The sequence below is a fragment of the Sulfitobacter sp. G21635-S1 genome, assembly GCF_027213915.1.
Taxonomy (GTDB): Bacteria; Pseudomonadota; Alphaproteobacteria; order Rhodobacterales; family Rhodobacteraceae; genus Sulfitobacter.
Window position 1 is genome coordinate 113178 of the sequence record NZ_JAPWGV010000010.1, and the last position, 51612, is coordinate 164789.

At 61.3% G+C, this 51612-nt stretch carries 46 protein-coding genes and 1 pseudogene (1 of these 47 cut by a window edge); 18 read left to right on the top strand and 29 right to left on the bottom strand.

What is annotated here, in order from left to right; all coding sequences use genetic code 11:
- The 17 genes from O4H53_RS11915 to O4H53_RS11995 all read right to left on the bottom strand — a co-directional run.
- Nucleotides 1-33: the start of an ABC transporter ATP-binding protein gene (locus O4H53_RS11915; RefSeq protein ID WP_047998051.1), read on the bottom strand. The gene continues 759 nt to the left of window position 1, outside the view; 33 of the gene's 792 nt are visible here — the first part of the coding sequence; it begins with the start codon at nt 31-33; the stop codon falls past the left edge of the window.
- 61 nt (nt 34-94) lie between these two features.
- Complete coding sequence (locus tag O4H53_RS11920) at nt 95-1333, bottom strand: ABC transporter substrate-binding protein (protein WP_114294390.1); 1239 nt, start codon at nt 1331-1333, stop codon at nt 95-97.
- Nucleotides 1334-1369: 36 nt separating this feature from the next.
- Entirely contained in the window at nt 1370-2371 is a 1002-nt protein-coding gene (locus tag O4H53_RS11925) for a branched-chain amino acid ABC transporter permease (protein WP_240310594.1), read from the bottom strand.
- Between the two features lie 54 nt (nt 2372-2425).
- Nucleotides 2426-3310 (bottom strand): branched-chain amino acid ABC transporter permease, encoded by an 885-nt coding sequence (locus O4H53_RS11930; protein ID WP_047998048.1) that lies wholly within the window; start codon nt 3308-3310, stop codon nt 2426-2428.
- A gap of 15 nt (nt 3311-3325) precedes the next feature.
- A complete protein-coding gene (locus tag O4H53_RS11935) occupies nt 3326-5230 on the bottom strand; it encodes an AMP-binding protein (protein ID WP_240310596.1) in 1905 nt (634 codons plus the stop codon).
- Between the two features lie 97 nt (nt 5231-5327).
- The gene (locus tag O4H53_RS11940; RefSeq protein WP_047998046.1) at nt 5328-6107 is read right to left on the bottom strand and encodes an ABC transporter ATP-binding protein; all 780 of its coding nucleotides are present in this window, start codon (nt 6105-6107) and stop codon (nt 5328-5330) included.
- Between the two features lie 210 nt (nt 6108-6317).
- Nucleotides 6318-7157: an FAS1-like dehydratase domain-containing protein gene (locus O4H53_RS11945; protein WP_047998045.1), complete on the bottom strand. Its 840-nt coding sequence runs from the start codon at nt 7155-7157 to the stop codon at nt 6318-6320.
- 11 nt (nt 7158-7168) lie between these two features.
- Nucleotides 7169-8332: an acyl-CoA dehydrogenase family protein gene (locus O4H53_RS11950; RefSeq protein WP_047998044.1), complete on the bottom strand. Its 1164-nt coding sequence runs from the start codon at nt 8330-8332 to the stop codon at nt 7169-7171.
- Between the two features lie 3 nt (nt 8333-8335).
- On the bottom strand, nt 8336-9130 hold the full coding sequence (locus tag O4H53_RS11955) for a citryl-CoA lyase (protein WP_047998141.1): 795 nt from the start codon (nt 9128-9130) through the stop codon (nt 8336-8338).
- The gene (locus O4H53_RS11960) at nt 9130-10044 is read right to left on the bottom strand and encodes an SDR family NAD(P)-dependent oxidoreductase (protein ID WP_082135449.1); all 915 of its coding nucleotides are present in this window, start codon (nt 10042-10044) and stop codon (nt 9130-9132) included. The genes O4H53_RS11955 and O4H53_RS11960 overlap by 1 nt, the downstream gene beginning before the upstream one ends.
- A 12-nt stretch (nt 10045-10056) precedes the next feature.
- Nucleotides 10057-11016 carry a hydroxymethylglutaryl-CoA lyase gene (locus O4H53_RS11965; RefSeq protein ID WP_047998042.1) on the bottom strand — a complete coding sequence of 320 codons (960 nt, stop codon included), beginning with the start codon at nt 11014-11016 and terminating at the stop codon, nt 10057-10059.
- A 1-nt stretch (nt 11017) separates the two neighbouring features.
- Entirely contained in the window at nt 11018-13027 is a 2010-nt protein-coding gene (locus O4H53_RS11970; protein ID WP_047998041.1) for an acetyl/propionyl/methylcrotonyl-CoA carboxylase subunit alpha, read from the bottom strand.
- A gap of 10 nt (nt 13028-13037) precedes the next feature.
- Nucleotides 13038-14645: an acyl-CoA carboxylase subunit beta gene (locus O4H53_RS11975; RefSeq protein WP_047998040.1), complete on the bottom strand. Its 1608-nt coding sequence runs from the start codon at nt 14643-14645 to the stop codon at nt 13038-13040.
- Nucleotides 14642-16033, bottom strand: a complete 1392-nt coding sequence (locus tag O4H53_RS11980) for a phenylacetate--CoA ligase family protein (RefSeq protein WP_047998039.1) — start codon at nt 16031-16033, stop codon at nt 14642-14644. Before O4H53_RS11980 ends, O4H53_RS11975 begins: the two co-directional genes overlap by 4 nt.
- Nucleotides 16034-16059: 26 nt before the next feature.
- Nucleotides 16060-17220: an acyl-CoA dehydrogenase family protein gene (locus O4H53_RS11985; protein WP_047998038.1), complete on the bottom strand. Its 1161-nt coding sequence runs from the start codon at nt 17218-17220 to the stop codon at nt 16060-16062.
- Nucleotides 17221-17227: 7 nt separating this feature from the next.
- Nucleotides 17228-18007, bottom strand: coding sequence for an enoyl-CoA hydratase/isomerase family protein (locus tag O4H53_RS11990; RefSeq protein ID WP_047998037.1), 780 nt, complete (start codon nt 18005-18007; stop codon nt 17228-17230).
- A complete protein-coding gene (locus O4H53_RS11995) occupies nt 18004-19185 on the bottom strand; it encodes an acyl-CoA dehydrogenase family protein (RefSeq protein ID WP_047998036.1) in 1182 nt (393 codons plus the stop codon). Before O4H53_RS11995 ends, O4H53_RS11990 begins: the two co-directional genes overlap by 4 nt.
- Before the next feature lie 94 nt (nt 19186-19279).
- Here O4H53_RS11995 and O4H53_RS12000 point away from each other — a divergent pair, with 94 nt between their 5' ends.
- From O4H53_RS12000 to O4H53_RS12010, 3 genes and pseudogenes are all read left to right on the top strand, one after another.
- Nucleotides 19280-21313 (top strand): NADPH-dependent 2,4-dienoyl-CoA reductase, encoded by a 2034-nt coding sequence (locus tag O4H53_RS12000; protein WP_047998140.1) that lies wholly within the window; start codon nt 19280-19282, stop codon nt 21311-21313.
- A gap of 22 nt (nt 21314-21335) precedes the next feature.
- Nucleotides 21336-22338 (top strand): annotated as a pseudogene (locus tag O4H53_RS12005) (class I adenylate-forming enzyme family protein); the annotation flags it as partial.
- Between the two features lie 108 nt (nt 22339-22446).
- A complete protein-coding gene (locus tag O4H53_RS12010) occupies nt 22447-22815 on the top strand; it encodes an AMP-binding enzyme (RefSeq protein ID WP_231582220.1) in 369 nt (122 codons plus the stop codon).
- 27 nt (nt 22816-22842) lie between these two features.
- On the opposite strand, the gene O4H53_RS12015 is transcribed toward O4H53_RS12010, so the two are convergent.
- The 5 genes from O4H53_RS12015 to O4H53_RS12035 all read right to left on the bottom strand — a co-directional run bounded on the left by O4H53_RS12015 (nt 22843) and on the right by O4H53_RS12035 (nt 27691).
- Complete coding sequence (locus tag O4H53_RS12015) at nt 22843-23298, bottom strand: PaaI family thioesterase (RefSeq protein ID WP_047998035.1); 456 nt, start codon at nt 23296-23298, stop codon at nt 22843-22845.
- 21 nt (nt 23299-23319) lie between these two features.
- A complete protein-coding gene (locus tag O4H53_RS12020) occupies nt 23320-24045 on the bottom strand; it encodes a helix-turn-helix domain-containing protein (protein ID WP_047998034.1) in 726 nt (241 codons plus the stop codon).
- Complete coding sequence (locus tag O4H53_RS12025; protein WP_047998033.1) at nt 24029-24883, bottom strand: SDR family oxidoreductase; 855 nt, start codon at nt 24881-24883, stop codon at nt 24029-24031. The genes O4H53_RS12020 and O4H53_RS12025 overlap by 17 nt, the downstream gene beginning before the upstream one ends.
- Nucleotides 24880-26817, bottom strand: a complete 1938-nt coding sequence (locus tag O4H53_RS12030) for an AMP-binding protein (protein WP_047998032.1) — start codon at nt 26815-26817, stop codon at nt 24880-24882. The genes O4H53_RS12025 and O4H53_RS12030 overlap by 4 nt, the downstream gene beginning before the upstream one ends.
- Before the next feature lie 112 nt (nt 26818-26929).
- Nucleotides 26930-27691, bottom strand: coding sequence for a glucose 1-dehydrogenase (locus O4H53_RS12035; RefSeq protein WP_047998031.1), 762 nt, complete (start codon nt 27689-27691; stop codon nt 26930-26932).
- 91 nt (nt 27692-27782) lie between these two features.
- On the opposite strand from O4H53_RS12035, the gene O4H53_RS12040 reads away from it, so the two are divergent.
- Nucleotides 27783-29138, top strand: coding sequence for a TetR/AcrR family transcriptional regulator (locus O4H53_RS12040; protein ID WP_114294392.1), 1356 nt, complete (start codon nt 27783-27785; stop codon nt 29136-29138).
- Nucleotides 29139-29156: 18 nt separating this feature from the next.
- On the opposite strand, the gene O4H53_RS12045 is transcribed toward O4H53_RS12040, so the two are convergent.
- From O4H53_RS12045 to O4H53_RS12070, 6 genes are read right to left on the bottom strand one after another with little or no spacing between them, the layout of a single operon-like run.
- The gene (locus tag O4H53_RS12045; protein WP_231582202.1) at nt 29157-29561 is read right to left on the bottom strand and encodes a PaaI family thioesterase; all 405 of its coding nucleotides are present in this window, start codon (nt 29559-29561) and stop codon (nt 29157-29159) included.
- Nucleotides 29558-30040 (bottom strand): PaaI family thioesterase, encoded by a 483-nt coding sequence (locus O4H53_RS12050; RefSeq protein ID WP_047998030.1) that lies wholly within the window; start codon nt 30038-30040, stop codon nt 29558-29560. The genes O4H53_RS12045 and O4H53_RS12050 overlap by 4 nt, the downstream gene beginning before the upstream one ends.
- 11 nt (nt 30041-30051) lie before the next feature.
- Nucleotides 30052-30855, bottom strand: coding sequence for an enoyl-CoA hydratase-related protein (locus O4H53_RS12055; RefSeq protein ID WP_047998029.1), 804 nt, complete (start codon nt 30853-30855; stop codon nt 30052-30054).
- Complete coding sequence (locus O4H53_RS12060) at nt 30848-31702, bottom strand: SDR family NAD(P)-dependent oxidoreductase (RefSeq protein WP_047998028.1); 855 nt, start codon at nt 31700-31702, stop codon at nt 30848-30850. The genes O4H53_RS12055 and O4H53_RS12060 overlap by 8 nt, the downstream gene beginning before the upstream one ends.
- 11 nt (nt 31703-31713) lie before the next feature.
- Nucleotides 31714-32913 carry an acyl-CoA dehydrogenase family protein gene (locus tag O4H53_RS12065; protein WP_047998027.1) on the bottom strand — a complete coding sequence of 400 codons (1200 nt, stop codon included), beginning with the start codon at nt 32911-32913 and terminating at the stop codon, nt 31714-31716.
- Nucleotides 32914-32926: 13 nt separating this feature from the next.
- Nucleotides 32927-34141 carry an acyl-CoA dehydrogenase family protein gene (locus tag O4H53_RS12070; protein WP_047998026.1) on the bottom strand — a complete coding sequence of 405 codons (1215 nt, stop codon included), beginning with the start codon at nt 34139-34141 and terminating at the stop codon, nt 32927-32929.
- Nucleotides 34142-34277: 136 nt separating this feature from the next.
- On the opposite strand from O4H53_RS12070, the gene O4H53_RS12075 reads away from it, so the two are divergent.
- From O4H53_RS12075 to O4H53_RS12095, 5 genes are read left to right on the top strand one after another with little or no spacing between them, the layout of a single operon-like run.
- Nucleotides 34278-35063 carry an enoyl-CoA hydratase-related protein gene (locus O4H53_RS12075; protein WP_047998025.1) on the top strand — a complete coding sequence of 262 codons (786 nt, stop codon included), beginning with the start codon at nt 34278-34280 and terminating at the stop codon, nt 35061-35063.
- Nucleotides 35064-35084: 21 nt separating this feature from the next.
- A complete protein-coding gene (locus O4H53_RS12080; protein WP_269363984.1) occupies nt 35085-36887 on the top strand; it encodes an acyclic terpene utilization AtuA family protein in 1803 nt (600 codons plus the stop codon).
- Nucleotides 36884-38353, top strand: a complete 1470-nt coding sequence (locus tag O4H53_RS12085; RefSeq protein ID WP_047998023.1) for an acetyl-CoA carboxylase biotin carboxylase subunit — start codon at nt 36884-36886, stop codon at nt 38351-38353. The genes O4H53_RS12080 and O4H53_RS12085 overlap by 4 nt, the downstream gene beginning before the upstream one ends.
- A complete protein-coding gene (locus tag O4H53_RS12090) occupies nt 38353-38856 on the top strand; it encodes a biotin/lipoyl-containing protein (protein ID WP_231582201.1) in 504 nt (167 codons plus the stop codon). Before O4H53_RS12085 ends, O4H53_RS12090 begins: the two co-directional genes overlap by 1 nt.
- A 2-nt stretch (nt 38857-38858) precedes the next feature.
- Nucleotides 38859-40466: an acyl-CoA carboxylase subunit beta gene (locus O4H53_RS12095; protein WP_047998021.1), complete on the top strand. Its 1608-nt coding sequence runs from the start codon at nt 38859-38861 to the stop codon at nt 40464-40466.
- A gap of 118 nt (nt 40467-40584) precedes the next feature.
- On the opposite strand, the gene O4H53_RS12100 is transcribed toward O4H53_RS12095, so the two are convergent.
- The gene (locus O4H53_RS12100) at nt 40585-41196 is read right to left on the bottom strand and encodes an acyltransferase (RefSeq protein WP_047998020.1); all 612 of its coding nucleotides are present in this window, start codon (nt 41194-41196) and stop codon (nt 40585-40587) included.
- 278 nt (nt 41197-41474) lie between these two features.
- Between O4H53_RS12100 and O4H53_RS12105 the strand changes: the two genes are divergently transcribed.
- The 9 genes from O4H53_RS12105 (at nt 41475) to O4H53_RS12145 (ending at nt 51491) form a co-directional block, all read left to right on the top strand.
- The gene (locus O4H53_RS12105; RefSeq protein ID WP_047998019.1) at nt 41475-42659 is read left to right on the top strand and encodes a lipid-transfer protein; all 1185 of its coding nucleotides are present in this window, start codon (nt 41475-41477) and stop codon (nt 42657-42659) included.
- A gap of 24 nt (nt 42660-42683) precedes the next feature.
- Nucleotides 42684-43514 carry an SDR family NAD(P)-dependent oxidoreductase gene (locus O4H53_RS12110; RefSeq protein ID WP_047998018.1) on the top strand — a complete coding sequence of 277 codons (831 nt, stop codon included), beginning with the start codon at nt 42684-42686 and terminating at the stop codon, nt 43512-43514.
- A gap of 181 nt (nt 43515-43695) precedes the next feature.
- Entirely contained in the window at nt 43696-44325 is a 630-nt protein-coding gene (locus O4H53_RS12115; RefSeq protein ID WP_047998017.1) for a TetR/AcrR family transcriptional regulator, read from the top strand.
- Nucleotides 44326-44328: 3 nt separating this feature from the next.
- Nucleotides 44329-45927: an acyl-CoA carboxylase subunit beta gene (locus tag O4H53_RS12120; protein ID WP_047998016.1), complete on the top strand. Its 1599-nt coding sequence runs from the start codon at nt 44329-44331 to the stop codon at nt 45925-45927.
- Between the two features lie 10 nt (nt 45928-45937).
- Nucleotides 45938-46732, top strand: coding sequence for a crotonase/enoyl-CoA hydratase family protein (locus O4H53_RS12125; protein ID WP_047998015.1), 795 nt, complete (start codon nt 45938-45940; stop codon nt 46730-46732).
- Nucleotides 46729-48735 (top strand): acetyl/propionyl/methylcrotonyl-CoA carboxylase subunit alpha, encoded by a 2007-nt coding sequence (locus O4H53_RS12130; RefSeq protein ID WP_047998014.1) that lies wholly within the window; start codon nt 46729-46731, stop codon nt 48733-48735. The genes O4H53_RS12125 and O4H53_RS12130 overlap by 4 nt, the downstream gene beginning before the upstream one ends.
- Entirely contained in the window at nt 48732-49898 is a 1167-nt protein-coding gene (locus O4H53_RS12135; RefSeq protein WP_047998013.1) for an acyl-CoA dehydrogenase family protein, read from the top strand. The genes O4H53_RS12130 and O4H53_RS12135 overlap by 4 nt, the downstream gene beginning before the upstream one ends.
- A 53-nt stretch (nt 49899-49951) precedes the next feature.
- Nucleotides 49952-50518 (top strand): biotin transporter BioY, encoded by a 567-nt coding sequence (locus O4H53_RS12140; protein ID WP_047998012.1) that lies wholly within the window; start codon nt 49952-49954, stop codon nt 50516-50518.
- Between the two features lie 139 nt (nt 50519-50657).
- Nucleotides 50658-51491, top strand: a complete 834-nt coding sequence (locus O4H53_RS12145; RefSeq protein WP_224557916.1) for an MBL fold metallo-hydrolase — start codon at nt 50658-50660, stop codon at nt 51489-51491.
- Nucleotides 51492-51612: the final 121 nt, after the last annotated feature.

A 51612-nucleotide genomic window follows, 5' to 3' on the forward strand; every position in this document is an offset into this window, starting at 1 on the left:
ATAGGTCACTTCCACGTTATTGAGTTCGAGCATAACTTCGGGTCCGGATCCAGAGAAAGGGTCGGGCACCACGATCGCGGTGCCCGGGTTTTGTTCACCACTTGCTCAAATCGGGAACATCGACGCCGGTCGCCGCGATGGTGATCTTCCCGTCCTTAACCGTGCCCACGTTCACCTTGAGTCCTTTCAGAGGAAAGGGGGCTTCTGGGGTGAAAGTGAGACTCGGAAGGAAGCCATGGGTTTCCTCCGAGGTGATCGGCTTGGCAAAGAGCGCCTCGCGCACCAGCTCGCCCGTCAGACCTTCGGCACCGTTCTCCTCGATCGCGTGCTCGATCACGGCCACGGTATAGAGGGCCTGGGAAATCCCCATGGCCGTCACGACATTCCAGGGCGCCTTGAGCCCGTAATCCGAAACTAGGGTCTGGTAAAACTGCCGCGCTTCTGTGTCCTCATCGGCCGCGATCACCATGCCGTAGGCCTCAAAGTCGCCTTCAAGCTGCGCCAGCCCGCCAAGCGCTTTGCCCGAGGCAGGCAGCCCGTTATGCGAGCTCATCATGATCGGGATGTCGGCCCCGTTGGCCTGCAACCCGCGTTTCGCGGCGACCACGATCGAGGTGTTGGTCTGGATGATCACCGCTTCGGCCCCCGACCGCGCGACGCGACGCATTTGCGCGGTCAGGTCGGTCGGCTGCACGTCGGTATAGATGACCTCAACCAAATCGGCGGCCTCGGGATGCTCTTCGGCATAGACTTCGAGCCCCTTTCCCATATCGACATAGGCAGGGGATGCCTCGGAGGACAGGACCGCGAATTTTATGGGTTCGTCGCCGCCACGCTGTTCGCGCATCCAAGCCAGAAAGCCTGCGGCTTCATGCGAATAGGTCGGGCGCGGATTAAATATCCAGGAATCGGGCTGCCAGGCAAAGCCATAGGCGGCCGTGGCCATGAACATCGGGATCTTGTCTTCGGGTAAGCGTTCGGACAGGGCCGCCACGTCCGGCCCGCCAAGGCCGACCACGGCGATCGGCGCCAGCTCCGACTTGATTCCGGGCCACAGGCTGGCGACCTGTGCGGCATCATATCGGGTCTCGTAGTTCTTGTAGTTCAGCTTGACGCCGAGTTCCTTGCCGCTGGTCGCGTTCCACCAGTCGAAAACGACCTCCCGGCTTGAGGCCAAGATCGGCATGATGTCGGCATAGGGGCCAGAAAAGTCCGACAGAAGCGCAAGGTTATATGTGGTCTCCGCCTGTGCCTTCATTGGTAGCGCCGTGGCGAGCGCCAGCGTTCCGGCGGCCAGCAGCCCCCCAAGGCCCGATTTGCTGAGGTATGTCATTTTCATTCTCCTCCCAGGTTATAGACCGCCCCGAAATCAATAGGGGAACGGCCAGATACGATAAGACGATTTCAGGATATTCCAGCGGTGCATCACCCCCTTGGGTTCAAGGATCATGAACAAGGCAATCACGCCACCAAGAATGACGTTCATGCCCGCGAACACGATATCGCCTCCCAGAAACGAGACGGAATCGGCGATATTCGGGCCGACTGTGGCAATAACTTCCTGGATGGTGCGAATGACGAAGACACCGACCAGCGCCCCGACGATCGACCCCATTCCACCGACGATGATCATCGCCACGAAAAAGATGGAATGGAACAGGGTGAATTGATCGACCCCGACAAAGCGGATCATGTAGGCCCAGAGTGCCCCGCCGACGCCAGCATAGAAGGCGCCGATCAGAAAGGCATTCGCCTTGGTAGCCGCTACATTGATCCCCATGATGCCTGCGGCCACGTCATCGTCCCTGACCGCGATGAAGGCGCGACCGAAGCGCGACCGGATGATCCCGAACGCGCCTGCGATCATGATCGCGGCAACCGCAAGGTTCATGTAGAATTGCTGGGTCTCGGTGACGAAGCGCAGCCCGAATATCTCTGCTGCCGGCACGGTGACTCCATTTGAGCCACCTAGCCAGGAGGATGGCAGGTTCAGGACTGCAAAATGAAAGATGAACTGTGCCGCGAGAGTCGTCAGCGCCAGATAGAACCCCTTGATCCGAGTCGCCGTCAAACCGAAGAGAAAGCCGAACAGCGCAGCCGCGAACCCGGCCAACGGTATGGTCAACAGGAACGTGAGACCGGTCTTGGAGGCCAGTATCGAAGCGGTATAGGCGCCCACCCCCATGAATGCGGCCTGGCCCAGATTGATCTGGCCCGCATAGCCGGTGCAAATCTGGAGTCCGACGGCGATCACGGCGCTGATCAGCATCATGTTCAGCACGGCGATGATACGCCCGCTCACAAGATAGGGCATCGCCAGCATAACCACGAGGAACAGCGCCAGGCAAACCGCCTGCCAGCGCGTGCGCACGAGACGTCTGTCGGCGCGATAGCTTGTGGGAAAAATGCCGGAAGGATCCATGAATTAAACCCGCTCGATTGTGCGCCAGCCGAACAGACCCGTGGGCCGGATCAGCAGAATGGCAAGCATGATGATATAGGGCACGACACTGCCGAGCGAGCCGCCGATGATCGGATCGAGGTAGTTGGTGGTCAGGCTCTGGATTACACCGATGATGATTCCCGCCAGGACAAGTCCGCCGATCGACTCCAACCCGGCGAACAATGCAACCGGCAGTGCCGCAAAACCGATATCCGAGGCCAGAAAGGTCAGCGACTTGCCGCTGAGGAAGATCATCGCTCCTATCGTGGACAGGATTGCGCCGAGAATCCAGGCAAAGGCAATAGAGCCTTTCACCGAAATCCCCATCGAAGCAGCGACGACGTGATCTTCGGCCACTGCCGTCATCCGCAGGCCTGAACGGGTCCAGTTGAAGAACCAGGACAGGCCAACGGCGGCAACGATGGTGATGATCCCCCCGATAAGCAAGTTCATCGGAATCAGCATATCGCCGAGTAAGAGCGGCTTCAGCGGAAAGATGATCGGGAATGGCCGGACGGAAGCCCCAAACAGCAGCAGGACGACGCCACGCAGCAGGATCAGCAGGCCGACAGTCACCATCACCATCGAGAACACCGATTCACCGATCAGCTTGGTGAGGAAAATCCGTTCGATCAGATAGCCGACAAGACCCGCAAGAACCAAGGATAGCGGGATCGACAGCCACAGGCTCAGGCCGAGCTGCATGGTTGTGAACCAGACGATGAAACCGCCGATGATCACCAGTTCGCCCTGCGCGAAATTGAACACCTTGCTAGCGCGGTAGATCACGACGAACCCCATGGCCACCAGCGCGTAAAGCAGGCCGATCAAGGCCCCGGTGATGATGTCATTGATGAAATAGACCATTTTTGCCGACCTCCCTTAAATTTGCGACCGCCGCCCGGCAGCCTTCGATCCGCTCTCGACATCCGATACACGCACCTCGGCCCTGAGCACGCCCTGGCGGCCATCCTGATAAGTAACGGCAATCTCAAGGTCGATCTTGTCGGCACCGCTGTAAATAGCCTCGACGAGCGTGGCATACCGATCTTCCAGGAATGCGCGCCGGAGTTTCCGGCTGCGGGTCAGCTCGCCTTCGTCCGGGTCCAGTTCCTTGGGGAAATTCGCGAACCGCACGACCCGAGAACCTTCGGGCAGCAAGGCGTTGATGCGCGAAACCTCGCCTTTGATAAGGTCCAGAACCTCGGCTTTTTGCGACAGGTCGGTATAGGTCGAGAAGCTGATATTGTTCTCTTCGGCCCAGCGGCTGAGGACCTCCATGTCGATATTGATCAGCGCTCCGACAAAATCCCGGGTTTCGTCGCCCAGCGTCATAAGATCCTTGATGTAGGGGCTGTAGCGCAGCCGTGTTTCGATAAACTGCGGCGGATAACTGTGGCCGTTCGCTAGGCGGCGCATGTCCTTGACGCGGTCGTAGAATACCAGCTCTCCGTCATCGGTCATCGAAACCGCATCGCCGGTGGCATACCAACCGTCTTCGGTCAGCACCTCGGCGGTCTCGTCCGGTTTGCCATAATATCCGCCAAAGCCCGAGCCGCCGCGGACCTGCAACTCACTTTGCGGCGTTATGCGGTATTCCAACGGATCGCCATAAGCGGTATTGCTTTGCATCCAGCTGCCGCTTGTTTCCAGCTGATAACTTTCGCTGACATGCGCGGTCAGAAGGCCGATTTCGGTCGCGCCATAGACGTTGCGCAGCTTGACCCCCATGGCGTGGAACATGCGAAAGACTTCGGGGGCCATCAGAGCACCGCCGCTCATCGCATTTTTTGCCTTGCCAAGGCCCAAATTGTCGCGCAGGTGATGCAGCACCAGCGCCTCGGCAAAGGGAAGTCGCAGGCGCGAGGCGAGGCTGGGACTGCGCCCTTCCAAGCGTTCGACATAAACGTCACGGCCGACTTTCATACCCCAATTGTACATCAAGTTGCGGAACTTGCCCGCGCCCAACATCCGGGCCTGCACGATCGACGCAAGGTTTTCCCACTGGCGCGGACTGAACACCAGCGCGTCAACCGCCAGTTCGCGGATGTTGGTCAGCACATCTTCGGGGCCTTCGGGAAAATTGACGACCATGGGCGCGATCAAACCGATCGACAGGCCGAAAATCTGTTCCGTGACCCAGGCAGGCGAAATGTACGTCAAGTATTCGGTGCCTGGCGCGATTTCGATTGCCCCCATCACACGTGAGCAGTTGTCGAACAGGTAACGATAGCTGATGACAACGCCCTTCGGTTTTCCCGTGGTCCCGGAGGTATAGGACAGCAAGGCGGTATCGTCCGCCCGTCCGCGTTTGACGTGTTCTTCAAATCTGGCAGGCTCCTTGGCGTGAATCTGACGTCCTGCCGCGCTAAGGCTTTCAAATGAATGCAAAAGGGGATGATCATAGCTCCAAAGACCAGAATCATCCCAGTAAACGATCGCCAAGGCACCCGAGTACTTGCCCGCGATCTCGATGCATTTATCGACCTGCTCCTGATCCTGCGCCAGAAAAATCCGCGTTTGCGAGTCTTCGGCCAGATACAGGATCTCTTCGGCGTTCTGATCCGGATAGACGGACAGGACTTTGCCGCCCAATGACTGAACGGCGTATTCAGCCCAGAAATGTTCGGGTTCGTTTTCCCCGATCAACATGACGGATTCGCCCGCCGACAGGCCCAGGTTCTCCAACCCGAGAGCCAGGGCACGAACTCTGTCAATCACATCGGCCCAGGTGAATTCCCGCCAGATGCCCAGGCGCTTGTGGCGTTCGGCGAGGTTGTTCGGCATGGACGTTGCACGCGCGAGCAAAACCTGCGGCAGGGTTTCGCTGTGTGTCACTGCCGGGTCTGAAAAGACCATTGCTGTTCGTTGTTTTGTCATCCCGCTAACCCAGATATGCCTTGATCACAGCCGGGTTCTTCTGGATTTCTTCGGGCGTGCCTTCGGCGATGACCCGCCCGAAGTCCAGCACCACGATCCGGTCAGCAAGGTCCATAACAACGCCCATGTCGTGCTCGACCAGAACCACTGGAATCTTGCGCGCCTCGCGCACATCGAGAATGAAGCGCGCGAGGTCTTCTTTCTCTTCCGAGTTCATGCCAGCCATCGGTTCATCCATCAGCAGGATGGATGGTTCCTGCGCCAATGCGCGGCCCAGATCGACACGTTTGCGCAGCCCGTAGCCCAATGTGCCCACTGGCCGGTTGCGGATTGCTTCGATCTCCAGAAAGTCAATAATCTCTTCGGCGGCTTCGCGATGCTCTGATTCCTCCCGCATCACGAGCCCAAACTGGAAAAAGGCCTGGATCACATTCGATTTCATCAGCATGTGACGACCGATCATGATGTTTTCCACCACGGTCTGCCCGGCAAAGAGATGGGTGCCCTGAAACGTACGCGCCAGTCCGCGCCGGGCGATCTGGTCTACACGCAGGCCGGTAACGTCCTGCCCGGACAACTCGACACGGCCCTTCTGCGGACGATAGAAACCCGCAGTAACGTTCAGAAGTGATGTTTTTCCGGCACCGTTCGGACCGATGATCGCAAGCAATTCATCGTCGTTCACGGTAATGCTCACATCGTCGAGCGCCGTCACACCGCCAAATTTCAAAGTTGCACTGCGCACAGCAAGCGGCGATGTGACGATCCCCCCATTCGTGGTCATGACTCAGCCCGTGCCTTTTGCCGACAGCCCATGGAACGGCACATAACCTGACCGAACGGTGATCCGCAAGTGACGAGGTTTCCTCGCATTTTTCTCCTCCCACCTCTTATTTCAGAGGGCTGCTTGCCGGAGGTGCCAAGCCGCTTTCTGATACCTAACATATGTTAGAAAGTTAAATCAACAATTGAATCCGCCGCCAAGCAGAACCGCTCAGACAGTCGCGTATTCTGCGGTAAAGCTTCGAAGACCGGTTTGATCCTGGCACCAGACGGTTCCGGAGTTTTCGGCCCCTTCACTATGCAACTGCAATTCGCAGGGCAGGGTCAGCGGTGCCAGTCCCCGGAAAGAAAACCGGTGGGGCGACGACTTCAAGGCTTCCGCCGCCAGATTCAGAAGAAGCGTCGCCTGCAATGGGCCATGCACAACAAGCCCGGCATAGGCTTCGGTTTCGGTGGCGTAGACGTGGTCATAGTGGATGCGATGGGCATTGAACGTCAGCGCCGAATAGCGAAACAGCAGCACCGGATCCGGTGCAAGGCTCGATCTGAGCGTGGTGGGGTCAACCGCGGCAGGTGCGTTCTTGACCGGGCGGGGCACAGAAATCTCACGATAGACAATCGATTGCTTCTCCCGAATACAAAGCCGGCCGCCGCTCGAATACTCGTGTTCTACGGTCACAAAGACCAACGTTCCGCTGCGGCCCTGCTTGGCTGTTATATCCCCGATCACCGAGCGGCGGGTGACGGCTTCGCCGATCGTCAGCGGCGTGAAATGTGTAACATCGCCGCCGGCCCACATGCGGGCGGGCAGCGGGACAGGGGGCAGAAATCCACCCCTTGCGGCATGGCCATCGTCTGACAGGGCGGCAGCTGGCACGGTATCAAGGGCAATACACCAATGAACCCCCAGCGGGACATCACCTGCTCCGCCCCAAAGTTGCGGACCGAACGCGGCACGGAATTTGTCGATCAGACCGTGCGTCAGGACGTCTTCTTTGGTTTCAGTGCGTCCTAGCCAGGGTGCCAGCGCGTCAAGGTCGATCTCATTCATGGTCCCTGGCCTCAGAACGACCGCGGCATACCCAGGATATGCTCGCCGACATAGGACAGGATGAGGTTGGTCGAGATCGGGGCCACCTGATACAGTCGGGCCTCGCGGAACTTGCGCTCGACATCGTATTCGCGCGCAAAGCCGAAGCCGCCATGAGTCTGGATGCAGGCATTGGCCGCTTCCCAGCTGGCATCGGCGGCCAGTAGTTTTGCCATGTTCGCCTGTGCCCCGCAATCCTGCCCGGCGTCAAAGCGTCTTGCGGCCTCGAAGCGCATCAGGTTGGCGGCCTCGACGTTCACATAGGCCTTGGCGATAGGAAACTGCACGCCCTGATTCTGACCGATCGGGCGATCGAAGACAATACGCTCGCCGGCATAGGCGCGGGCCTTGTCCACAAACCAGTATCCGTCCCCGATACATTCCCCGGCGATCAGCGTGCGCTCGGCGTTGAGCCCGTCAAGAATGTGGTAAAATCCGCGGCCTTCGGTTCCGATCAGGTTCTCGGCGGGAATCTCCAGGTTGTCGAAGAACACTTCATTGGTTTCGTGGCCCGGCATGTTGGCGATGGGGCGCACCTCCATGCCATTGCCGATGGCCTCTTTCAGATCAACCATTAAGATCGACAGGCCCTGGGACTTCTTCTTGACATCTTTCAACGGTGTGGTGCGGGCCAGCAGGATCATCAGGTCCGAATGTTGAATGCGGCTGATCCAGACCTTCTGGCCGTTGATCACATAGCGGTCGCCCTTCCTGACCGCTGTAGTCTTGAGCTTGGTGGTGTCGGTCCCGGTCGTCGGCTCGGTCACGGCCATGGACTGCAGGCGCAGCGCGCCGCTGGCGATGGCGGGTAGGTATTTCTGCTTCTGCTCGTCCGAGCCGTGCCGCAGAAGCGTGCCCATGTTATACATCTGCCCATGGCAGTGGCCCGCGTTGCCACCGCAGCGGTTCACCTCTTCCATGATGATCGAGGCTTCGGTCAGACCCAGGCCCGATCCGCCGTATTCCTCGGGGATCATCGCGGCGAGCCAGCCCTCGCGGGTCAGCGCATCGACAAATTCCTCGGGGTAGGTTTCGTTCTCGCCGAACTTTCGATGATATTGCGGCGGGAACTGTGCACAAAGCGCGCGCAGGGCATCGCGCAGGTCGCCATGGGTGTCGGGGGCTGATGTCTGCATCGTTTATTTCGCTCCCGGTCCCGAGGTTTCAAGGATTTCCTGCTCGGCACGCTGCCACAGCTCATAGGAAATTGGGTTTTCGCTTTCCTCAAGGATATGGCCGACCAGCCCGATGGCCCGCGCCATCACCCCAAAGCCGCGCACGATCTTCCACGGAAAGCCGAATTCGCAGCAGATCGCGCCGATGGCACCGGTAGCGTTGATCGGCAGCATCTTGCCCGATCTCGCCTCGGCCACGCCCTGAATTTTCTGGATCAACTCGATGTATTGACCGGATTTGCCGTTCTCGGCTGCGATCTGGAACAGGCGCGGTGTGCGCGGATCGACCGGCTTGTGAACCGGGTGGCCCAGCCCCGGCACGATGGCCTTGCGGGCGTGGAACTTCTCAACCGTTTCCAGCGCTATGGCATCCAGATCGGCGCCGGTGCCGCGCCTGTCCTGCGGCAGCGCCTCGTAGAGCATTTTTGAGGCGCCCTCCATCGAGCCGACAAAAACCGTGCCCAGCCCGCACAGTCCCGCCGCCACCGCCGCCTGAAGCGATTCCGGTGCGCCCATATAAGTCATGCGCGCGGCCAGCGCCGAGGGCGTGATGCCATGCTCCACCAGGGTGATGATGATGGCGTTGAAGACCCGGCTTTCCTCTGGCGTGGCCTTGCGGCCCGTCAGTTGCAGAAAGGCGAGATCGCCTAGGTTCATGTGGCCCAGAATCTCGTTCGGCAGATCAAGGCCCCGCACGCAGATCTTGTCCGGCGTGCTCCAGGCGATGTTCGAGCTAATCTTTTCCTTGCGTTTTCCCATCAGACCGGATCCCACGAAAAGACGTCCGCCGACACTTCGAGCGGTGTGAACTGCGATCTGAGCGTGGGCATGGCGCGCTCGGCGATTTCATCCGCTGTCCAGCCCTCGCCGGAATGAACCGACCGCACCGGGCGGGGCTGGTTGAACAGGAAGATCTCGTTCTTGCGAACCGCAAAGACTTGTCCGGACACGTCAGCCGCGCGGTCGCTCATCAGGAAACAGGCCATCGGCGCAACTTTTGCAGGGGTCATCTGCTTGATCTTCTCGACCCGCGCCACCTGTTCCGGGGTGTCTGTCTTGATAGACGAGATCATCCGGCTCCAGGCGAAGGGCGCGATGCAGTTCGACCGCACGTTCCACCGCTTCAGGTCGAGCGCAATCGATTTCGACAAGGCGGCGATGCCCAATTTGGCAGACGCATAATTGGCCTGCGCCAGATTGCCGATCAGACCCGAGGTCGAGGTCATGTGAACCAGAGCGCCGCCTTCCTGTTCGCGGAAATAATCGGCGGCAGCGCGGCTGGTATTGAAGGCACCATAAAGATGGACCTTCACCACCGCATCGAAATCCTCGTATGTCATCTTGTGGAAAAACCCGTCGCGCAGGATGCCTGCGTTGTTGACCACCGCGTCAATGCGACCGAATTCCTTGACACCGGCCTCGATCATCGCACGCGCGGCCTCGGGGTCGGTGACCGAACCGCCATCGGCGATCGCATCACCTCCGGCGGCTTTGATCTCTGCGACGACGGCCTGAGCGGCGCTTTCGGTCTGGCCGGTGCCTTTCAGGGACGCCCCCAGATCATTGACTACCACCGCCGCCCCTTCGGACGCCGCCATCAGCGCGATATCGCGGCCGATACCGCCACCCGCGCCGGTGACCAGAACCACTTTTCCGTCAAGCGCCTTCGCCATCTTCATCCCTCCTCAGTTTGCCTTGCGGTACTTGTCGAGCCCGCCGGTATGCATGACCCGGCCCATGAGAGGCACGCCGATGATCTCTTCCGCCTTGACCGCCGCTGCGATCAGCTTGTCCAGATCAATGCCGGTTTCGATGCCAAGCTCGTGGCACAGGAACACCGCATCCTCAGTGCAGACATTTCCTGCGGCGCGGGCGTGGCCGTGGCCCGCGAAAGGACAGCCGCCAAGACCGGCGACCGAACTTTCGAACATGTCCACGCCCATCGACAGGGCGGCATGGAGATTGGCGATGCCAAGCCCGCGCGTGTCATGAATATGCATCCCGATGCGGGCACTGGGTGCCAGTTCCCGCAGCGCGCCGATCATTCGTTTGACAGCCTCGGGGTTGCCCCAGCCCATTGTATCGGCGATCACAAGGATCGGTACGGGGATGTCCTCTTCTTCGCACAGCTGAAGAACGAAGCGGAAATCGTCCAAGATGCGCTCTTGCGGGATGGGGCCTTCGAGGTTGCAGCCGAAGGCCGTCATCACATAGGCCGCGTCGATCGTATATCCCTCTTCCTTGTAAAGGCGAACCCAGTCGCGTTGTTTTTCCCGCATTTCCGCGGAGGAACAATTGTTGTTCGATTGGGCAAACGCCTCGGAAGGATATAACAGCAGGCGCGGGTCGATATCGACCTCATGCGCCGTCAGGGCCTTGCGAAACCCTTTGTCGTTCAGCCATAGTGACGTGTAATTCACGCCCGGCTTGCGCTTGATACGCTGGAACAACTCCCCGGTGTCCGCCATCTGCGGCACGTATTTCGGGCTGACAAAGCTGCCGACCTGAATGCGCTTCAGACCGGTGTCGCTGAGCATATCGATCAGTTCGATCCGCTGTTCGATCGGATAGATCTTCTTTTCGATCTGAAAGCCCTCGCGCGGGCCTTCCTCACGAAATTCGACGAATTTGGGAAAGTCGCTCATCTCATAGCTCCTCGGATGGCAGTATCTCGGCGATGACCTGGCCGCGATTGACCATGTCACCATTCGAGACGGATATCTTGCTGGCGGTACCGGCTGCGGCAGCGCGGATCGAGATTTCAAGTTTCATTGATTCCATGACCGCGATCACGTCGCCTGCGGCGACGGGTTGACCGTCGGTCACCTTGATCTCGACGATCATGCCGGTTAGCGGCGAGACCACGGCGCGATCCGCTGCCGCATCGCCGCCGGCAAAGGTCAGCGGCGTGGCCGGGCGAAAGATCAGCCGACCTTCGGGCGTGTCCATCTCAATCACCCCGGCGTGGAGCCGCGCGTCGATCAAAAGGACGGTATCGCCCTCGCTCAGGCGCCATCGACCCGGCGTGATTTCACGCGCGGTCAACATGGTAGCATCGCCGTTTTCCGAAATAACGGTGTATTTGTCACCCGGTTTGACAGGGCCGACGCGCAATTCCTCCGATGCACCGGCGGAATCGGTGAGCGTCACGCGCTGTCCCGCCTCAACCGCATCTCCACCCAGGCCAAGCCGCCAGCCGGTGAAGGTATCGCGGTTGCTCCAGGGATCCACGTCCGCATCGCGGCGCGACGTTGCCACGAACAGAATCGCGGCTGCCGCCTTCCACCGCTCGGGGCGGGTAAGGGGGGGCGGCTGTGTCAGCGCGTCAAGCTGGCCGTCGATCCAGCGCGTATGAACCTGCATCTGCCCGAATTCGGGGTTTCGCGCTAGCGCCGTCAGAAAGGCACGGTTAGTTTCCACACCCTCCACCGCGATATGGTCCAGCGCCGTCGCCAGCCGCGCCAAGGCGGTTTCCCGGTCGGGCGCGTGAACGATCAGCTTAGCGATCATCGGGTCGTAATAGGGCGTCACCGCGTCGCCTTCTTCGACACCGCTGTCGATCCGCAGGCCGCCGGGCAGGCTGAGCGTGGTCAGCGTGCCCGTCGAGGGGGCGAATTGCATGGCCGGGTCTTCGGCATAAAGCCGCGCCTCGACGGCGTGGCCGTTGATCCGCAGATCCTCCTGAACAAGCCCCAAGCCCGCGCCCTCCGCAATGCGCAGGTGCAACGCGACCAGGTCCAGCCCGGTGATCGCCTCTGTGACGGGGTGTTCCACCTGGATGCGCGGGTTCACCTCCAGAAAGAAATACTCGTCCCCCGCGACCAGAAATTCGACCGTGCCCAGGCCGCGATAATTGAGCGTTTCGCCCAGGCGCACCGCGTCATGCGCGATCTCGTCAAGAAGCGCGCGAGGCAAGCCCCAAGCCGGGGCCTCTTCGATGACCTTCTGGTGGCGGCGCTGAAGCGTGCAGTCGCGCTCGAACAGGTGCAGCACATGGCCCTTGCCGTCGCCCGCGATCTGCACCTCGACATGGCGTGCCTCGGGCAGGAAGCGTTCCAGCAGAAGGCCCTCGGAGCCAAAGGTGGACTTTGCTTCGCGCAGCGCGCCCTCGATGTCCTCCACAAGCGTGGCTTCAACCGTCACGAGCCGCTGCCCGCGCCCGCCGCCGCCGCCGACCGCCTTGAGCAGCACCGGTAGGCCCATCTTGCGCACTTCCTGTGCGATTTCCTGCGGGTTGGAGCGCGCGCCCTGGGCGCCCGAGACAACCGGAATGCCGGCAGCAACCGCCGCGTCCTTGGCGCTGGCCTTGTCGCCGAAGCGTTCCAGCGTTTCCGGTGTCGGCCCCATGAAGATCATGCCTGCGGCTTCGACCGCGCGGGCGAAATCTGCGTTCTCTGCCAGAAAGCCGTAACCGGGATGGATCGCATCGGCGCCGACGGATCTGGCGGCGGCGATGACTGCGTCGATCTTCAGATAGCTCTCGGATGCGGGACCGGCACCGATGCAGACAGATTTGCCGATCTCACGGACGTGAAGGGCGTTGGCGTCGGCCTGCGAATGCACGCCAACAGGGGTGATGCCGCTGGCCCGCGCGGTGCGTGCGATTCGGCAGGCGATTTCGCCGCGATTGGCGATAAGAAGCGTTTTGATTTTCATGGTTTGCGCCTCACATCCTGAACACGCCGAAATGCGTTTCGACCTTGGGCCTGCGCGAAGCGATGTCCAGCATCAGCGCCATGACGTCCCGGGTCTCGGCAGGCTCGATCACGCTGTCGATCCAGAGGTTGGAGGCGAAATTGTAGGCCCCCTGGAAATCTTCGTATTCCTTGCGGATTGGTGCCTTGAAGGTTTCCTCCTCCTCGGGTGTCCATTTCTTGCCTTGGCGTTCGTTGATCTGGGCGCGCACCTGCGCTAGCACGCTGGCGGCCTGTTCCGGCCCCATGATCGCGGACCGGCCCGTGGGCCAGGCGAACATCGCGTCCGGCTGGAACGGGCGGCCAAGCATGGCCAGGTAACCCGCCCCGTAAGAGCCGCCGGTGATGATGGTGAACTTCGGCACCCGCGCCGAAGACATGGCGGTGATCATCTTGGCGCCCGCCTTGGCAATGCCCATCTGCTCGACGTCGCGGCCGACCATGAAGCCGTTCACATCCGCGAGGAACAGCAGCGGGATATCGCGCTGGACGCAGAGATTGATGAAATGCGTAGCCTTCAGCGCGGCCTCGACAAAGAGCACGCCGGTGTTGGCCAGGATGCCGACCTCGTGGCCATGGATTCGGCCCCAGCCGGTCATGAGGGTGTCGCCGAAAAGTGGCTTGAACTCGTGAAAATCGCTGTCATCGACAAGGCGCGCAACAATCTCGCGGTTGTCGGTCGGCACCCTTGGGTCTCGGCTGACGACGCCATAGATCTCCTCGACCGGATAGGCGGGGGGGCGCGGCGACGTCGGCGTCTTGCGCGGCTGCGGTTTTTCGCCCAGGTGGCTGACGATTTCGCGGGTGATGGCCAGCGCGTGCGCGTCATCCTCGGCAAGATGGTCTGTCACGCCGGAAACGGACGAATGCATCTTGCCGCCGCCCAGCGTTTCGGCATCGACCTTTTCGCCGGTCGCAGCAAAGGTCAATTCTGGCCCGCCCAGATACATGAAGCCCTGACCGCGCACGATCACCACCTCGTCGCAAAGCGCCGGGATATAGGCGCCGCCCGCGGTGCAGGGCCCCATGACCACGGCGATCTGCGGTACGCCATCGCCCGACATGCCGATCTGTTGATGGAAGATTGAGCCGAACTGCCCCTCATCGGGAAAGATACTCGCCTGCTCCGGCAGAAACGCCCCGCCGGAATCGACCAGGGTGATCACCGGAAGACGGTTTTTCCAGGCGATTTTCTGCGCCCGGACGTGTTTGCGGCAGGTCATGCCGAAATAGGTGCCGCCCTTCACGGTAGCGTCATTGGCGATTATCATGCACTGACGTCCCTCGATCACGCCGATGCCGGTGATGATCCCTGCACCGGGTGGCACGCCTTCATATTTGTTCAGCCCGGCGAGTTCTCCGATTTCGAGAAAGGGCGTTCCCGGATCGATCAGCCGCTCGACCCGTTCGCGCGGCAGGATCTTGCCTTTGCTGACATGCCGTTCCCGCGCATTTTCCGGGCCGCCGACGCGTTGTAGCAGCCGAAGCGCATGCAGTTCGCCGACCTTTTCCCGGTAAAGCGCATCGTTTTTCCGGAAGTCGTCGGACCCGGTGTCGAGAAGGGATTTCATTTTCGTCATGGCAGGTCCGGGTACTTTCTGAGGACAAAGGCGACCTTAGCTGCGCCGGGTTTTTCAAACGTATCCGGCGCGACCAGGCGAATGTCGGCCCTGAAAACGAGGGCATCGCGCAAGCGCTGCTCAATCTTATTCTTGAGGGCGTTGTCATCAGATGGATCGCGACCGGGACCGCGTTCGACGATCACTTTCAGCGCGCCCTGAGTAGTGTGGCCTTCGAAATCTGCCACGATCCGCATGACACCATTGGTTTCGGGCACCATTTCTGTGATCACGCTGTTGATCGCCGAAGGAAACACATTGGCCCCGCGCACAATCAGCATGTCGTCGGTCCGACCGGTGCAACGGATCTTGGGGCCGGTGCGGCCGCAGGAGCACTCGGTGTCGATGACCTCAATATAATCGCCCGACCGGAACCGCACCAGCGGGCTTGCCCGCCGGCCGATCGCGGTATAGATCATCTCGCCCTCGGCGCCTTTTTTCCAAGGAATGATCTCGCCACTTTCGGGATTGAGCAGTTCGGTGATGATGTAGTCCATGTTGACCATATGCATGCCCGATTGCGCGTCGCATTCGGCCCAATAGGTCACGCCCAGATCGGTGCCCCCCAGCATCTCGGTGCATTTGGCACCCCAGGCCGCTTCGATCTTGGCGCGGATCGCCGGGATGCCGCCGCCCGGTTCGCCGCCCACGATCACCCGCTCGACGCCCAGCTCGCTGGCCTTGCAGCCAAGCACTTCCGGAGCCTTTTCGGCCAGATGCAGAACGAAGTTAGGTGCGCCGACGATACAGCGCGGGCGCGTGTCCGCACAAGCGCGCAGCAACCTTTCCGCGCCGCCATCAGCCCCCACCGGCACGTCGATCGCACCCATGTATTGCAGTCCCTGCATCACCGGGATGCCGCCGACAAAGCCCTTGGCCAGCGAAAACGCATGCAGCACCATGTCGCCGGGCCGCACGCCGTTGGCAAAGAAACAGCGCGCCGTCATCTCGTGCCACATCTCGGCGTCGGATTCGGTCAGGGCCACATATGCGGGGCTGCCGGTTGTCCCCGACGAGGCCTGCATCTGGATGATGTCGGCCATCGGCGCGGCGCGGTGCTTGCCGAAGGGCGGCTCTGCCGCGAGGCTTTCGCGAATCTCGGTCTTGTATGTGTAGGGCAGCTTTTGCAGGTCTTCGATGGTGCGGATATCGCCGAATTCCACACCGGCCTCGGCGAACTTCTCCTGATAGAAGGTCGAGTTCGCCTTGAGATAGGCCATTTGATCGCGCAGCCGCTCTTCCTGAATGCGGCGCACCTCCTCGAGCGGCGTGCCCTCGACTGGGTGCCAGAAGTGATCGTTTACCTTGTCGGCGGCATCCTCCCGCCGGAAGCGCATTCCATATTGCATATTATCCTCCATTCCCGGCCGGGCGATCAATAGGACCGCGGCAGACCCATGACCTTTTCGCCGATGAAGCTGAGGCACAGCTCGCGGTTCACGGGTGCCGTACGCAACAGGCGCACCAGCGGATACATCTCGTAGAGTCCGGTATCCTCGGTGAAACCCGATCCGCCATGCGCCTGCAGTGCGGCGTCCACCGCTTCGATCCCGGCTTCGGCGGCGAAGTATTTGGCCATGTTCGACGAGGCCCCCGCGGGCAGCTTGTTGTCGAACTCCCACGCTGCGCGACGGGTCATCAGGCTGGCCATTTCAATGGCGGTGTAGGCCTTGGCCATCGGGTGCTGCACACCCTGGTGCGCCCCGATGGGTTGACCGAAGACATTGCGTTCGGACGCATAGGCCACACCTTTGTTCAGGGCGAAGCGGCCGATGCCGCAGCATAGTGCGGCCAGGATGATGCGCTCGGGGTTGAGGCTGTCGAACAGGATGGAAAACCCTTCGTCCACTTCGCCGACCACGTCCTCGGGACCCAGATCCACCTCGTCGAAAAACAGGGTCCACTGTTCTTCGGGCAAGGGGATCGAGATCTTCACCCGTTGTTGCGCGACGCCCTTCTTTTTCAGGTCCACGGCAAAAAGGGTGAACCCGTCGGTCTTGCGGCTGACCTCGGTGTGCGGCTTGGTCCGCGCCACAACCAGGCAATAGTCGGACACATCGGCCCCGGTGATGAAGGTCTTTTCCCCCGTCAGGCTGAACCGGTTGCCCCGGCGCTTGGCCAGCGTGGTGGACTTCATCGTGTTCGACCCGGCCCCCGGTTCGGTGATCGCGAAACAGAACTGGATTTCGCCCCGGCAGGCGGCTGGAAGCAGCTCTTTCTTGTGGAACTCGGTGCCGTGGCTGGCGATATGGGCCAGCGACATGGTCGGGCCGACCACCATCATCAGCAGCGGAATGCCGTGATTGGCCGTGCCTTCCATGAACAGGGCCATCTCGGTCATGCCAAGCCCGGCACCGCCGTATTCTTCGGGAACCATGATGCCCAGAAAGCCGTCATCGGCAATCTTTTGGAACATGTCCCTGGGAAATTCATGTTTCCGGGCATGCCGCAGCCAATAATCGTTGTCGAATTCTTGCGCCAACTGACCGCCGTATTCGTAGATCTGGCGTTGTTCGTCGTTCAAAGTGAATTCCATGTTTTCCTCAAGTCTTGAATTCGGGGGCGCGCCGGTTCTCGAATGCGTCGAGCCCCTCGGCCACGTCATCACTGGGCAGCGCGCGCACGGCGGCGTCACGCTCCAGCCGCATTTGCTGGTCGATGCCCAGGTCCGCACCTTCCCGTGCCAGCCGCTTCATCTCGGCGATACCGGGACGCGACCGGGTCGCGATCTTTTGGCAGTATTCCAGCGCGGACTTGTGCAGATCCGCTTCCGGCACGATGTAATTGACCAAACCCGCCTCTTTGGCCTCCTCGGCCTTCAGCCAGCGAGCCGAAAACATCAAGTCAAGCGCCCGGCGTTGTCCCATCAGCCGCGTCAGCCGCTGCGAACCGCCCCAACCGGGTATCAGACCAAATTGCGCATGCTGATCGCCGAACTGCGCCGTTTCGGCTCCGAAACACACGTCACATGCTAGCATTAGTTCGACCCCGCCGGCCAAACACAAGCCCTGCACTGCCACTACGACAGGGAGGGAGGAGGATTCGAGTGCGCGCAGGTTGTTCATGCCAAAGGCGATGAAATGGTCCAGCGCGGCGGGATCGTTCAGTTTGCCCTTCACCTCAGTCAGATCGGCTCCGGTGCAAAAATGTTTGCCCTGTGCCCGGATCAGGATCGACCGAACATTCCGTTCGGCCTCGAACCTGGCGCGCGCGTTCGAAATGCATTCATGCACCTTGAGCGACAAGCAATTGAACTTCTCTGGTCGAGCCAGCTCGATGATGCCGACGCTACCTTCGATGGTTACGGCGACGGGAGCGCTCATTTCGCTACTCCCTTCGCCTTCTTGTCATACTGCAGCGCCAGCCGCCCGACCTTCTCGCGGGCAATCACCAGCTTCTGGATCTGCGCGGTGCCGTCGCCAATCTGCAGACCGAGCACGTCGTTGTAACGCTGATGATGGGGCAGGTCGGTGGTGTATCCGTAATGCCCGTGCAGGATCAGACACTGGTGAATGATCTCGCAGGCGGTCTTGGGCAGATACCACTTGCACATCGCCGCCTCGGAGGTATGGGGCAGGCCCCGGTCGCGCAGGTCTAGTGTGTAGTAGCAAAGCTGCCGCATCATGGTAAGTTGCGTCTCGGCCTCTGCCAGCGGGAAGCTGACGCCCTGATATTGCACGATGGGGGCGCCGAACGCCTCGCGTTCCCGGACATAGGCCCAGGTTTCGTCCACCGATGCCTGTGCCGCGCCCAGGCATTCCAGTCCTATCAGCGCGCGGGAATAGTCGAACCCCGCCATGATCGTGCCGAAAGCGCGGTCCTGTTCGGCCATCATGCTTTCGGCCGGCACAAACACATCGTCGAAAAACACTGATCCGCGTCCGACCGGCTTGGTGCCGATGTCGTCGAAATGGGTACGCTTGATGCCCTCCTGGTTCAGATCGACAAAAAACGCGCTGACCCCGCGTGAGCCGCCGTCCGGATCGCCGGTACGCGCAAAGACTACCGCCGCATCGGCTTGGGATGCAAAGCTCATCGAGGTCTTCTCGCCGTTCAGCCGCCAGCCGTTGCCGGACTTCGTGGCCTTGAGGATCAGGTTCGCCGCGTCCGAACCGCCGCGCGGTTCGGTCAGGCCCAAGCCAATGACGGCCTCCCCCGAGACTACCTTGGGCACCCATTCCGAAGCGATCTCCTGGGAAGCATGCTTGGCCACCATCCCCCCCATGAGAGAGCCGAGGAGCTGAACATAGCTTGCGTTGAAATCGGCATAGGCGATTTCCTCGACGATCAGCCCGGAAGTAACCGAACTTTCGCCAAGTCCGCCGAATTCCTCCGGCAGATCGGCACCAATTAGTCCAAGCGCGCCCATGTCGCGGATCAGCGCTCGGTCAAACGTGTGGCCGCTTGCGCGCTCCTGATAGCTGGGCGCCAGTTTTTCAGTGGCGAATCTCTTGGCGGTTTCGCGAAACGCCTTTTGATCCTCTGTTGGCTGGAATTGCATCGGCGCTCCTCCCCGTGACCGAAATATACTCTTCCCAAAAATCTAACGAATGTTAGAATATAGTTCAAGCAAAGATTTGAGGAGGATGTTCACAATGGGAAACACGCAAAGGGAAAGCTTCGGAAACCTGCTTTCGCCCATCCGCGCAGGCACACACATGGTGCGAAACCGGATCATCATGGGGTCGATGCACACACGGCTGGAAACCGAGCCCGATGGCATTTCCAAACAGATCGCGTTCTACGCTGAACGGGCCCGGGGGGAGGCGGCGATTCTGGTCACCGGAGGGTTTTCTCCCAATGCCGAGGGGCTGTTCGATCCGGAAGGTCCGCGAATCGACGACCCGGACGAGGCCATGCACCTGCGTCCGATCTGCGAGGCGGTACAAGCCGAAGGCAGCCTGTTCTGCGCGCAGTTGCTTCATGCCGGACGCTACGCAAAGATCGAGGGCTGCGTGGCGCCATCACCGATTCGCGCGCCGATCAACCGTTTCATCCCGCGTGAGATGACCGACGCCGATATTCGCCGCACCATTGCGGATTTCGCCAAAGCCGCAGCCAACGCCCAGGCCGCGGGGTTCGATGGCGTCGAGATCATGGGTTCCGAAGGATACCTCATCAATGAATTCACTGTCACGCATACCAACAAGCGTGAAGACGACTGGGGCGGCAGCGCCGAGAACCGACATCGCTTTCCGGTCGAGATCGTGCGCGCCGTGCGAGACCAATGCGGGCCGGATTTCCTTGTCATCTACCGAATTTCGGCGGCTGATCTGGTCGAGGGCGGCGCGCCCGCCGATGAAATTGCGGCACTGGCGCGCAAGATCGAGGCGGCGGGGGCGGATATTCTGAACACCGGCATCGGTTGGCACGAAGCGCGCGTGCCGACGATTGCTTATCCGGTTCCGCGAGGTGCCTGGCGGCAGGCGGCGGCCAATGTGAAGGCCGCAGTGTCCATTCCTGTGGTCGCCTCGAACCGGATCAACACGCCCGCAATGGCCGAGGACATCCTTGCCTCTGGCGAGGCAGACATGATCTCGATGGCCCGGCCCTTTCTGGCCGACCCGCATTTCGTCAAGAAGGTGCGCGAGGGCCGCGCGGACGAGATCAACACCTGCATCGCCTGCAACCAAGCCTGTCTGGATTTTATCTTTTCCGACCGGCCGGTGAGCTGTCTGGTCAACCCTCGGGCAGGCCGCGAAACCGAATTCCGGGACACGCCGACAGATTCACCCCGGAAGGTGGCGGTTGTCGGCGGCGGCGCCGCGGGCATGGCCACGGCGGCCGAGGCGGCACGGCTGGGCCATGTCGTCACCTTGTTCGAAGCCCATGACAGGCTGGGCGGCCAATTGAACCTGGCGCGTGCGGCGCCGGGCAAGGACGAGTTCGACGAAACCCTGCGCTATTATTCCGGCCAGATGCACAAACACGGCGTCACGCTGCGCCTGGGGCAGCGGGCCGGTCTGGATGATCTGACCGGTTTCGACCATGTAGTGATCGCCACAGGGGTCACGCCGCGCATTCCCGATCTGCCGGGCGTGGACCATCCGAGCGTTGCCACCTATGCCGAGATCCTGTCCGGCGAACGTGCTGCGGGTGACAACGTCGTGGTGATGGGGGCAGGCGGCATCGGCCATGACGTGGCCGAATTCCTCGTGACCGGATCGGCAGAGGTCCACAGCACCAACGCATTCTGCGAGACATGGGGCGTAGACCCGACATTCGCCGCGTCGGGCGGTCTTGCGGGCGATCCGCTGGCACCGAAACCTTCGCGTCGCAAGGTGGTCATGCTTCAGCGAAAAACCTCGAAACCGGGGGCAGGGCTTGGCGTCTCCACGGGCTGGATCCTGCGCAACGCGCTGCGCAAACACGGGGTCGAGGCCATGGGCGGCGTGGTCTATGACCGTATCGACGACGCGGGGCTGCATATCCTCATGGACGGAAAGCCAAAGGTCATCGCCGCCGATACGATCGTGCTGTGCACCGGGCAGGAGCCAGAGCGGGCGCTGGCCGAGGCCCTCGCCGGGCGCGGAGTCACCGTCACGATGATCGGCGGGGCAAAAGAGGCGGCGGAGCTTGACGCGCTGCGCGCCATTGATGAAGGGGTGCGTTTGGCGCAGGGTCTTTGAATTGGCATGAGGGGAGGATGCGATGCAGCCAGAGGTTTTTCGCGCAGGACGCACCGATCTGTACTCGATCTTTCGAAGCCGCGCGCAGGACAGTGCCAGGGTTCTTGCCGTCGAGGACGGTCGCAAACGGCAGACCTACGCCGAGTTGCTGGAGCGGGTTGATCGTCTGGCCGCCGTCTTTCTGGCGAGAGGCGTCACGCCCGGAGACAGGATCGCGATCCTGTCCCACAACCGGGCGGAATATCTTGAAACCGAACTGGCCGCTTGCGCCGGATGAACTGCGGCATTGCATCGACCTGGTCGAGCCGGTTCTGGCGCTGGTCGAACCCGGCCTGCGCGGCGCGTATCATGCGGTCTCCGCTACCCGATGCATGGAGATCGGGCCGGATCTGGACGCGGCCATCGCTGGGGCCAAACCAGATCCGCGCACCGGAACCCTGGTGGAGGATCCCGAGGCCGGGCTGACGATCCTTTACACATCGGGGACGACAGGCCGACCCAAGGGGGCGCTGATCAGCCACCGCGCCCATATCGCTAGATCCATGGTCTTCGCGGCGCAACTGGCGCTCGATCCCGGCGACGGCTTCATCGCCTGGGCGCCCATGTTTCACATGGCGTCCACCGATCATGCGCTGGCGACGATCTTGCGCGGCGGCACGGTGGTGATGGTGGACGGGTTGCAACCTGCCGTCATCAATGAGGCGCTGTCACGCCACAGGATCGGCTGGTTCGTGATGATGCCGGGCGCGTTGGATGCCTTCATCGCCGAGCGGCGCGCCAACCCGCTGCCGGTGAAAGGGATCAAGGTCTGCGGCGCGATGGCTGATCTGGTGCCTCCACATCAGATCGCGGAGTTGACCAGCCTTCTGGACACGCCCTTCCTGAATTCCTTCGGGGCGACCGAAACCGGCTTGCCGCCTGGCACCGCGGGTCTGATCGCGCCCGGTGTCATACCCGAAAAACTGTCCAAACGGATCAGCGCATTCTGCGAGGTCCGGCTGGTTGACCCTGAAGACCGCGACGTTCCCGACGGAACGCCCGGTGAAATGGCGATGCGCGGCCCGACGCTGTTCTCTGGCTACTGGAACGCCAACGCCACCAATGCCCGAGACTTTCGCAACGGGTTCTTCCACATGGGCGATCTGTTCCGGCGCAATCCCGATGGCACGATCGACTTTGTGGACAGGGTTAAATACCTGATCAAGACCGGCGGCGAGAACGTCTATCCGGCGGAAATCGAGCGCGTGCTTCTGGCGCATCCGTCTGTTGTCGAAGCGGCGGTGGTGCGGGCGTTCGACGCGAAATGGGGCGAAGCCCCGGTGGCCTTTGTCGCCTGCGGCAATGACCGACCGGATGCGGATGCGCTGATGAATTTGTGCCGCGAAAGTCTGGCAGGCTACAAACGCCCGCGCGAGCTGCATTTCATCGCATTCGACGATTTCCCCAGATCGACCAGCGGAAAGGTCCAGCGGCATGTCCTCGAAGCCCGGTTGAAGGTCTGACCCTCGCCCGGTGCCCGGCCCCGGTCGTCACCCCGCCACGCCCGTCCGCCCCACCAGCGCCATCAGCGTCGCGGTCATCGTCGCGACCAGCTTTTCCTGTCCTCCCTTGGTGGCATAGGCGCGTGCCTCGCAGATGGTCAGGTTCCTTCCCGGTTTCACCACGTCGGCAACGAAGCGAAACCGTTCGCCGTCCGCCGGGTTGAGCAGGTTGATCTTGAATTCCACCGTCAACACCGCGGCATCGGCGGGCATCAGCGAAAAACCGGCATAGCCGCACGCACTGTCGAGCGCGGTCGAAACGACTCCGGCATGCAGAAACCCATGCTGTTGGGTGAAATCAGCACTGTGGGCCATCTCTAGGACGATATGTCCGGGGGTAAGATCGGCAATCCTGATCCCAAGCGTGCGCATCACATTCTGTCGATTGAAACTGTCGCGTACGCGTGCGTCATAGGCAGGATTTTTCGGTTCGAATGGCGTCATGGCGTGCTGCCCTCCTGAATTTCATTCATTGATGACCAAGATTAGCCGATCCTTGAGGCGCGCATCTTGTAGCGAACGGCCAAAACCGCACTGTGCCGCCTGTAAGCGAAGTGCGCGGGGTGGTTTTCCTGCAAAGGCACGGCAGGCGGCGGACATATGAGGTTGATCGTAATATCCGGCATCCAGCGCCAGATCTGTCAGGGACACGGTCTGCGTCGCGAGTTGTCCAAGCAACCTCCGAAAGCGCCGTGAGGCAGCGAGTCGCCGTCGTGACACGCTGGTTTCCTCTCGGACCTTACGTCGTTCCGTCCGGGCACTGCACAGCCCGGGTGACGCGGCAAAACGCAGACACTTTGCAAGTTCGTCGAGCATAGTGACCAACAACGGCAGCGCCTCGTCGCTCTGCTGAACGCGCGCCAGAGCTGAAGCCAACGGTTTCAGTTCCTCGGCCTCGGGCAAACGCTCCGGTCTTGACGACAGCCGTAGCCCGGCCACGACACCATGGAATGGCATTAGGCGGGGCGTGAAACCCGGGCGCGGTGGTGCCATCGATCCGCGCGCCCCGCCGCTGTCGTCGCACGTTATCGAAAGGGTAAAGAGGTCGGTCGCGAACCGCCCGCTTCCACGTCCGCTCAGTACACCCATATCGCGGAACACAAAAAGATGGTTGATCTGGGACGCTGCGTTCAGGGGCGGCGCCATTTCAAGATAAAGCGGCGCCGCCGCCAGGTCACTGGACGAACGCATCCCGGTTCTCAGCGATGAAATCGGTAAATCGACGGGCCGGGCGGCCCAACACGTCGCTGACCGTTGTCTCGATGCCGGCAAGGTAGCCCTTGGGCGCTATGGAGGCCAGTTCGACCATGGCTCCGGCGACCTCATCCTGCATCCCGCCAGCCACCATGGCCGCTTTCGCATCCTCGGCCGACAGGGGGGCACAGGTGACATTTCGCCCTGTCACTTCGGACAAAAGGGCTGCGATGTCATCGCCGGTTAGCGCTTCGGGGCCGGTCAGCCCAAGACCCTTGCCCTCAAATCCCGGGGCGGTCAGTGTCTCGGCGGCGACATCCGCGATGTCGCGGGCGTGGATCCAGGCTACAGGGCCGCCCAGATCATCGTGGTACACCCCGTTCTTGCCAATGTTGCTGGTCTGCCAGAACAGGTTCTGCATGAAATAGGTCGGCTGGACGAACGTCCAGTCAAGCCCGCTCTGCTTCAGCAGCTCCTGGGTTTCGGAGTGCCACTTTCCAAAAGTCAGCCCCGCCTTGGGCGACGCACCCAGCCCGGTGGCCAGAACGACATGGCGCACGCCCGCGGCCTTGGCGGCCTCGATCACGTTCGCCTTCCACTGGCGCATGTCCAGATGGGCAGGCGTGACCAGGTATATCTTTTCTGCCCCGTTACAGGCCCGCGCCAGCGCGGCGGGATCGGTGAAACTCGCGACGACGGCCTCGCATCCCTTGGCCTTCAGAGCGTCCAGACTTGCGGGGTTGCTGGTGACAGCGCGCACGGTCGCGCCCTTGGTCAGAAGCGTGTCGACAAGGGGGGCGCCGGTGGTGCCGGTGGCTCCGAAAACGGTGATCATGTCTTATCCTTTCGCAGGTCTGCAATGGGCTGGATTGTTTTCGGGTTGCTGATCGACGACAGATCGCCCGGATTCTCGCCAAGGAAGGCCGCGCGCACGATCCGGCGCATCGTCTTCATGGTGCGGGTCTTGGGCAATGCCTCGACGAAATGGATCTCGCGCGGGCGGAAGGGTTTCGACACGACCTCGCCCACCCGGTCCTTGAGCCGTTCGACAAGCGTCGCATTGGGCGACACCCCCGGCGCCGCGACGCAAATACAGACCACGGCCACCCCCTTGATATCGTCGGGCGCGGCGATGGCGGCGGCGTCCACCACCTCGCCGGTCCCGGTCAGCGCCGCCTCGATCTCGGGCGGGCCGATGCGTTTACCGGCGATGTTCAGCGTGTCGTCCGAGCGGCCGAGGATATACCAGGTGCCGTCAGGGTCGCGGCGCACCCAGTCGCCGTGCCGCCAGATGCCGGGATAGGTGGACCAGTAGGTTTCGAGATACCGCTCGCGGTCGCCCCAGATCGCCGGGGTCAGCCCCAGAGGCGGCTGGGTCACGACCAGTTCGCCCACCTCGCCCGGCGCGGCCTCGTGGCCATCCTCGCGCAGTACGCGCGCGCCCACACCCAGGGCCTGGGCCGAAAAACCGCCCTGCTTGATTTCGTGCAGCACAGTTGAGGTCAGGATCGCGCCGAACAGTTCGGTTCCACCGGAAATGTTCAGCGGCACAGCGCGGCGTCGGCAGATATGGTCGAGTTGCCAGAGCCAGGCCTCTTCCGTCCAGGGCTCGCCGGTCGAGGCGACGATGCGCAGGCGTGCCAAGTCATAGGCCAAAAGTGGCTCGGGGCTTTGCGTCATGAATTGCCGCACCAGCGTGGGGGCAACGCCGATGTGGGTCACCTGCATCTCGGACGCAATGCGCAACAGCCTGAAGGGATCGCCAGGGATAGAGGGCGCGCCCTCGGCCAGCACCAGCGTGGCGCCGGACAGCAGCACCGATAGCAGGGTGAGCGGCCCCATCACCCAGCCCATGTCGGTCATCCACAGGTGGCGGTCATCGCGTTTCATGTCGAGGCACAGCAGGATATCCGCCGTTGCCTTGGCCTGCACCCCGAGATGGGTATGCACAACGCCCTTGGGCCGGCCTGTCGTGCCCGAGGTATAGGCGATGAGGAAAGGGTCCTCGGCCTTGACGGCAACCGCTGCGAAATCCGGGTCGGCGGCGCCCAAAGCTTCGGTCCAGTCGAGATCGCGGGCCGGATCGGCCACCGCGCCGCCGAACCGCCGCAGGCTGAACACGGTATGAACGGAAGGCACCTCGGTCAGGGCTTCGGCCAGCACCGCCTCCATCCAGACCGGCTTGCCGCGTCTGGGTGAGGCATCCGCCGTCAGCACCGCCACGGCACCCGCATCCTTCAGGCGCGATATGATCGCATGCGGCGCAAAGCCGGAAAACAGCGGCACCGCGACCGCGCCCAGCCGGGCAATACCTAGCAGCGCAGCCTCGATTTCGGGGATCATCGGCATGTAGATGCCCACCGCCTGACCAGGCTGCACCCCGCGCGCGTCAAGGGCCGAGGCGACGCGGGCGACTTCGGCGGAAAGTTCGGAATAGGTCCATCGGCGGCGGCTTCCGTCTTCGCCGACCCAGTCAATCGCAGTCTTTTCGCCAAGACCTTCGTGAATTCGTGCGTCGAGACAGGTTTCCGTCAGATTCAGAGTGGCTCCGACAGCCCATCTGATCGATTCAGGCCCATCGGAAATATCCCGCAGCACCGTGTGCGGCTTGCCGAACCGTATACCGGCATGGTCAATGATCCGGCCCCAGAACCAATCCGGCTCCTCAGTGGCGCGGCGGACAAGATCCTCGTAACTGTCAATGCCGCAGTCTTTCAGAAAAGCGGTCAGCGTGCTTAATCGCTGAATGTCAGAGTCTGGCTGAAACATCCGCCACCTTTCTACAAGGAAAAAGGGCCGCGCATTTGGCGCGGCCAGTCGGGGAGGTAACCCTGGACACGGCGTGACGGCAATACCTTGTGACAGGCACTCCCGCCCACGGTCAACCGTGCATCGACAAGCCGCCGGAAACCGAGATCACCTGGCCGGTGATGAAACCGGCGTCGTCGGACGACAGGAAGCAGATGATGCCAGGATAATCCGTCGGCTGCGCCAGACGCTTCATCGGAATCGCCCGCTTGAGACCCTCGGCGATCTTTTGACCGGCCTCGCCCTCGGCAACCTGAGCAAACAGCGGCGTATCGGTCGGGCCGGGGGCGACAGCGTTCAACTGAATGCCCTTGCGCGCCAGTTCCCGCGCCACGGTTTTGGTGAACGAGATGATGCCGCCCTTGCAAGCCGAATAAACGGCTTCGCCCGAAGACCCGACACGACCGGCGTCGGAGGCGATGTTGACCACGCGGCCCCCGCCGTTATTGACCATGCCGGGCAACACCGCGTGGTGCATGTTCAGCGGACCATAAAGGTTGATGTCGATGACCTTTTTCCACAGATCCGCATCGCTGTCGAGGAACGGTTTTATCACATCCCAGCCGGCGTTGTTCACCAGCACGTCGATCGGGCCACCAGCCTCGAACGCGGCCACAGCCTTGTCCACCTCAGCCCGGTCGGTGATGTCCACCCTGTAAGCTTGGGCTTTTCCTCCGCCGCTCTGGATCAGACGGGCCGTTTCCTGCGCGCCGCCTTCATTCATGTCGAAGATCGCAACCTCGGCACCTTCTTCGCCGAAACGTTCGCACACCGCGCGCCCGATTCCGCTGCCGCCACCCGTCACGATGACACGTTTTCCATTTAATCCTCGCATATGGATGTCCTCCTCTTCCGCTAACACCTTCGCAAAGAACTTGATTCGAGGCGTCCTTTCGTACATTCTAACGCTTGTTAGATTTATTGCAATGGACATCCTTATGGGCGACAAGTATCGGTCGCGGATGATGCGAGGACTCGATGTGGTCGATAAAATCGAAGATGACCTGAGCAAGTCCGAAAGGACGCGGGGGGACGTCCTCGCTACGGCTGCCCGACTTTTTCGGCACGATGGCTTTTACGCGACGACGATGCGCGACATTGCCCATGGATCAGGGATAGAAGCCGGAAGCATCTACTATCATTTCCAATCCAAGGACCAGATTTTGAGCGAGGTTCTCGAACTTGGTGTGCGGCAGCTTTACGAGAAGGTCTGCGAAATCGTCCGCGCGACAAAGCAGCGCCCCGAAGAATTTCGCAAGACCTTCGCTTTGCTTATCGAAACCCACCTGACCTATCTTCTGACCGACAGCGACTTCACTTCCGCCAATATCCGGAACTATCCGATGCTGTCGGATGAAGCGCGCGCCCCACACCGTGAGTTGCGTGCCTCCTATGCCGGGGTATGGAGCAGCTTTCTGCAGGATGCCAAAGACTATGGCACCCTGAGAAACGACATTTCCGTTACGGCGATCCGGCAGTTCATATTGAGCGCCATGAACTGGACCGTCGAATGGTATAAAATGGACCAGTATCCGGTTCATATCCTCGCAGAACGTATGAGCAAACTGATACTTGACGGTATGTGTCCCAGTCACCGGGCTGACGTAGACGGCCAGAAGGCGGGCGACGTAGCCGCTTCTGTTGAAGAGCAAGACACCATCGGCAAGGCCGCAAAAACCCGCGCCGAAATCCTGAGGGCCGCGGCGCGCGTTCTTAGAGACAAAGGGTACAAGGCGACCACGCTAAGACAGATCGCGGATGAAGCGGATATGAAGGCGGGCAGCGTCTATTACCATTTCAAATCCAAAGACGCGATAGTGGACGAGGTTCTGAACGCCGGCTTGAGCGATTTGCTATCTGGGGTCACCGCAGCAGTCCAAGAATTTCATGCGCCAATCGACCATCATGCTAGGATCGCAACTGCGATTTGGACGCATTTACATTTTCTCTTCAAGGCAAGCGAATTCACGTCTGCGAACATCAGAAGCTATGGGATGCTGCCCAATCATTTAAGGAAGAGACACAGGGATATTCGTCATGAGTATGGGCATCTCTGGGACAGGGTTCTTCGCGAAGCGCAAGAGGCCGATGCCATAAGATCTGACATCAAGATTGTCCCTCTGCGCCAGGTGATGTTGGGCGCCTTGAACTGGACGGTGGAATGGTTTGATCCCAACAAGGAGGGAAGCTCGGGGTATCTTTCATTGTCTGAGTTCTCTGGCATGCTCATCAAGCTGCTTCTTGAAGGGATCTGCGACAGGGAGAACGTCGCGCGAGCCTGATGAGCGCAGCCATTGCGATCAAACCAGAAGGAAGTGGTACAGCCCTTCCGCAACCGCCTTTTCCCGGTCCGTCTGCCACGTGATCACGCTGACGCTCGCCATCCGCTTGCCCTTGCGGGTAACATTAGCACGGGCATAAAGCGATCCCTTCACGCCAGGTCGGAGGTAATCGACGGTCAGATTGATCGGCTTTGCCGGAACGTCCGCGAAATCGGGATGAACTGCGATAGCGGCGGTCGCTTCCATGAAGCTCGCGATGATCCCGCCATGGTAGTAGTCCATGACTGGGTTTCCGATGTGGCGTTCTACAAAGGTCATCTCGGTTTCGGCGTGGCAGCTGTCCACGCTCTGAACCTCGAAGTTGAGAAAACGGAAGAACGGCACGCGGGATACATTTGCATTGACGGCTTGCAAGTTGATCACGATGGCTCTCCTTTTTCCAACGCGTCAAACAGGCTGGAGTCTCCACGGGTCAATGCGAATGATGCGACTCCACGTGCAATTTCCGCATTCTCATGGCCATCAAACCAGATACTGCCCGAATTGAAGGCGATATGGCGGGTTTCCCGAAAACAATGCGCGCGAACGATGACGTCCGCGCGCGATCGAGCGGGCCGCAGGTAATCAACCCTAAGGTCAAGAGTGGCCATGGTGCTGACGCCCTCGATTGCCACAAAGTTTGCAAGACCGAACACACTGTCCAGCAGAGCCGTCAGGATGCCACCATGAAGCCGCGTTTGATCCGCGTCGACGCAAAACTCCGGATTGAACGGCATCCGAACTCGAACGCCTTCGGTCGAGACCTCTTCGATCTGGAGTGCCATATGCTTTATCAGACCCTTGCCGCGCGCATTCCACATCTGCGCGATCTGCTCCATCTTCCTCTTGGTGATATCGGACATGTGATCTTCCTTTAGCGACCCGTGAAATTCGGTTTTCGTTTTTCGATAAAGGCAGCGACCGCCTCGTGGTGGTCTTCAGTCTGATGCATGAGCGCTTGATAGGCCGCCGCGGAATTCAGGAAATCTGGTAGATCCATCCGTTCGGCATTGCGCATCAGACGCTTTGCGATCCGCACCGCGCGCGGCGGCTTCGATGCGATGACGGCGGCGCGTTCGCGGGTGCGGTCCATCAATTTCTCATGCGGCACGACCTCCAGCACCATTCCCATTTCCAGGGCCTCGGCGGCATCGATCATGCGGCCCGAGAAGGTCAGATCGGCAGCTTTCTGATGGCCCAGACGGCGCAGCATGAACCAGCTGCCCGCATCGCCCGGAATGATTCCGAGGTTCAAAAAGACTTCGCCGAACCGCGCCTTGTCCGAGGCGACGCGCATGTCGCACATCATCGTCAGGTCGCATCCCGCGCCGACCGCCGCGCCGTTGACCGCGGCGATGGTAGGAACGTCGAGATTGTAGAGCGCCAGAGGCAGCCGCTGCACCCCATCGACATAGCTCTGCGCCGCCGCAAGCGGTTCCTTGCGAAAGATGCTGTCGGGATCGTTCATCTCCTTGATGTCGCCGCCGGCGCAGAAGGCCGGATCGGCACCGGTCAGGATCATGACGCTGACCTGCGGGTCGGCCTGCACTTTTGCAAACGCGTCCAGAAGCGCGGCGATCATGTCGTTTCCGGTGATCGGGTTGCGACGTTCCGGATCGTTCAGCGTGACCGTGGCTATCCTGTCGGAAATTTCCAGAACGACGGGGGGGTTACTCATTTTTTCCATCTCCTCGTTCGCGTTTCTCGAACATGTCAGGGTTTATCATGTCACGGGCATCGTGACCCATGTGCAGGGTTTCCCCGCCGTCTACATAGATGTCTTCGCCGGTCATGAAATTCCCCAATTTGGATGCGAGGAAAATGATCGTCCCGGCGATGTCCTCCGCCGCGCCCATCCGGTTCAGGACCGAGCGGTTGAGCTGTTTCCAGCGCTCCGTCGGAATGGGATAGCGGCCAAGCGCCTCTGTCTTGATCGTTCCCGGCGCAACGCAGTTCAGACGGATCCCGTATTCGCCCCATTCGGCGGCCAAGGTCTTCATCATGCCCGTCACGCCGGCGCGCGCGGCGACGGTATGGGTGAACCCGGTGAGCGCGGTGCGCGCTGAAATCGCAGTCACGAAGACGATGGAGCCGCCGTTTTCATACATGAAATGATCGGCCACGGCGCGTGTCATCTGCCACGATCCTATCAGGTTGTTGCGGATCACAGCCTCGAAGCCCTTGTTGGTGATGTCGCGCGCGGCTGCGATATACTGGCCGCCCGCGTTGTTCACCAGAACATCAAGCCGCCCGTAATGGTCCTTGATGCGCCCCATCGCTATTTCGATACTGTCCGCGTCACGGGTGTCGCCTGGCACGACAAAGGCCTCGCCACCCGCCGCGCGGATCATCTCGGCGGTCTCCTCCAGCGGCCCTTCGCGGCGCGCGAATAGGGCCAGCCTGGCCCCGCAGGAGGCCATTTCCAGCGCCGTTGCCCGGCCCATCCCCGAGCCGGATCCGGTGACCAGAGCCACCTGGCCCGCCATGAGATCCGGCGCGTAACGCCGTGCTTTTTCTTCGCTCATGTTCTGCCCCCTCAGTTTTTAAGCAGTTCGCCGGCGATGATCAGCTTGCGCACCTCCTGGGTGCCCGCGCCGACCTCCAGCACACGTCCGGTGCGGTAGAGGCGGTTCACTTCGGTATCACGCATGTAGCCCGACCCCCCGTGGATCTGCACCGCCTTGTCCAGCACGAAGGACGTCGCCGCGGCGGTCTTGAAGATCGCCGCAGCGGTCAGCTTGTGAATTTCGCCGCGCCCGCCTTCGCCCTCTTCCAGCCCCTCACACATGGCGGCCGTCTTCAGCGACAGGCTGCGCGCCGCCTCGATCTGGGTATACATGTCGGCCAGCATCGCCTGCACCATCTGGAAACTGGCGATCGGTTTGCCGAACTGCTGGCGCGTCTTGGCGTAATCGATGGAAATATCCAGCGCCCGCTGCGCAATCCCCAGGGCATTGAAGCAGACGATGGCGCGCTCCAGATCCAGCCCCGACATTGTCACCGCAACGCCGCCGTCCAGCTTGCCGACCATGTTCTTCGCGGGCACCCGGCAATCCTCGAACACCAGCTCACCCGTGGGCGAGCCGCGAAAACCCATCTTGTTGAGCTTCTGCGCCACCTTGAAGCCGGGCGTGTCAGTTTCGACGATGAAGGCGGAAATGCCCTTGGCGCCCTTTTCGGGCGAGGTCTTGGCATAGACCAGCACCAAGTCGGCAATCGGCCCGTTGGTGATATATATCTTGGTGCCATTCAGGATATAGTCATCGCCATCCTTCTTCGCCGTGGTCCGCATCGAGCCGAGCGCATCCGACCCGGCGCCCGGTTCGGTCAGGCCAAGCGCGCCCACCAGCGTGCCGTTGCACAGGCCGGGCAGATACTTGCGGCGCAGATCGTCATTGGCGTTTCGGTAGATGTTGTTGACGCACAGGTTGTCATGCGCGACATGGGTCAACCCGATGGCCGCCGAGGCGCGCGACAGCTGTTCGGTGATGATGCAGGCCGAGGTGAAGTCGAGCCCCGCGCCGCCGAATTCCGGCGGTACGTTGAGGCCGAGATAGCCCATCTCTCCCAGCTTGGGAAAGACCGAAGGCGGCAGGTCGTCGGTGTCGTCCATTTCCGCGTTCAGGTGGTGGAACTCGGAAAAGAAGAACTTTCCGGCCTGATCGGCCAATGCCTGCTGTTCGTCCGTCATGAAATGTGTTGGCAGATTGATGTCGTTGCGCAGTTGCTTGTTCATGGTCTCGTCCCCCTCAGGCGCGCAAAAGTTCTTCGGCGATGATGATCTTGCGCACTTCGCTGGTGCCCGCGCCGATCTCCAGCAACTTGTTGGCGCGGAACAGCCGGTTAATCTCGGTGTCCTGCATGTAGCCCGAGCCGCCGTGGATGTGGCAGGCTTCGGTGACGGCCTTGTTAAAGGCCTCGCCTGCGTAAAGGCAGGCGGCCGCGGTCAGCTTGTGGATCTCGCCGCGACCCCCAGCACCCTTCGGCAAGCCGACACAGGCCGCCAGGGCACGATAACTGAAGGCGCGAGCGGTTTCGACCTCGGTGTAGATCTCGGCCAGTTTCGACTGCATCATCTGGAAGCTGGCGATCGGCTTGCCGAATTGTTCGCGCATCTTCGCGTATTCCAGACCCAGTTCAAGCGCACGTTCGGCCATGCCGACGCAGACCGAAGCGACCATCGCGCGTTCCAGATCAAGCCCGCTCATCACCACTGCAACGCCAGAGTTTTCGACCCCCAACATGGCTGATGCCGGAACGCGGCAATCCTCGAACACCAGCTCGCCCGTAGGTGAGCCGCGAAAACCCATCTTGTCTAGTTTCTGCGCCACCTTGAACCCGGGATTGTCGGTTTCGATGATGAAGGCCGAAATGCCCTTGGCGCCTTTGGATTTGTCGGTCTTGGCATAGAGCAGGATCACATCGGCAATGGGACCGTTGGTGATGTAGATCTTCGAGCCGTTGATGACATAGTCGTCGCCGTCGCGCCGGGCGGTGGTGGCCATGGAGCCAAGCGCATCGGATCCCGCGCCGGGCTCGGTCAGCCCGAGCCCGCCGACCAGATCGCCCGAACACAACCCCGGCACATATTTTTTCACCTGCGCTTCGGAGCCGTTGCGCAGCAGGTTGTTCAGGCACAGGTTGTCATGTGCACCATGCGACAGGCCGACGGCGGGGTTCCACTTCGAAATCACCTCAGACACCAACGCCTGGGTAAACTCGTTCTGGCCCGATCCGCCCAAAGCCTCCGGGGCCGTGATCCCCAGAAGACCAAGTTCGCCCATCTGCTTGAAAAGATCGTCAGGCCACCAATCCTCTTGGTCCATGCGTGCCTGTAGCGGGTGAAGCACCTCGCGCGACACCCGATCAACATGATCAACGATCTGGCGCTGCTCATCGGTCAGCGAATAATTCGCCCTGATGGCCGCCAGATCAGCCATGGCAAGTTCATTCTGACTGGTCATACTTTTTCCTCCCGAACAAAATGTCATCTACAGCGTTGACCAAAATCAAACACATGTTAGAAAATAGTTCAAGGCAAGCTTTTCGCGACCTGACGTTGCAGGCAAGTTCGGCCAGAAAACGGGGGATATCTTGGAAATGGTGGAGAATGTCGTTCGTTCGCAGTCGCGGGGGTATGAGGTGCGCATCACGATCTGCCGCCCTGACAGTCGAAATGCCCTGAACCGCGAAGTGGCAGAGGGTCTGATTGCCGCAATTCTGGCGGCCGAGGCCGACGCGGAATGCCGGGTGATCGTCCTGACCGGCGAGGGCGAGCGTGCCTTCTGCGCTGGCGGCGACATCAAGGCGGGTGCCGAAGGTGGCCCATTTGTTCAGGACCCGGCCTATCCGGACCATTTCGCCGGGCAATTGTTCGAAACCATACAAGCCTGCCGAAAGCCAACCATCGCGCGCATCAACGGTGTGGCCATGGGCGCGGGCGCGGGCATCATCTGTGCCTGCGATCTGGCCGTGATGGTCGATCATGCCCGAATCGGAACGCCTGAAGTGAAGGTGGGTCTGTTTCCGATGACTATCGTTCCGCCAATGATCCGCATGTTGCCCCGGCGCAGATTGATGGAGATGTTCATCACCGGCGTTCCTCTGACCGCCGAGGAGTCCTTGCGCTATGATCTGGTCAACCATGTGACAGATACTGCCGGGCTGGATGACAAGGTTGCGGAGTTGGTCGCGCAGATTGCCGCGCAGTCGCCTACCGCGATCCGGCTGGGAAAATACGCCTGCCACGCGATGGAAGACATGACCTATGCGCAGCAGATGCGCTTTGCCGAAACCCTGTTGCCACGAGTTGCGCAGACAGAAGATGCGCGCGAGGGCTTTGCCGCCTTCATTGCGAAACGCAAACCTGAATGGACAGGCCGCTGATCAAGCGGAGAGGAGAAGCACATGTCGGATCGAAAACTGCGTATCGGATGCGCATCGGGATTCTGGGGCGATACGCCTGAAGCGATCGGTCAGCTGGTGTTCGACTATCTGGTGTTCGACTATCTGGCCGAGGTGACGATGTCGCTGATGGCGCGAGCCCGCGCCAAGTCGCCCGATGCGGGTTATGCGCCGGATTTCGTCAAGGCGCTGGCACCCTGGTTGTCGGAAATCAAGGCCAAGGGGATGAAGGTCGTTGCCAATGCCGGGGGTGTGAACCCGCGTGGCTGCCGCGATGCGCTGGCTAAAGTCGCCGCCGAGGCCGGGATAGATGTGTCCATCGGTGTTGTGCTGGGCGATGATTTGTCGGCGCGGGCCGACGATATCCGCGCCGGTGGTCAGACGGAGATGTTCTCGGGCGTCGCGTTTCCAGACGATATCTGGAGCATGAACGCCTATCTGGGCGCCCGCCCCATCGCGGCGGCGCTGGATGCCGGAGCCGACATCGTGATCACAGGGCGCTGTGCAGACAGCGCAGTGGCGCTCGGCCCGCTGATGCATGAATTTGGCTGGGGCGACGATGATTGGGACAAGCTCAGCCAGGGATCGTTGGCGGGCCATTTGATCGAGTGCGGCCCCCAGGGGACCGGTGGCAACTTCACCGACTGGCAGGACGTACCGGGCTGGGACGACATGGGGATGCCCATCGTCGAAGTGTCGGAAGACGGCAGTTTTGTCATGACCAAAACACCAGAGACGGGCGGGCTGGTTGTGCCGGGTTCGGTCGGTGAACAGATGCTCTATGAAATCGGCGATCCGCGCGCCTACCTGCTGCCCGACGTGATCTGCGACTGGTCGCAGGTCACGCTGGACCAGGTCGGGCCGGATCGGGTGTTGGTCAAAGGCGGCAAGGGTCTCGGGCGTACCGGCAGCTACAAGGTGTCGGCGACCCATGCCGATGGCTGGCGCGCGGTTTCCTCCCTGACCCTGGCGGCCATCAACGCGCCGGCCAAGGGCAAGCGCGTGGCCGAGGCCATCGTTACCCGTTGCCGCCGGATCTTCCGTGAAAGAAACCTGTCCGATTTCCGGCAGGTCAGCGTCGAAGTGCTGGGGGCAGAGGCGGCTTACGGCGCCAACGCGCGGGCGCAGACCCGCGAGGTGGTGATCAAGATCGGCGTGACGCACGACGACCGCGCCGCGCTCAACATCTTCGCCGGCGAGATCGCACCGATGGCCATCTCGACTGCGCAGGGGCTGACCGGGTTCTTTGCCGGGCGGCCCAAGGTGCAGCCGGTGGTACGCCTGTTCTCGTTCCTGCAGGACAAGGCCGACACCCCCGTCGCAGTCGAGGTCGACGGCCAGGATGTTCCCGTCACCGTGGCCACCAGGCCAGTCCACCTCGATCCGCCTGCCGCACCGCCCGCAGAGAGCCGCGAGCCCGGTCCGGACGCGGTCAAGGTGCGCCTCGTCGATCTGGCCTGGGGACGGTCGGGCGACAAGGGGGATATCGCCAATATCGGTATCCTGGCGCGCAAGCCAGACTACCTGCCTTTTATCCGGTCGGCTCTCAGCGAAGAGGTGGTAAAAGACTATTTCTCCCATGTCTGCGAAGGCAAGGTCGAGCGGTTCGACCTGCCGGGAAGCCATTCGCTGAATTTCCTGCTGCACGAATCGCTGGGCGGGGGCGGCATCGCCTCGGTCCGCATCGATCCGCAAGGCAAGGGGTTTGCCCAGATGCTGCTGGATATCGAAATTCCCGTGCCGGCCGACCTGGCCGCGCGCGACGGGCTGAACACCCCGGACCCGAACAAGAGGGTAATACCATGACTATTTCAAAACTCCTGGTCGCCAATCGGGGTGAAATCGCGGCGCGCGTGTTGCGCACCGCCAAGGCCCGCGGCCTTGCGACGGCTGTGTTGCGCCACGTCGCCGAACAAGATGGGCCGGCCCATCTGATCGCGGATGAGGTTGTGATGATCGACGGCCCGACGCCTGTAGCGGCCTATCTCGATATTCCGCAGATCGTTGCGGCCGCAAGAAAGATCGGCGCGGATGCGGTGCATCCCGGCTACGGCTTTCTGTCGGAGAATGCCGGTTTCGTCGCGGCGCTGGAAGAGGCCGGTGTGACATTTGTCGGCCCGACCTCCGAGACCATCGACCTGATGGGCGACAAGGTCCGCGCGCGCGCCTTTGTCGAGGCGCGCGGCTTTCCGGTTGCCCCCTCGGCGATCGAGGATGACGATCCGGCGAGTTTTGTCGAACGCGCCCGCACCCTGGGCTATCCGCTGCTGATCAAGCCTTCGGCGGGGGGCGGCGGCAAGGGCATGCGCATCGTGCGCGAGGACAGCACGTTGGAGACCGAGATCGCCACCGCGCGCCGCGAGGGCGAGCGGTATTTCGGCGACGGTCGTCTCTTCGTCGAACGCTATATCGAACGTCCGCGCCATATCGAGGTGCAGGTGATGGGCGACGGGCAGGGCAACGTGGTCCATTTCTGGGAGCGCGAATGCTCGATCCAGCGCCGGTTCCAGAAGATCATCGAGGAAACGCCCTCGCCCGCGCTTTCGCCCGAACAACGGGACGAGATCTGCGAAACCGCCGCCAGAATTGCGCGCGCCGTCAACTATCGGGGTGCCGGAACCGTCGAGTTCATCTATGCGCAGGACGGGGCCTTCTACTTTCTCGAAATGAACACCCGCCTTCAGGTCGAACATCCGGTGACCGAGATGGTCACGGGCTTCGATCTGGTCGCCGAGCAGTTGCGTATCGCGGCGGGCGAGGGGCTGAGCGCGGCGCAGGCCGATATTCCGCAGACCGGCCATTCGATTGAGCTGCGCATCTGTGCCGAGGACGCGACGGCCGATTTCCGCCCCGCGATCGGGGATATCCTGCTGCTGGACGAACCCCACGGTGAGGGTATCCGTGTGGACAGTGGCATTCGGGACGGCGGCAAGGTCACGACCGATTTCGACCCGATGCTGTCCAAACTGATCGTGCATGGGGCAGATCGCGCACAGGCCATCGCCCGTGCGCGGAACGCCGTGCAGAATTACGTCATCCTCGGGGTGACGACCAACACCGGCTATCTGGACGCGATCCTTGCACATCCCGATTTTGCGTCGGGCGATGTTTCAACCGGGTTTCTAGCCGAACAGGCGGATGTGCTGACCGCGCCGGGCGAGGATGTATCCACCCTGCTTATGGCGGCGGCGGCCCTGTCTGATCAACGTCTGGTGACCGATGTGATGCAGATACCCGAAATGCACCGCAAGATGGGCGGGTGGAGAAACTGATGCGCAGAATATTCATGATCGCCAGCCATGAGGCCGAATGCTGGCTAACCCATGATGGCAGCCGCTTTGTCCTGAACATGCCAGATGGCGCAGTTCCCTGCCAACTGGACCCGACCGGGGCGCCGGGCGCACATGTGCTGCGGACCGGGGGGCGGGCGCATGAGTTGCGGCTGGCGGTCGGGTCGGAATCTACCTTCATACATTTGAACGGGCGCACCTTCGAGGTTGGGAGGGTCGATCCCGACGACCGGCTTGCCGGCAGGCAGGGCGCTGCAGGGGGTGATCGACTGTTGGCGCCGATGCCGGGGGTCGTCGTTTCGGTGGCGGTTAAGCCCGGAGACACCGTTACAGAAGGCCAGCCGCTTCTGGTCATCGAAAGCATGAAGCTTGAAACCACCCTGACCGCGCCGCGCGACGGTGTGGTTGCCGAAATGCCTTTTACCGCGGGTGACAGTTTCGGCCTAAAGGCCGTCCTTGCCCAGCTGACCCCGCAGGAGGAGTGACAATGCGCCGGATCGAAAGCCACATCGACACCAATGCCGCCGACTACAAGGCCAATTTTGCCGCCATGTCCGAACGGCTGAAGGAGTTTCACGCTCGCCAGCACGCGGCGCGTTTCGAGCGGCCCCAACGGGACATCGACCGCTTGGCACGCCAGAACAAACTGGGCGTGCGCGAGCGGTTGAAGCTGCTGCTCGATCCGGGCACGCCGTTTCTTGAATTCTCGACGCTGGCCGCCTGCCGCGAATATGATGGCGCCGTGCCCGGTGCCGCCGTGGTGACGGGCATCGGCATCGTGCAGGGCCGCGAGGTGGCCATCCACGCCAACGATGCGAGCGTCAAGGGTGGTGCCTGGTATCCGCATACCGTCAAAAAGATCGTGCGGCTTCTGGATGTCGCGCTTGAGAACCATTTGCCGGTCGTCCATATCTGCGATAGCGCCGGGGGCTTCCTGCCGCTGCAACACGGCGTGTTTCCCGACCGCTATCTGGGCGGGCGGGTGTTTCGCAACCAGGTCAAGCTGAGCCAGGCCAATATCCCGCAGATTGCCATCGTTGGCGGGCATTGCACCGCGGGCGGCGCCTATGTGCCGACGCTGAGCGATTACAACATCATCATCGAGGGCACCGGGGCGATCTTTCTGGGCGGTCCGCCACTGGTCAAGGCGGCCACCGGCGAAGAGGTCGGCGTGCAGGAACTTGGCGGCGCGGTGATGCACACCTCTGTCTCGGGGACGGGAGATTATCGCGCCGCCACAGAACAGCACGCCTTTGCACTGGCGCGCGAGATTGTCAGTCAGTGGAAGCGTATGCCAAAAACCATCATCGAAACGGCGGCGCATGAGGAGCCCTATTACGATCCCAAGGAACTTTACGGGATCATCCCCAAGGACCGGAAGACCCAGTTCGACATGCGCGAGGTTCTTGCCCGAATCGTGGACGGTTCGCGGTTTCACGAATACCAGCCGGATTACGGAACCACGATGATTTGCGGTTTTGCCCACATCTGGGGCTACAAAGTGGGCATCCTCGCCAACAACGGGGTGCTGTTCAACGACAGCTCGCTTAAAGCGGCGCATTTCATGCAGCTATGCAACCAGAACCGTACGCCACTGGTCTTTTTTCAGAACATCACCGGCTACATGGTCGGCCGCGAATACGAGGAACGCGGCATCGCCAAGGACGGCGCCAAGATGCTGATGGCGCAGGGCGGCTCGGTCGTGCCCAAGTTCACCGTGATTGCCAATGCGTCCTACGGGGCCGGCAATTACGGCATGTGCGGGCGGGCCTGGGATGCGCGCACGCTGTTCATGTGGCCGCAGGCGGAAATCGGCGTAATGGGGGCGGATCAGGCCGCCAACACCATGGCCGACGTCAAGATCCGGCAGCTTGAACGCGAAGGCAAGCAACTGACCGAAGTGGAAATCGCCGCGATCCGTGACCCGGTGCTGGAGAAGTTCCGGCGCGATGTCGAGGCCTATACCTCGACCTCGGAATTGTGGGATGACGGCATTCTCGACCCGGCGGACACGCGCAACGCGCTCGGCATGTCGATCTCGGCTGCGCTGAACGCGCCGATCGACGATCCGCATTACGGGATATTCCGGCTGTGACGGCTTGAAGGGCAGGGCGGCACACTGGATTACGGAGTTGCCGTCCCGCGTCAAGGCGATGCCAACGGGGGCTTTTGAGGCACGCGGGAACCCTGACCTGTCCGGTTTGCCGGACAGGTCAGGATGGCTTCTGCCGCGCCTCCTGAATGGATACGACGTCGGAGGCGGCCATATGCGGCCTGTCGGTCTCTACCGCCTTCAGCGGCTCGACGGGCTTCAATCCGGCCAGACAGTCGCGCGCGAGTTGCTGATACTCGGCAGTTCCGCGTGTTTTCCAAGCGACTTCCTTCTCGGTGACGTCGCGGATTACCCTTGCCGGCGATCCGACCACCATCGAGCGCGGTGGAACTATCGTTTCGCCCCGCACGAACGCCTGCGCGCCGACGATTGATTCCGCACCAAGCTCTACGCCATCCATGATGACGGCATTCATCCCGACCAGGGCGTTCCGACCCACTGTGCAACCGTGCAGGATCGCGCCGTGGCCGATATGACCGTCGGATTCAACGATCGCGTCGCGACCGGGAAAGGAATGGATGATACAATTGTCCTGCACATTGGCCCCGTCGCCAATCACGATCCTGCCGAAGTCGCCCCGCAGGCTTGCTCCGGGTCCGATATAGCATCCATGACCCAGGATGACATTTCCGATCAGAACCGCCTGAGGATGGACATATGTATCCTCGGGCACAACGGGCACGAACCCTTTGAATTCGTAACAATACGCCATTATCTCTCCTTTTGGTGGGTTGGGTACCACTGGTTACCGGAACCAGACGTCAGACGTTTATCGACAGTCATGCCGGGACCCGAACGCCTGAATGGTGCTGGCTTGCGGAACGCGCGGTCAGGAAAATCAGTCATGTGTTGGCAAATGACGCAGGCTCCCTACATCACGGTTTAGCTATGTTGACAGTTATCAAGGTTGAGCGCTAAAATCAAACATGTGTTAGAAATTGACATGGCTTACCGTTCACGATGGCCGGGCCAAGCATGGGAGAGAGAGAAATGAGAGACAAAGCCTATGTCGTCGGCGTCGGGATGGTCCCATTTCAGAAGCCAGGAAAATCCGAAAGCTATGATGTGATGGCTGCTGCGGCCACCCGTGCCGCGCTTGCCGATGCGGGGCTGGATTATGACAAGGTTCAGCAGGCCTATGTGGGATATGTCTATGGTGACAGCACCAGCGGCCAGCGGGCTTTGTATCACGTCGGCATGACCGGGATACCGGTTCTGAATGTGAACAACAACTGCTCGACCGGTTCGTCGGCCCTGTTCCTGGCCCGTCAGGCAGTTGAAAGCGGTGCGGTGGAATGTGCTCTGGCGCTTGGCTTCGAGCAGATGCAGCCTGGCGCAATCGTCGCGATGTTCCACGATCGGGTCAGCCCCTTCACGTCCTTCGACGCCGAGACCGACGTGCTGGTGGGCAACACGGAGATTCCGCTGGCGCTGCGCTATTTCGGCGGCGCGGGCAAAGCGCATATGGAAGAGTTCGGAACTACGCTGGAAACCTTCGCGAAAATCCGCGCCAAAGCCAGTCGGCATGCGTCCAGGAACCCGGTGGCGCTGTTCCGGCAGGAAGTGACGCCGGAAGAAGTGATGGCGGCACAGGTCGTCTGGCCCGGCGTCATGACAAAGCTGATGGCTTGCCCACCGACCTGTGGCGCGGCTGCGGCAATCGTGTGCTCCAAGGCCTTCGCCGACAAGCACGGTCTGGACAGCTCGGTGCGCATTGCCGCTCAGGCCATGACGACGGACGGCCCGGAAACCTTCGGCGCGCATGACATGCGCGAGGTCGTCGGCTATTCGATGGCCAAACGCGCCGCCGATCAGGTCTATGAGGCGGCGGGCATCGGCCCTCAGGATGTGGACGTGGTCGAACTGCATGACTGTTTCGCCCATAACGAGCTGATCACCTACGAGGCGCTTGGGCTTTGCCGCCGCGGTGATGCGGCAAAATTCGTCGATGACGGCGACAACACCTATGGCGGCAAATTCGTGACCAATCCGTCGGGCGGGCTGTTGTCCAAGGGGCATCCGCTGGGGGCGACCGGCCTGGCGCAATGCACCGAACTGGTTCAGCAGTTGCGCGGGCAGGCAGATGCAAGGCAGGTGGAAGGCGCGCGGCTGGCGCTCCAGCATAATCTGGGTCTTGGCGGGGCTTGTGTGACCACGCTTTATGAAAAAGCGTGACAGCACCAATCGGGAGGAGAAAACATGACTGGAAAACTTGACGGGCGCGTTGCGCTGGTTTCCGGTTCGGGCCGGGGTATCGGTCGCGAGATCGCGCTCAAGCTGGCCTCGGAAGGGGCGCGCGTGGTGGTCAACGATCTGGATGCCGACCCGGCCAATGAGACCGCCGAGGCCATTCGTGCGGTTGGCGGCGAGGCCGTGGTCTGCGCCGGCAGCGTGACAGAAGACGGTTTCGCCGAACGTTTCATCAAGACGGGCGTGGACAGTTTTGGCGGGCTGGACATCATCGTGAACAATGCCGGCTATACTTGGGACAGCGTCGTTCAGAAGATGACCGACGAACAGTGGCAGGCGATCATCGACGTTCACCTGACTGCGCCCTTCAGGATTCTGCGCGCCGCCCAGCCGGTGATCAGCGCCAAGGCCAAAGAAGAAGCTGCTGCAGGGCAGGAAGTGTTCCGCAAGGTGGTGAATATCTCATCCATCGCGGGGACCGGCGGTAATGCCGGCCAGATCAACTACGCCGCCGCCAAGGCCGGTGTTCTGGGTGTCACCCGGACGATGGCCAAGGAATGGGGCCGTTACAAGGTCAACGTCAACGCGGTGGCCTTTGGCCCGATCCGCACGCGGCTGACCGAAGGCAGCGCCGCGGGCGACAGCACAATCAAAGTGGAAGACCGCGAAATCAAGGTCGGCGTGAACCCCGATCTCTTGTCCCAGATGGAGCGCATGATTCCGCTGGGCCGGGTCGGCACCCCGCAAGAGGCCGCTGGCGCGGTCTATTTGTTCTGTACGCCCGAATCTAACTTCATTTCGGGTCAGCACATCATTTGCGGCGGCGGCTTCACGATCTGACCCACGCCAGCCAAACCACGTATTCGAGCCTTGGCTGGCGACCGGCATTTCCGGCGGCCGTATGACGATTGCCCGGACGGGATTCGCCACAAATTCCAATCCAACGCGTTCGGGAGGATTGACTCATCGGCACCAATTACCTAACAGGTGTTAGTTAGGCAGTATACCGTAAAGAGACCCCATGGCGAATACCTCAGCGAGCAAGCTCAACGAGATCCCCCGGAGGGCGGTCGGGCGTGATGGCGTGCTGGATGTTGCGGCGCGGCTCTTCCGCGAACAGGGCTATGGGTCCGTGTCACTCAGAAAAATCGCCGAGGCCGCTGGAATCAAGGCGGGCAGCATATATTACCATTTTGGCTCCAAGGACGAGATCGTCGCGCGCGTTCTGGATGCAGGTATTCAGGTCGTTCATGAGAGCATGCGCCAAGCCGTTTCCGCCTTGCCCGAGGGCACCGGCGCCGAGGCGATCCTGCGGGCAGCGATCGGGGCGCACCTGCGCGCGCTTCTGGACGTCAGCGATTATTCCTCGGCCAATGTGCGCATTTTCGGGCAGGTGCCGCAATCCGTCCGCGATGCCAATCTGCACACGCGCCGGGCCTATGAGGCCGAATGGGACAACCTGTTGTCCCGGCTTCAGGCAGACGGCGCGCTGAAACGCGAAGTGGACATCCGCCGCCTGCGCCTGATGTTGATCGGTACGCTGAACGCCACGCTTGAATGGTTCGATCCGCACCGCGGCAGCGCAGAGGCGCTGTCACGCACCTATGCCGATGTGTTTCTCAACGGAATACTTGAAAGACAGGAGACCTGAGCCATGGCGCGCCTTGAAACAGCAGTGCTGACCGCATCAGAGATCTATGCGCGGAATCACCAGGCGCAAAGCGCGCGGGTCGAGACGCTGCGCGCGCGCTTTGCCGAGGCCACCTCGGGCGGGCGCCTCGACATGGTCGAGCGCCACCGCAAGCGCGGCAAGCTGCTGGTCCGCGAGAGGATCGACTTGCTGGTGGATCCGGGCACGGCGTTTCTGGAACTGTCGTCGCTCGCGGCCTACGGGCAATACGGCGGCGAGGTGCCTGGTGCGGGGATCGTGACCGGCATCGGCATCGTCCACGGCCTGCCCTGCATGATCATAGCCAATGATGCGACGGTCAAGGGCGGATCATTTTACCACGAGACGGTGCAAAAGCATATCCGCGCCCAGGAAATCGCGGCGGAAACCCGGCTGCCTTGCCTTTATCTGGTGGATTGCGGCGGGGCCTATCTGCCCGAGCAGGACCGGGTCTTTCCCGATGCCCGCCATTTCGGCAATTCCTTCTATCGCCAGGCCAACATGTCGGCCAGCGGCTTGCCGCAGATATCGGCCGTGTTCGGCGGCTGCACGGCAGGCGGGGCCTATATTCCCGCGCTGTCGGACGAGGTCATCATGGTGCGCGGCAACGCGCGCATCCATCTGGGCGGGCCCTCTATCGTCAAGGTGGCGATCAACGAAGTGGCCGATGGCGAAACGCTGGGTGGTGCTGAGATGCATTCGCGCGTCTCGGGCGTGTCCGACCATCTGGCCGAGGACGAATACCATGCGCTGGCGCTGATGCGCGACATCGTGGCCGAGTTGGGCCAGTCGCGCCCGATGCCGCCCGACGCAGCCCCCGCGCCGCCCGCGCATGATCCGTCAGAATTGCTCGGCATCATCAGCGCCGACCGCAAGCAGCCCTACGACATGCGCGAGGTTCTGCTGCGCATGATCGACGCGGGCGAGTTCCGCGAATTCAAGCCCGGCTGGGGTGAGACGTTGGTTTGCGGCACCGGGCGGATCCACGGCTATCGGGTCGGTATCCTGGCCAACAACGGCGCGCTGATGTCGGACAGTTCGCTGAAGGGGGCGCAGTTCGTCTCGATGTGCGACCAGCGCAATATCCCGCTACTGTTCTTGCACAACATCGCGGGTTTCATGGTCGGGACCGAGGCGGAGCGCGGCGGCATCGCCAAGAACAGCGCCAAGCTTGTCTATGCCATGTCGGTTGCCAAGGTGCCGCGATTGTCAGTCCTGCTTGGCGGATCCTATGGAGCGGGCAATTACGGCATGTGCGGACGCGGATTTGCACCGAATTTCCTCTTTGCCTGGCCGATGGCGGAGTTGGCCACCATGTCCGCGGACATCGCGACCAACGTGATGCAGGAGCTGCGCCGCCAGAAAGGCGGCGAGCCTGAAAGGATGGAGACCGATCTTGCGCAGATCGAGGCGCAGGTGCGTGCCCAATATGGCGAACAGTCCGATCCGTATTACGCCACGTCGCGGCTCTGGGATGACGGGTTGATCGAGCCCGGACAGACCCGCGATATTCTGGGCCTGTGTCTGGCCATTGTCTCGTCGGTGCCCGAGAAAGGGCGCCACACGCCCGTCTTCAGAATGTGAGGCCGATGTCATGACAACAAGTTATGAAACCATCATTGTCGAAACCGATGCGCGTGGCGTTGCCACGGTAACCCTCAACCGCCCTGACAAGCACAATGCGCTGAACGCCGATCTGATCGCCGAGCTTTTCGACGCGGTCGAGGATCTGGCTTCAGATGACAAGGTGCGCATCGTGATCCTGACCGGTGCCGGCAAAAGCTTTTGCGCTGGAGGGGATTTCAACTGGTTCGCCTCAAACGTCGAAAAATCCCGCGCCGAACGGGTCGAACAAAGCGCCACGCTCGCGCATCTGTTGCGCCGACTGGACACGCTGCAAAAGCCCCTGATCGGGCGGATCAACGGGCCGGCATATGGCGGTGGCGTCGGCATGATTTCGGTCTGCGACTATACCATCGGCGCAGAAGGCGCACGCTATGGCCTGACCGAAGTGAAACTGGGTCTGCTGCCCGCCAATATCTCGCCCTACGTGGTGGCCCGCATCGGCAAGGTGCACGCGCGTGAAACCATGCTGTCGGGCGCGCTCTTCGACAGCGCGCGCGCCGAAAGGATCGGGCTCCTCACCGAGGTCGTCGCCGCCGACGCGTTGGATGCCGCCGTTGAACGGGTGGTGCACGATCACCTTCAGGCAGCGCCCGGCGCGGTGGCGGATACCAAGGCACTGATCGCTTATGTCGCCAGTCACGATCTGGAAACCAACATGATCTACACCGCCGACCGTCTAGCCGACGCCTGGGAAACCGGGGAAGGCATTGAAGGCATCAACAGCTTTCTCAACAAGAGCGTGCCTTCGTGGAGAGTGAAATGAGTTTCACCCGCGTCCTGATTACCAACCGGGGCGAGATCGCCCGGCGCATCCAGCGCGGGTGCCGCAAGCTGGGTCTGGAAACGGTTGCGGTCTTTTCCGAGGCCGACCGCGACGCGCCCTTCGTAGCCGAGGCGGATCACGCTGTCTGTATCGGCCCGGCGGCTGCGTCTGAAAGCTACCTGAACGTCCCGGCCATCCTGGGGGCTGCGCGCGCCACGGGCGCGGGTGCGGTGCATCCCGGTTATGGCTTTCTGTCCGAGAACGCGGATTTCGCGGCAGCGGTCGAGGCCGCAGGGCTAGTCTTTATCGGACCGGAACCCGATGCCATCGCTCAAATGGGGTCCAAGATCGCGGCGAAGGCTGCGGCCGAGGCCGCAGGGGTGCCGGTGCTGCCCGGGTACCGCGGTGCCGATCAATCGGATTCACGCCTGCTGCAAGAGGCGGGCGCGCTTGGGGTGCCATTCCTGGTCAAGGCCAGCGCCGGCGGTGGCGGACGCGGGATGCGTCTCGTCACCGACATGGCCGACGCGCCCAAGGCCATCGCCTCTGCCCGGGCAGAGGCGCAGGGTGCGTTCGGCGATCCGGCGGTATTTTTGGAACGCTATGCGCTCCGCTCCCGCCATGTCGAGGTGCAGGTGCTAGGCGACACGCATGGCAACCTGGTGCATCTCGGCGACCGGGACTGTTCGCTGCAACGCAATCACCAGAAGCTTATCGAAGAGGCCCCCGCGCCGAATCTGCCAGACGATCTGCGCGAGCATATGCGCGCTGCCGCCGTGCGCCTTGCACAGGCGATCGGATACCGCTCTGCCGGAACGGTTGAATACTTATATGACCCCGAGCGCCGCGCCTATTACTTCCTTGAGATGAATACCCGCCTTCAGGTCGAACATCCCGTCACCGAGGCGATCACCGGAATCGACTTGGTCGAATGGCAGTTGCGCATCGCGCGGGGCGAGCGGCTGACTTTCCAGCAACCCGACGTACACTTCGAAGGCCACGCCATCGAAGTGCGCGTTGCCGCCGAAAACCCGGCCGAGAATTACCGCCCCGAAACCGGCAGGATCACGCTGTGGGTGCCGCCTTCGGGCGTGCGGCTGGATACGGGCGTCGGGGAAGGTTCAACTGTCGGCCATCACTACGATTCCATGTTGGCCAAGCTGATCATCCATGCGCCGGACCGGGCGCAGGCCATCCGCAAGAGCGTGGCCGCAATCGACGGCTTTGCCGTGGGCGGGCTGGGGCTGAACCTGGCGTTTCAGCGCGCCTTGTTAATTCATCCCGACTTTGCCGCGATCCGGCATCACACCGCCGGGCTTGTCGAGATGTTTGTGAACGGGTGGGCACCCCCCGCACCCGATGCGCAAAGCCGCGCGCTGGCCACACTGGCCCTGCATTTGCATCTGGTCCCGACGGCCGGGAACACCCCTTGGCAAGGTCTAGGTGCGTGGCGTCTGACCGCGCCCGCAGGCCGGCCCGGCGCTGCCTTCTATTGGGCCTTGGGCGACGAAGACCCGACCAGCGCGGCGGGCGATAAAAGGCATCTGACGATCAGATTGCCGGACGACACCCCTGTTACCGTCGAAGCGCCCGGCCTGACCGCCGACCGCCTGACAGGGCGCGTTGGCGGCGTGCCCTTTACCCGCGCCGCGCACCTGCGCCGCACGAAAAAACACTGGCAGGTGTTTCTGTCAACGCCGGATGGTATGGCCGGGTTTGCCATTGAAACGCTGGAGGACAGACACCTGCAACGCGCTTCGGGAAAGGTCCGCGGGGCAGACTTGCTTGTCGCGCCGATGCCCGGTGCAGTGGTCGAACTGCGGGTCGCGCCCGGCGATCGGGTCGCGGCGGGCGATACACTGGTGGTGCTTGAGGCGATGAAACTGCTGCAAAGCCTGGTCGCCCCGTTTGCGGGCATCGTAGCCGAAATCTACTGCGCCGCCGGCGACACCGTCGCCGGGCAAGCGCCCCTTGTAAAACTCGATCCAGAGGAAATCCAATGACCAAGCATGACATGATTGATGCGGCCACAGGCCCGTTCAGTGAGGACCTGAACATGATCCGCGCGCAGCTGCGCCGCTTCATCGAAACCGAAGTGACGGCCAAGGCCGACGCTTGGGAAAAGGATGGCATGGTGCCGCGTGACGTGCTGCGCCGGATGGGCGATCTGGGCGTGCTGGGCATGCGCTATGACGAGCAATATGGCGGCGCAGGGCTAAATGTGATGTCCAGCGTCGTGCTGGCCGAGGAAGCGGGTCGCTCCACCTTCGGCGGGTTTTCGGCCACGGTTCTGGTCCATACCGACATGGCCTCGCCGCATCTTGAAAACGCCGGTACGCCCGAACAAAAGGCGCGCTGGATGCCCTCGATCACCTCGGGCGAAAAGATTGCCGCAGTGGCCGTGACCGAACCGGGCGCCGGGTCTGACGTGGCGGGGATGCGCACGCGCGCGGTGCAGGACGGATCGGACTGGGTGATCAACGGCACCAAGATGTTCATCACCAACGGCGTGCATGGCGACATCTATTTCGTCGGCGCCAAGACCGACCCGGACGCCAAGGGCTCGCGCGGGATCACCATGTTCACGGTCGAAAAGGGCACGCCGGGGTTCTCTGTCGGCCGGGCGCTGAACAAGACCGGCTGGCTGTGCTCGGACACCGCCGAACTGATCTTCGAGGATGTGCGCATCCCGGCAGAGAACGTGCTGGGGGAGGTGAACCGGGGCTTCTACTCGGTGATGAAGAACTTCCAGAACGAACGGATCGTGCTGGGTGCAATGGCCTGCGCCGAGGCGCAATCCGCACTGGAAATGACTGTGGATTACGTCAAGCAGCGCAAGGCTTTCGGTGGTGTGCTGTGGGACAAGCAGGCAGTGCGCCAGCGATTGGCCGATTGCCAGACCCGGATTGAAGCGGGACGTCAGCTTACCTATCACGCTGCGTCACTAGATGCCGCGGGCCGCGATTGCGTCAAAGAAGTATCGATGGTCAAGGCCTATTGTGGCGAGCTGGTAAACAGCGTGCTTTACGACTGTGTCCAGTTCCATGGCGGTATGGGCTATATGCGGGAAACACCCGTGGAACGCATGTCGCGCGATGCCCGTGTCCAGGCCATCGGCGGCGGTGCCACCGAGGTCATGCTCGAAGAGGTCGCCAAGCGGATGTGAACTCACCATTACAAAAACCATATCAACGACCAACTGACACAAGGACTAACAAAATGAATTTGGAATCTACTCAACGCCAACCACTCGCAAGTCTGTCCCGAGAGTTCGCAACTATACTCATCGGCACCATTCTTCTAACACTCTCCGCGAAAATCGTGGTTCCTTTCTACCCGGTTCCGATGTCGACCCAATCCCTAGCAGTCCTGGGCCTTGGACTTTTTCTGGGTCCAGTTCGCGGTGGACTTGTTGTAGTAATCTACCTTCTGGAAGGCGCGCTTGGCCTTCCGGTTTTCGCTGGCACGCCTCCCGCGCCGGCCGGATTGGTCTATATTGCCGGCCCCACAGGCGGATACTTGATTGGGTTCGCACTCGCAGCGGCTGCCGCTGGATGGATGGTTCAAAAGTTGAGAGGGTTTCAGCCTGCATTCAGAGCAACTGTCGCTGTACTTTTCGGTTCCATGCTTATGTACTGCGCAGGGCTCTTCTGGCTGGGCGGCTTTATCGGCTATGGAGAAAAATTGATGAACGCCGGGCTTTACCCGTTCCTGCTTGGAGATCTGGCCAAGGCGGCAATTGCTGTGGTGCTGTATACAGGGTTCCAAAATCGGGGCCGTGTTTGAACGCTGGGCTTCGTTGCTTTGTTCCAGTGCCGGGTTCGACCGGCGCTGAAAACCAGCTTGAGGTTTCCGAAATTGTGCAAGAGCAAGAGGCGGAGCTGCATGATACGGATTGTTCGCAATCAATACATGGTCATAAAGAATGACAAGAAACAACATGTTTTACGGTGAGCCTGACCCTCCTCGTGCGCAGGGCGTAGAGGTGGCCGAGGGAATCCTAAGGATCGTTGCCAACAATCCCGGGAAGATGACCTATCACGGGACGAATAGCTATATCATTGATACTCCTGACGGTCGGTTCATTATCGACCCCGGTCCAGCAGAAGACAGTGCACATTTCGAAGCAATCGTCGAGAATTTGGGAGCCAACCCTGCCGGAATTCTCTTGACACATCACCATTCCGATCATTTCGGGGCCGTGCCGGCATTGCGCGAACGTACAGGTTTGCCGGTTTATGTTTCGCGCGCATTTCCTGACGATGCGTTTCAACCTGACGGCTTTTTGAAAGACGGGCAGGTGATCGCTGGTCTTACTGTCCTGCACACACCTGGTCATGCGAGCGATCACCTCTGCTTCGCGAGGCCGGATGGAGTACTTTTCACAGGCGATCACGTGATGAGTTGGAACAGTTCTATAGTCAGTCCCCCTGACGGCAACATGCGCGATTACTGCACCCAGCTTCAGCGGCTAATCGATCGCAACGATAAGGTCAGCCTGCCGGGTCACGGACCTGTACTCCGGGACCCGGGACCGTACGTCAAACGGTTGCTCGCCAACCGGATGCGTCGTGAGTCGGAGATTCTCGCGTACCTCTCAAGTACCTCCGACTCGCTCCAGAATATCGCCACTTCTGTTTACAAAAAATCTGACCCGCATATTGCAATGGCCGCCGAACGAAATGCCGCGGCGCATCTGGAGAAGCTTCTTTCAGAATCCCGGGTGGTTCAGGACGAAGGGATCTGGAGATTACCTTAACATAAACTTCATTACGAGATTTTCAGCGCGTTTTTGGGCAAGTTCAGTTGCGGGTTGGAAACTCTACCTCACCCCATTGCGCCGTTTTTGCAGAGCCGCAACGCTTGCATCGAAGTCCAGC

Bases quoted from the DNA above. Each gene is read 5' to 3' on its own strand.
- O4H53_RS11920 (WP_114294390.1), bottom strand. From the start codon at position 1,333: ATGACATACCTCAGCAAATCGGGCCTTGGGGGGCTGCTGGCCGCCGGA.
- O4H53_RS11930 (WP_047998048.1), bottom strand. From the start codon at position 3,310: ATGGTCTATTTCATCAATGACATCATCACCGGGGCCTTGATCGGCCTG.
- O4H53_RS11935 (WP_240310596.1), bottom strand. From the start codon at position 5,230: ATGCCGAACAACCTCGCCGAACGCCACAAGCGCCTGGGCATCTGGCGG.
- O4H53_RS11940 (WP_047998046.1), bottom strand. From the start codon at position 6,107: ATGACCACGAATGGGGGGATCGTCACATCGCCGCTTGCTGTGCGCAGT.
- O4H53_RS11945 (WP_047998045.1), bottom strand. From the start codon at position 7,157: ATGAATGAGATCGACCTTGACGCGCTGGCACCCTGGCTAGGACGCACT.
- O4H53_RS11950 (WP_047998044.1), bottom strand. From the start codon at position 8,332: ATGCAGACATCAGCCCCCGACACCCATGGCGACCTGCGCGATGCCCTG.
- O4H53_RS11955 (WP_047998141.1), bottom strand. From the start codon at position 9,130: ATGGGAAAACGCAAGGAAAAGATTAGCTCGAACATCGCCTGGAGCACG.
- O4H53_RS11960 (WP_082135449.1), bottom strand. From the start codon at position 10,044: ATGGCGAAGGCGCTTGACGGAAAAGTGGTTCTGGTCACCGGCGCGGGT.
- O4H53_RS11965 (WP_047998042.1), bottom strand. From the start codon at position 11,016: ATGAGCGACTTTCCCAAATTCGTCGAATTTCGTGAGGAAGGCCCGCGC.
- O4H53_RS11970 (WP_047998041.1), bottom strand. From the start codon at position 13,027: ATGAAAATCAAAACGCTTCTTATCGCCAATCGCGGCGAAATCGCCTGC.
- O4H53_RS11975 (WP_047998040.1), bottom strand. From the start codon at position 14,645: ATGACGAAAATGAAATCCCTTCTCGACACCGGGTCCGACGACTTCCGG.
- O4H53_RS11980 (WP_047998039.1), bottom strand. From the start codon at position 16,033: ATGCAATATGGAATGCGCTTCCGGCGGGAGGATGCCGCCGACAAGGTA.
- O4H53_RS11985 (WP_047998038.1), bottom strand. From the start codon at position 17,220: ATGGAATTCACTTTGAACGACGAACAACGCCAGATCTACGAATACGGC.
- O4H53_RS11990 (WP_047998037.1), bottom strand. From the start codon at position 18,007: ATGAGCGCTCCCGTCGCCGTAACCATCGAAGGTAGCGTCGGCATCATC.
- O4H53_RS11995 (WP_047998036.1), bottom strand. From the start codon at position 19,185: ATGCAATTCCAGCCAACAGAGGATCAAAAGGCGTTTCGCGAAACCGCC.
- O4H53_RS12000 (WP_047998140.1), top strand. From the start codon at position 19,280: ATGGGAAACACGCAAAGGGAAAGCTTCGGAAACCTGCTTTCGCCCATC.
- O4H53_RS12010 (WP_231582220.1), top strand. From the start codon at position 22,447: ATGGGCGATCTGTTCCGGCGCAATCCCGATGGCACGATCGACTTTGTG.
- O4H53_RS12015 (WP_047998035.1), bottom strand. From the start codon at position 23,298: ATGACGCCATTCGAACCGAAAAATCCTGCCTATGACGCACGCGTACGC.
- O4H53_RS12020 (WP_047998034.1), bottom strand. From the start codon at position 24,045: ATGCGTTCGTCCAGTGACCTGGCGGCGGCGCCGCTTTATCTTGAAATG.
- O4H53_RS12025 (WP_047998033.1), bottom strand. From the start codon at position 24,883: ATGATCACCGTTTTCGGAGCCACCGGCACCACCGGCGCCCCCCTTGTC.
- O4H53_RS12030 (WP_047998032.1), bottom strand. From the start codon at position 26,817: ATGTTTCAGCCAGACTCTGACATTCAGCGATTAAGCACGCTGACCGCT.
- O4H53_RS12035 (WP_047998031.1), bottom strand. From the start codon at position 27,691: ATGCGAGGATTAAATGGAAAACGTGTCATCGTGACGGGTGGCGGCAGC.
- O4H53_RS12040 (WP_114294392.1), top strand. From the start codon at position 27,783: ATGGACATCCTTATGGGCGACAAGTATCGGTCGCGGATGATGCGAGGA.
- O4H53_RS12050 (WP_047998030.1), bottom strand. From the start codon at position 30,040: ATGTCCGATATCACCAAGAGGAAGATGGAGCAGATCGCGCAGATGTGG.
- O4H53_RS12055 (WP_047998029.1), bottom strand. From the start codon at position 30,855: ATGAGTAACCCCCCCGTCGTTCTGGAAATTTCCGACAGGATAGCCACG.
- O4H53_RS12060 (WP_047998028.1), bottom strand. From the start codon at position 31,702: ATGAGCGAAGAAAAAGCACGGCGTTACGCGCCGGATCTCATGGCGGGC.
- O4H53_RS12065 (WP_047998027.1), bottom strand. From the start codon at position 32,913: ATGAACAAGCAACTGCGCAACGACATCAATCTGCCAACACATTTCATG.
- O4H53_RS12070 (WP_047998026.1), bottom strand. From the start codon at position 34,141: ATGACCAGTCAGAATGAACTTGCCATGGCTGATCTGGCGGCCATCAGG.
- O4H53_RS12075 (WP_047998025.1), top strand. From the start codon at position 34,278: ATGGTGGAGAATGTCGTTCGTTCGCAGTCGCGGGGGTATGAGGTGCGC.
- O4H53_RS12080 (WP_269363984.1), top strand. From the start codon at position 35,085: ATGTCGGATCGAAAACTGCGTATCGGATGCGCATCGGGATTCTGGGGC.
- O4H53_RS12085 (WP_047998023.1), top strand. From the start codon at position 36,884: ATGACTATTTCAAAACTCCTGGTCGCCAATCGGGGTGAAATCGCGGCG.
- O4H53_RS12090 (WP_231582201.1), top strand. From the start codon at position 38,353: ATGCGCAGAATATTCATGATCGCCAGCCATGAGGCCGAATGCTGGCTA.
- O4H53_RS12095 (WP_047998021.1), top strand. From the start codon at position 38,859: ATGCGCCGGATCGAAAGCCACATCGACACCAATGCCGCCGACTACAAG.
- O4H53_RS12100 (WP_047998020.1), bottom strand. From the start codon at position 41,196: ATGGCGTATTGTTACGAATTCAAAGGGTTCGTGCCCGTTGTGCCCGAG.
- O4H53_RS12105 (WP_047998019.1), top strand. From the start codon at position 41,475: ATGAGAGACAAAGCCTATGTCGTCGGCGTCGGGATGGTCCCATTTCAG.
- O4H53_RS12110 (WP_047998018.1), top strand. From the start codon at position 42,684: ATGACTGGAAAACTTGACGGGCGCGTTGCGCTGGTTTCCGGTTCGGGC.
- O4H53_RS12115 (WP_047998017.1), top strand. From the start codon at position 43,696: ATGGCGAATACCTCAGCGAGCAAGCTCAACGAGATCCCCCGGAGGGCG.
- O4H53_RS12120 (WP_047998016.1), top strand. From the start codon at position 44,329: ATGGCGCGCCTTGAAACAGCAGTGCTGACCGCATCAGAGATCTATGCG.
- O4H53_RS12125 (WP_047998015.1), top strand. From the start codon at position 45,938: ATGACAACAAGTTATGAAACCATCATTGTCGAAACCGATGCGCGTGGC.
- O4H53_RS12130 (WP_047998014.1), top strand. From the start codon at position 46,729: ATGAGTTTCACCCGCGTCCTGATTACCAACCGGGGCGAGATCGCCCGG.
- O4H53_RS12135 (WP_047998013.1), top strand. From the start codon at position 48,732: ATGACCAAGCATGACATGATTGATGCGGCCACAGGCCCGTTCAGTGAG.
- O4H53_RS12140 (WP_047998012.1), top strand. From the start codon at position 49,952: ATGAATTTGGAATCTACTCAACGCCAACCACTCGCAAGTCTGTCCCGA.
- O4H53_RS12145 (WP_224557916.1), top strand. From the start codon at position 50,658: ATGACAAGAAACAACATGTTTTACGGTGAGCCTGACCCTCCTCGTGCG.